Source organism: Parageobacillus sp. NEAU-HV-2, from assembly GCF_059115485.1.
This window is the reverse complement of the sequence record NZ_JBXUJJ010000005.1, coordinates 173,015-228,329: the sequence shown is the minus strand read 5'-3', so window position 1 is coordinate 228,329 and position 55,315 is coordinate 173,015. Positions and strand designations below refer to the sequence as shown.

Annotated in this window: 66 protein-coding genes and 2 riboswitches (2 of these 68 cut by a window edge); of the genes, 15 read left to right on the top strand and 51 right to left on the bottom strand. The window is 44.1% G+C overall.

Annotated elements, in window-relative coordinates; genetic code table 11:
• Window positions 1–77, bottom strand: partial view of a hypothetical protein gene (locus tag AC1WMD_RS10810; protein ID WP_186003879.1) — the beginning only. Its footprint begins 82 nt before the window's first position; 77 of the gene's 159 nt are visible here — the first part of the coding sequence; its start codon is at window positions 75–77; its stop codon lies beyond the left edge, outside the window.
• A gap of 138 nt (window positions 78–215) precedes the next feature.
• Here AC1WMD_RS10810 and AC1WMD_RS10805 point away from each other — a divergent pair, with 138 nt between their 5' ends.
• Window positions 216–824: a biotin transporter BioY gene (locus tag AC1WMD_RS10805; RefSeq protein ID WP_494257167.1), complete on the top strand. Its 609-nt coding sequence runs from the start codon at window positions 216–218 to the stop codon at window positions 822–824.
• 75 nt (window positions 825–899) lie between these two features.
• Here AC1WMD_RS10805 and AC1WMD_RS10800 read toward each other — a convergent pair whose 3' ends face one another.
• From AC1WMD_RS10800 to AC1WMD_RS10790, 3 genes are all read right to left on the bottom strand, one after another.
• Window positions 900–1,898: an inorganic phosphate transporter gene (locus tag AC1WMD_RS10800; RefSeq protein WP_043905900.1), complete on the bottom strand. Its 999-nt coding sequence runs from the start codon at window positions 1,896–1,898 to the stop codon at window positions 900–902.
• A gap of 17 nt (window positions 1,899–1,915) precedes the next feature.
• A complete protein-coding gene (locus tag AC1WMD_RS10795) occupies window positions 1,916–2,536 on the bottom strand; it encodes a DUF47 domain-containing protein (RefSeq protein WP_043905901.1) in 621 nt (206 codons plus the stop codon).
• 225 nt (window positions 2,537–2,761) lie between these two features.
• Window positions 2,762–4,255, bottom strand: coding sequence for a leucyl aminopeptidase (locus tag AC1WMD_RS10790; RefSeq protein WP_043905902.1), 1,494 nt, complete (start codon window positions 4,253–4,255; stop codon window positions 2,762–2,764).
• Window positions 4,256–4,434: 179 nt separating this feature from the next.
• Here AC1WMD_RS10790 and AC1WMD_RS10785 point away from each other — a divergent pair, with 179 nt between their 5' ends.
• Window positions 4,435–5,247 carry a cobalamin-binding protein gene (locus AC1WMD_RS10785; RefSeq protein ID WP_494257165.1) on the top strand — a complete coding sequence of 271 codons (813 nt, stop codon included), beginning with the start codon at window positions 4,435–4,437 and terminating at the stop codon, window positions 5,245–5,247.
• A 20-nt stretch (window positions 5,248–5,267) separates the two neighbouring features.
• Here AC1WMD_RS10785 and spsC read toward each other — a convergent pair whose 3' ends face one another.
• From spsC to AC1WMD_RS10760, 5 genes are all read right to left on the bottom strand, one after another.
• Window positions 5,268–5,978, bottom strand: coding sequence for a stationary phase survival protein SpsC (spsC, locus tag AC1WMD_RS10780; protein WP_494257164.1), 711 nt, complete (start codon window positions 5,976–5,978; stop codon window positions 5,268–5,270).
• Window positions 5,979–6,079: 101 nt separating this feature from the next.
• Complete coding sequence (locus AC1WMD_RS10775; protein ID WP_043905905.1) at window positions 6,080–6,403, bottom strand: YuiB family protein; 324 nt, start codon at window positions 6,401–6,403, stop codon at window positions 6,080–6,082.
• A gap of 55 nt (window positions 6,404–6,458) precedes the next feature.
• Window positions 6,459–6,599 (bottom strand): YuiA family protein, encoded by a 141-nt coding sequence (locus AC1WMD_RS10770; RefSeq protein ID WP_043905906.1) that lies wholly within the window; start codon window positions 6,597–6,599, stop codon window positions 6,459–6,461.
• A gap of 135 nt (window positions 6,600–6,734) precedes the next feature.
• On the bottom strand, window positions 6,735–7,232 hold the full coding sequence (locus tag AC1WMD_RS10765) for an NUDIX domain-containing protein (RefSeq protein ID WP_043905907.1): 498 nt from the start codon (window positions 7,230–7,232) through the stop codon (window positions 6,735–6,737).
• Between the two features lie 141 nt (window positions 7,233–7,373).
• Complete coding sequence (locus AC1WMD_RS10760) at window positions 7,374–8,597, bottom strand: NAD(P)/FAD-dependent oxidoreductase (protein WP_043906645.1); 1,224 nt, start codon at window positions 8,595–8,597, stop codon at window positions 7,374–7,376.
• 281 nt (window positions 8,598–8,878) lie between these two features.
• Between AC1WMD_RS10760 and AC1WMD_RS10755 the strand changes: the two genes are divergently transcribed.
• From AC1WMD_RS10755 to AC1WMD_RS10745, 3 genes are all read left to right on the top strand, one after another.
• Window positions 8,879–9,871 carry an NAD(P)/FAD-dependent oxidoreductase gene (locus AC1WMD_RS10755; RefSeq protein WP_043905908.1) on the top strand — a complete coding sequence of 331 codons (993 nt, stop codon included), beginning with the start codon at window positions 8,879–8,881 and terminating at the stop codon, window positions 9,869–9,871.
• Window positions 9,872–9,992: 121 nt separating this feature from the next.
• Window positions 9,993–10,448: a CBO0543 family protein gene (locus tag AC1WMD_RS10750; protein WP_494257162.1), complete on the top strand. Its 456-nt coding sequence runs from the start codon at window positions 9,993–9,995 to the stop codon at window positions 10,446–10,448.
• Window positions 10,449–10,576: 128 nt separating this feature from the next.
• Window positions 10,577–11,326: a CAP domain-containing protein gene (locus tag AC1WMD_RS10745; protein WP_494257161.1), complete on the top strand. Its 750-nt coding sequence runs from the start codon at window positions 10,577–10,579 to the stop codon at window positions 11,324–11,326.
• A gap of 96 nt (window positions 11,327–11,422) precedes the next feature.
• On the opposite strand, the gene erpA is transcribed toward AC1WMD_RS10745, so the two are convergent.
• The 3 genes from erpA to AC1WMD_RS10730 all read right to left on the bottom strand — a co-directional run bounded on the left by erpA (window position 11,423) and on the right by AC1WMD_RS10730 (window position 13,079).
• Window positions 11,423–11,785: an iron-sulfur cluster insertion protein ErpA gene (erpA, locus tag AC1WMD_RS10740; RefSeq protein WP_043905909.1), complete on the bottom strand. Its 363-nt coding sequence runs from the start codon at window positions 11,783–11,785 to the stop codon at window positions 11,423–11,425.
• Window positions 11,786–11,841: 56 nt separating this feature from the next.
• Entirely contained in the window at window positions 11,842–12,696 is an 855-nt protein-coding gene (gene dapF / locus AC1WMD_RS10735; protein ID WP_043905910.1) for a diaminopimelate epimerase, read from the bottom strand.
• Window positions 12,697–12,839: 143 nt separating this feature from the next.
• A complete protein-coding gene (locus tag AC1WMD_RS10730) occupies window positions 12,840–13,079 on the bottom strand; it encodes a YuzB family protein (RefSeq protein ID WP_043905911.1) in 240 nt (79 codons plus the stop codon).
• Window positions 13,080–13,269: 190 nt separating this feature from the next.
• Here AC1WMD_RS10730 and AC1WMD_RS10725 point away from each other — a divergent pair, with 190 nt between their 5' ends.
• The 3 genes from AC1WMD_RS10725 (at window position 13,270) to AC1WMD_RS10715 (ending at window position 16,156) form a co-directional block, all read left to right on the top strand.
• Window positions 13,270–14,340, top strand: coding sequence for an NAD(P)/FAD-dependent oxidoreductase (locus tag AC1WMD_RS10725; RefSeq protein ID WP_043905912.1), 1,071 nt, complete (start codon window positions 13,270–13,272; stop codon window positions 14,338–14,340).
• Window positions 14,341–14,610: 270 nt separating this feature from the next.
• Window positions 14,611–15,594, top strand: a complete 984-nt coding sequence (locus tag AC1WMD_RS10720) for an alpha/beta hydrolase (protein ID WP_043905913.1) — start codon at window positions 14,611–14,613, stop codon at window positions 15,592–15,594.
• A gap of 13 nt (window positions 15,595–15,607) precedes the next feature.
• Window positions 15,608–16,156 carry a helix-turn-helix domain-containing protein gene (locus AC1WMD_RS10715; RefSeq protein ID WP_043905914.1) on the top strand — a complete coding sequence of 183 codons (549 nt, stop codon included), beginning with the start codon at window positions 15,608–15,610 and terminating at the stop codon, window positions 16,154–16,156.
• 178 nt (window positions 16,157–16,334) lie between these two features.
• Here AC1WMD_RS10715 and AC1WMD_RS10710 read toward each other — a convergent pair whose 3' ends face one another.
• Window positions 16,335–16,658, bottom strand: coding sequence for a YuzD family protein (locus AC1WMD_RS10710; RefSeq protein ID WP_043905915.1), 324 nt, complete (start codon window positions 16,656–16,658; stop codon window positions 16,335–16,337).
• 95 nt (window positions 16,659–16,753) lie between these two features.
• Between AC1WMD_RS10710 and AC1WMD_RS10705 the strand changes: the two genes are divergently transcribed.
• Entirely contained in the window at window positions 16,754–16,990 is a 237-nt protein-coding gene (locus tag AC1WMD_RS10705) for a NifU family protein (RefSeq protein ID WP_015864965.1), read from the top strand.
• Between the two features lie 32 nt (window positions 16,991–17,022).
• Here AC1WMD_RS10705 and thrB read toward each other — a convergent pair whose 3' ends face one another.
• The 5 genes from thrB to yutH all read right to left on the bottom strand — a co-directional run bounded on the left by thrB (window position 17,023) and on the right by yutH (window position 22,562).
• Entirely contained in the window at window positions 17,023–17,937 is a 915-nt protein-coding gene (gene thrB / locus AC1WMD_RS10700; protein ID WP_043905916.1) for a homoserine kinase, read from the bottom strand.
• Entirely contained in the window at window positions 17,934–18,995 is a 1,062-nt protein-coding gene (gene thrC, locus AC1WMD_RS10695; protein ID WP_043905917.1) for a threonine synthase, read from the bottom strand. The genes thrB and thrC overlap by 4 nt, the downstream gene beginning before the upstream one ends.
• Complete coding sequence (locus tag AC1WMD_RS10690) at window positions 18,995–20,293, bottom strand: homoserine dehydrogenase (RefSeq protein WP_494257157.1); 1,299 nt, start codon at window positions 20,291–20,293, stop codon at window positions 18,995–18,997. The genes thrC and AC1WMD_RS10690 overlap by 1 nt, the downstream gene beginning before the upstream one ends.
• Window positions 20,294–20,477: 184 nt before the next feature.
• Window positions 20,478–21,470 (bottom strand): 2-hydroxyacid dehydrogenase, encoded by a 993-nt coding sequence (locus tag AC1WMD_RS10685; RefSeq protein WP_043905919.1) that lies wholly within the window; start codon window positions 21,468–21,470, stop codon window positions 20,478–20,480.
• 75 nt (window positions 21,471–21,545) lie between these two features.
• Complete coding sequence (gene yutH, locus AC1WMD_RS10680; protein WP_043905920.1) at window positions 21,546–22,562, bottom strand: spore coat putative kinase YutH; 1,017 nt, start codon at window positions 22,560–22,562, stop codon at window positions 21,546–21,548.
• 155 nt (window positions 22,563–22,717) lie between these two features.
• On the opposite strand from yutH, the gene AC1WMD_RS10675 reads away from it, so the two are divergent.
• Window positions 22,718–23,215, top strand: a complete 498-nt coding sequence (locus AC1WMD_RS10675; protein WP_043905921.1) for a phosphatidylglycerophosphatase A family protein — start codon at window positions 22,718–22,720, stop codon at window positions 23,213–23,215.
• A gap of 48 nt (window positions 23,216–23,263) precedes the next feature.
• Here AC1WMD_RS10675 and nucF read toward each other — a convergent pair whose 3' ends face one another.
• A complete protein-coding gene (gene nucF / locus AC1WMD_RS10670) occupies window positions 23,264–24,034 on the bottom strand; it encodes a 5' nucleotidase NucF (protein ID WP_043905922.1) in 771 nt (256 codons plus the stop codon).
• 128 nt (window positions 24,035–24,162) lie between these two features.
• The gene (locus AC1WMD_RS10665) at window positions 24,163–24,600 is read right to left on the bottom strand and encodes a DUF86 domain-containing protein (RefSeq protein WP_043905923.1); all 438 of its coding nucleotides are present in this window, start codon (window positions 24,598–24,600) and stop codon (window positions 24,163–24,165) included.
• A gap of 112 nt (window positions 24,601–24,712) precedes the next feature.
• Between AC1WMD_RS10665 and AC1WMD_RS10660 the strand changes: the two genes are divergently transcribed.
• Both AC1WMD_RS10660 and AC1WMD_RS10655 read left to right on the top strand, forming a co-directional pair.
• Window positions 24,713–24,982: a DUF3055 domain-containing protein gene (locus tag AC1WMD_RS10660; RefSeq protein ID WP_043905924.1), complete on the top strand. Its 270-nt coding sequence runs from the start codon at window positions 24,713–24,715 to the stop codon at window positions 24,980–24,982.
• Window positions 24,983–25,040: 58 nt separating this feature from the next.
• Entirely contained in the window at window positions 25,041–25,322 is a 282-nt protein-coding gene (locus tag AC1WMD_RS10655; protein WP_043905925.1) for a hypothetical protein, read from the top strand.
• Window positions 25,323–25,368: 46 nt separating this feature from the next.
• On the opposite strand, the gene AC1WMD_RS10650 is transcribed toward AC1WMD_RS10655, so the two are convergent.
• Window positions 25,369–25,644, bottom strand: a complete 276-nt coding sequence (locus tag AC1WMD_RS10650) for a YutD family protein (RefSeq protein WP_017434790.1) — start codon at window positions 25,642–25,644, stop codon at window positions 25,369–25,371.
• A gap of 112 nt (window positions 25,645–25,756) precedes the next feature.
• Here AC1WMD_RS10650 and AC1WMD_RS10645 point away from each other — a divergent pair, with 112 nt between their 5' ends.
• Window positions 25,757–26,443 carry a YhcN/YlaJ family sporulation lipoprotein gene (locus AC1WMD_RS10645; protein ID WP_494257154.1) on the top strand — a complete coding sequence of 229 codons (687 nt, stop codon included), beginning with the start codon at window positions 25,757–25,759 and terminating at the stop codon, window positions 26,441–26,443.
• A gap of 55 nt (window positions 26,444–26,498) precedes the next feature.
• Here AC1WMD_RS10645 and lipA read toward each other — a convergent pair whose 3' ends face one another.
• Entirely contained in the window at window positions 26,499–27,395 is an 897-nt protein-coding gene (gene lipA, locus AC1WMD_RS10640) for a lipoyl synthase (RefSeq protein ID WP_043905927.1), read from the bottom strand.
• Between the two features lie 169 nt (window positions 27,396–27,564).
• Here lipA and AC1WMD_RS10635 point away from each other — a divergent pair, with 169 nt between their 5' ends.
• The gene (locus AC1WMD_RS10635; protein ID WP_494257152.1) at window positions 27,565–28,581 is read left to right on the top strand and encodes a M23 family metallopeptidase; all 1,017 of its coding nucleotides are present in this window, start codon (window positions 27,565–27,567) and stop codon (window positions 28,579–28,581) included.
• Between the two features lie 37 nt (window positions 28,582–28,618).
• On the opposite strand, the gene AC1WMD_RS10630 is transcribed toward AC1WMD_RS10635, so the two are convergent.
• The 16 genes from AC1WMD_RS10630 to AC1WMD_RS10555 all read right to left on the bottom strand — a co-directional run bounded on the left by AC1WMD_RS10630 (window position 28,619) and on the right by AC1WMD_RS10555 (window position 43,776).
• The gene (locus AC1WMD_RS10630; protein WP_017434786.1) at window positions 28,619–29,326 is read right to left on the bottom strand and encodes an ABC transporter ATP-binding protein; all 708 of its coding nucleotides are present in this window, start codon (window positions 29,324–29,326) and stop codon (window positions 28,619–28,621) included.
• Window position 29,327: 1 nt separating this feature from the next.
• A complete protein-coding gene (locus AC1WMD_RS10625) occupies window positions 29,328–30,107 on the bottom strand; it encodes an ABC transporter ATP-binding protein (protein WP_017434785.1) in 780 nt (259 codons plus the stop codon).
• Window positions 30,082–31,056: a branched-chain amino acid ABC transporter permease gene (locus AC1WMD_RS10620; protein WP_043905929.1), complete on the bottom strand. Its 975-nt coding sequence runs from the start codon at window positions 31,054–31,056 to the stop codon at window positions 30,082–30,084. The genes AC1WMD_RS10625 and AC1WMD_RS10620 overlap by 26 nt, the downstream gene beginning before the upstream one ends.
• A gap of 16 nt (window positions 31,057–31,072) precedes the next feature.
• The gene (locus AC1WMD_RS10615) at window positions 31,073–31,951 is read right to left on the bottom strand and encodes a branched-chain amino acid ABC transporter permease (RefSeq protein ID WP_017434783.1); all 879 of its coding nucleotides are present in this window, start codon (window positions 31,949–31,951) and stop codon (window positions 31,073–31,075) included.
• 85 nt (window positions 31,952–32,036) lie between these two features.
• Entirely contained in the window at window positions 32,037–33,221 is a 1,185-nt protein-coding gene (locus AC1WMD_RS10610; protein WP_494257149.1) for an ABC transporter substrate-binding protein, read from the bottom strand.
• Window positions 33,222–33,540: 319 nt separating this feature from the next.
• Window positions 33,541–34,296, bottom strand: coding sequence for a sporulation protein YunB (gene yunB, locus AC1WMD_RS10605; protein ID WP_494257148.1), 756 nt, complete (start codon window positions 34,294–34,296; stop codon window positions 33,541–33,543).
• Between the two features lie 73 nt (window positions 34,297–34,369).
• Complete coding sequence (locus AC1WMD_RS10600; protein ID WP_043905932.1) at window positions 34,370–34,672, bottom strand: YunC family protein; 303 nt, start codon at window positions 34,670–34,672, stop codon at window positions 34,370–34,372.
• A 56-nt stretch (window positions 34,673–34,728) separates the two neighbouring features.
• A complete protein-coding gene (locus AC1WMD_RS10595) occupies window positions 34,729–36,120 on the bottom strand; it encodes a bifunctional metallophosphatase/5'-nucleotidase (protein ID WP_494257146.1) in 1,392 nt (463 codons plus the stop codon).
• Between the two features lie 14 nt (window positions 36,121–36,134).
• Window positions 36,135–36,953, bottom strand: coding sequence for a sulfite exporter TauE/SafE family protein (locus AC1WMD_RS10590; protein ID WP_494257145.1), 819 nt, complete (start codon window positions 36,951–36,953; stop codon window positions 36,135–36,137).
• A gap of 18 nt (window positions 36,954–36,971) precedes the next feature.
• Entirely contained in the window at window positions 36,972–37,820 is an 849-nt protein-coding gene (locus AC1WMD_RS10585) for a DUF72 domain-containing protein (RefSeq protein ID WP_043905935.1), read from the bottom strand.
• Window positions 37,821–37,943: 123 nt separating this feature from the next.
• On the bottom strand, window positions 37,944–39,341 hold the full coding sequence (sufB, locus tag AC1WMD_RS10580; RefSeq protein WP_043905936.1) for a Fe-S cluster assembly protein SufB: 1,398 nt from the start codon (window positions 39,339–39,341) through the stop codon (window positions 37,944–37,946).
• A 31-nt stretch (window positions 39,342–39,372) separates the two neighbouring features.
• Entirely contained in the window at window positions 39,373–39,810 is a 438-nt protein-coding gene (gene sufU / locus AC1WMD_RS10575; RefSeq protein WP_043905937.1) for a Fe-S cluster assembly sulfur transfer protein SufU, read from the bottom strand.
• Window positions 39,800–41,020, bottom strand: a complete 1,221-nt coding sequence (locus tag AC1WMD_RS10570) for a cysteine desulfurase (protein ID WP_043905938.1) — start codon at window positions 41,018–41,020, stop codon at window positions 39,800–39,802. Before AC1WMD_RS10570 ends, sufU begins: the two co-directional genes overlap by 11 nt.
• On the bottom strand, window positions 41,017–42,330 hold the full coding sequence (sufD, locus tag AC1WMD_RS10565) for a Fe-S cluster assembly protein SufD (RefSeq protein WP_494257143.1): 1,314 nt from the start codon (window positions 42,328–42,330) through the stop codon (window positions 41,017–41,019). Before sufD ends, AC1WMD_RS10570 begins: the two co-directional genes overlap by 4 nt.
• A 17-nt stretch (window positions 42,331–42,347) precedes the next feature.
• Window positions 42,348–43,127: a Fe-S cluster assembly ATPase SufC gene (sufC, locus tag AC1WMD_RS10560; RefSeq protein WP_017434772.1), complete on the bottom strand. Its 780-nt coding sequence runs from the start codon at window positions 43,125–43,127 to the stop codon at window positions 42,348–42,350.
• 286 nt (window positions 43,128–43,413) lie between these two features.
• Window positions 43,414–43,776, bottom strand: coding sequence for a carboxymuconolactone decarboxylase family protein (locus AC1WMD_RS10555; protein WP_043905940.1), 363 nt, complete (start codon window positions 43,774–43,776; stop codon window positions 43,414–43,416).
• 101 nt (window positions 43,777–43,877) lie between these two features.
• On the opposite strand from AC1WMD_RS10555, the gene AC1WMD_RS10550 reads away from it, so the two are divergent.
• Window positions 43,878–44,063, top strand: a complete 186-nt coding sequence (locus tag AC1WMD_RS10550; RefSeq protein WP_043905941.1) for a hypothetical protein — start codon at window positions 43,878–43,880, stop codon at window positions 44,061–44,063.
• A 21-nt stretch (window positions 44,064–44,084) separates the two neighbouring features.
• On the opposite strand, the gene AC1WMD_RS10545 is transcribed toward AC1WMD_RS10550, so the two are convergent.
• The 13 genes from AC1WMD_RS10545 to AC1WMD_RS10485 all read right to left on the bottom strand — a co-directional run.
• Window positions 44,085–44,924 carry a MetQ/NlpA family ABC transporter substrate-binding protein gene (locus AC1WMD_RS10545; protein ID WP_043905942.1) on the bottom strand — a complete coding sequence of 280 codons (840 nt, stop codon included), beginning with the start codon at window positions 44,922–44,924 and terminating at the stop codon, window positions 44,085–44,087.
• Between the two features lie 16 nt (window positions 44,925–44,940).
• Window positions 44,941–45,609 (bottom strand): methionine ABC transporter permease, encoded by a 669-nt coding sequence (locus AC1WMD_RS10540; protein ID WP_043905943.1) that lies wholly within the window; start codon window positions 45,607–45,609, stop codon window positions 44,941–44,943.
• Window positions 45,599–46,627, bottom strand: coding sequence for a methionine ABC transporter ATP-binding protein (locus tag AC1WMD_RS10535; protein WP_494257141.1), 1,029 nt, complete (start codon window positions 46,625–46,627; stop codon window positions 45,599–45,601). Before AC1WMD_RS10535 ends, AC1WMD_RS10540 begins: the two co-directional genes overlap by 11 nt.
• A gap of 96 nt (window positions 46,628–46,723) precedes the next feature.
• Window positions 46,724–46,832, bottom strand: a riboswitch (SAM riboswitch).
• Between the two features lie 117 nt (window positions 46,833–46,949).
• Window positions 46,950–48,260, bottom strand: coding sequence for an O-acetylhomoserine aminocarboxypropyltransferase/cysteine synthase family protein (locus tag AC1WMD_RS10530; RefSeq protein WP_043905945.1), 1,311 nt, complete (start codon window positions 48,258–48,260; stop codon window positions 46,950–46,952).
• A 67-nt stretch (window positions 48,261–48,327) separates the two neighbouring features.
• Window positions 48,328–48,433, bottom strand: a riboswitch (SAM riboswitch).
• A 227-nt stretch (window positions 48,434–48,660) separates the two neighbouring features.
• Window positions 48,661–49,008, bottom strand: a complete 348-nt coding sequence (locus tag AC1WMD_RS10525) for an SCP2 sterol-binding domain-containing protein (protein ID WP_494257140.1) — start codon at window positions 49,006–49,008, stop codon at window positions 48,661–48,663.
• A 188-nt stretch (window positions 49,009–49,196) separates the two neighbouring features.
• Window positions 49,197–49,544: a thioredoxin family protein gene (locus tag AC1WMD_RS10520; protein ID WP_494257139.1), complete on the bottom strand. Its 348-nt coding sequence runs from the start codon at window positions 49,542–49,544 to the stop codon at window positions 49,197–49,199.
• Between the two features lie 7 nt (window positions 49,545–49,551).
• Window positions 49,552–49,902 carry a toprim domain-containing protein gene (locus tag AC1WMD_RS10515; protein WP_494257137.1) on the bottom strand — a complete coding sequence of 117 codons (351 nt, stop codon included), beginning with the start codon at window positions 49,900–49,902 and terminating at the stop codon, window positions 49,552–49,554.
• A 152-nt stretch (window positions 49,903–50,054) separates the two neighbouring features.
• Window positions 50,055–50,330, bottom strand: coding sequence for a DUF2553 family protein (locus AC1WMD_RS10510; protein WP_494257136.1), 276 nt, complete (start codon window positions 50,328–50,330; stop codon window positions 50,055–50,057).
• 27 nt (window positions 50,331–50,357) lie between these two features.
• Entirely contained in the window at window positions 50,358–50,741 is a 384-nt protein-coding gene (gcvH, locus tag AC1WMD_RS10505) for a glycine cleavage system protein GcvH (RefSeq protein WP_043905948.1), read from the bottom strand.
• Window positions 50,742–50,819: 78 nt separating this feature from the next.
• Window positions 50,820–51,179: an arsenate reductase family protein gene (locus AC1WMD_RS10500; RefSeq protein WP_043905949.1), complete on the bottom strand. Its 360-nt coding sequence runs from the start codon at window positions 51,177–51,179 to the stop codon at window positions 50,820–50,822.
• 55 nt (window positions 51,180–51,234) lie between these two features.
• The gene (locus tag AC1WMD_RS10495) at window positions 51,235–53,019 is read right to left on the bottom strand and encodes an acyl-CoA dehydrogenase FadE (protein ID WP_043905950.1); all 1,785 of its coding nucleotides are present in this window, start codon (window positions 53,017–53,019) and stop codon (window positions 51,235–51,237) included.
• A 65-nt stretch (window positions 53,020–53,084) separates the two neighbouring features.
• Window positions 53,085–54,257 carry an acetyl-CoA C-acetyltransferase gene (locus AC1WMD_RS10490; protein WP_043905951.1) on the bottom strand — a complete coding sequence of 391 codons (1,173 nt, stop codon included), beginning with the start codon at window positions 54,255–54,257 and terminating at the stop codon, window positions 53,085–53,087.
• Window positions 54,258–54,306: 49 nt separating this feature from the next.
• Window positions 54,307–55,315 carry the 3' end of a 3-hydroxyacyl-CoA dehydrogenase/enoyl-CoA hydratase family protein gene (locus AC1WMD_RS10485; protein ID WP_494257133.1) on the bottom strand. It continues 1,376 nt past the right edge of the window, so only the last 1,009 of its 2,385 coding nucleotides appear in the window; its start codon lies off the right edge, out of view — the gene reads right to left on this strand; it ends in the stop codon at window positions 54,307–54,309.

The following is a 55,315-nucleotide window of genomic DNA, read 5'->3' as shown; positions in this document are numbered from 1 at the left end:
CTTACATGAATGATATCTTCGTTTGCTCCCTTTTTGCTTGCCTGTTTGATCTCCTGTTCTTGCCCCTCAAATTTCATGCCATTTTCTCCTTTCTTTGCGACTAAAAATCATAATACTGCTTTCTTTTTATTATGCGCATGTCAGAAAAATATAGTTGACATCCCTCTTGTTGTTCGATACGATTTTGTTAACAAAAAACAAAAGGGGGTTTACATATGGAGACACAACGTCCGAAGTGGCGTGCCATTGATATTACATTGGTCGGCATGTTCGTAGCCTTGATGGCGATCGGTGCCAATATTACGTCATGGGTTCCGTTTTTAGTCATCGGCGGCGTTCCGATTACTTTGCAAACGTTTTTCTGCGTGCTCGCTGGAGCTGTTTTAGGCCGGCGGCTCGGCACCATGGCGATGATTGTGTATATGTTAGTCGGAGTGTTTGGCGCTCCGGTGTTTGCCCAGTTTGGCGGCGGCTTTGGCAGCATTGTCCGCCCGACATTCGGCTTTATTGTCTCTTTCATTGTTGCGGCGTATGTCACAGGATGGATGATTGAGCGAGGCAAAGACAATCGTTCTACTTCCCGCTTTATCGTTGCGGCGTTAGTCGGAATGGTCCTTAACTATGTCATCGGTACAAACTGGATGTATGCTGCTTATAAATTATGGGCGGCAGCGCCACAAGGTTTTTCCTACGGCATGGCATGGAGTTGGATGATGATGCCGCTTCCGAAAGACATTATTTTATCGATCGTAGCCGGAGCGATAGCACCACGGATGTATCGCGCTATCCGTAAATCCGCTTCTTATTATCAACATGTCGCTTAATCCACTTTCTATGGATGGTTCCTTCCATCATAAACAAAGCGCGCATTCCGTTTTGGACATGCGCGCTTAATCTATTTAGAAAAATAAATTTAGAATTTGATACGCAAACCCAGCGATCAAGGCTGAAACAGGCAATGTAATGATCCACGTCAACACAATGCGTCTTGCGACTCCCCATTTTACGCCTTTTACGCGCTGTGCCGCACCAACCCCCATGATCGCCGACGAGATAACATGGGTCGTACTAACCGGCAAATGAAGAAGGGTAGCCGAGAAAATGACAAGTGCAGACGATAAATCGGCAGCGGCGCCGTTGACAGGGCGGATTTTCATAATTTTGCCGCCGACCGTTTTAATAATTTTCCATCCGCCTACAGATGTGCCAAGCCCCATTGCGAGAGCGGCGGAAATCCGTACCCATTCCGGAACTTCACTCGATGTGTGATAATTAGCGGCAATCAGCGCCATCGTAATAATGCCCATCGTCTTTTGCGCATCGTTCGTTCCGTGTGTGTATGATTGCAATGCTGCCGTTACGACTTGAAACAAGCGAAATCCTTTCGTCGTACGGGTTAAGTTGGCATTTTTAAAGATGAAACGGAACATGCTCATAATGGCAAAGCCTACCGCTAACGCCAGAAATGGCGAGATAATCAATGATTCCAAAATTTTAAGAAACCCTTTATAATGCAACACATCGAACCCAGCGGCCGAAATCGCAGCTCCCGCCACCGAACCGATTAATGCATGCGAAGAACTGCTTGGAATACCATAATACCAAGTGATTAAATTCCATGCGATCGCAGCGATGAGCGCTGCTAAAATGACGATAGAACCATTTTCCAATGCAAATGGATCGACAATGTCTTTTGTGATCGTTTTCGCCACCCCGGTAAAGGTCAACGCACCGATAAAGTTCATCGACGCTGCCAAAATAATCGCTTTTCTTGGTGAAAGCGCCCGTGTGGATACCGATGTCGCAATGGCATTGGCAGTGTCATGAAATCCGTTGATAAAATCAAACGCCAATGCAAAAACAACAATCAGAACCGTAAGTACCAATACTATATCCATAAAAACGATGTCTCCTTTTATGCATTGCGCATGATGATCGTTTCAATCGTATTCGCTACATCCTCACAGCTATCGGCAATCTCTTCAAGCATTTCATACAGTTCTTTATATTGAATGATTTTCACTGGGTCTTTTTGCTCGACAAATAAATTTTTAATCGAAGCCCGCAAAATTTCATCGCACTTCGTTTCATAATCCTTAATTTTAATGGCGTGTTTCCGCATATCGATCAGCTTTTTGTTCGCAAGCAATTGGAGAGCTTGCACGATTTCAATGGTGCTTTGATAAATATTATCGAAAAACTTCACCATATGGTCATCAATTTCCGTAAACGAGAACATTTCAAAACGGGCTGAACATTGTTCTAGTCCATCGAGCACATCATCCATTTTCATCGCCAGTTGGTGAATGTCCTCACGTTCAATTGGCGTAATAAATGTTTTATTTAACTCAACAACGAGTTCATGAATATACGAGTCTCCCTTGCGCTCATACTCTTTCATCACGCGGGAGAATTCTTTTAAATCACTGACGTTGTTGATTTTATACTCTACAAAATATTGTGCCGCTTCTTTCACATTTTCCGAAATCGTAAATAATAAATCAAAGAAGACATCTTTTTTTGGAGAAAAAATCATTGTGAAAACCCCCATTGATTTTGAACTGATAGAATTGATACCGCTTGTTTTATTTTATGAACTGATGGAATTTATGCCACCTGTATTATTTTATCAATAAGTGTCGAATCCACAATAAAAGACAAAAAAAATTTACATTAAATTTACATTATCTTTACATTTCGTTAATATAGAGGTCCAAAAGACAAACCGAAGCCATACAAAGCGGCTTCGGTTTCCAATATCTTATTCAAACCTTTCTACGAACGTCGCCAGCGTGCGCACCATTACTCCCGTCGCCCCCGATGGTCCGAGATCATATTCTTTCGCTGCCACCGACGTTCCAGCAATATCAAGATGCACCCATGGTGTATCTTCGGCAAATTCACCGAGAAACGCGCCGCCCATAATCGCATGTCCTTCCCGGCCCGGCGAGTTGTTGAGATCGGCAATTTTACTGCTGCGCACGCGTTCTTTATCTTTTTCGGTAATCGGCAGACGCCAAATAAATTCTCCTGTTTCCACCGACGCTTCAAGCAGCTGTTCAAATAACGCTTCATTGTTCGTCATCGCCCCCGTCGTATGCACGCCAAGCGCGACGATCACACCACCAGTCAGCGTCGCCACATCGATTAAATAGTTGGCGCCGTGATGCTTTGCATAAGTGATGGCATCGGCTAAAATGAGGCGGCCTTCCGCGTCTGTATTTTTCACTTCGATCGTTTTTCCACTCATCGATGTAATGACGTCATCTGGTTTAAACGCTTCGCCGCTGATCATATTGTCGGTAGCCGGAATGACGGCAATAACGTTTTGTTCCGGGCGAAGTTCCCCGATAATCTCCATCGCACCAAGCACTGCGGCGGCACCAGCCATATCGGTTTTCATATCGACCATGCTTTCGCGCGGTTTAAGGGAGTATCCTCCCGTATCAAACGTCACTCCTTTTCCAACAAGGCCGATGACGTTTTCCCATTGTTCTTTTCCTTGGTACTTTAGAACAATCATTTTTGGCGGGTTTTTCGATCCTTGATTGACAGCGAGAAACGCTCCCATCCCGAGCCGTTCCATTTCTTCTTTTTCGAGAATTTCATATTCAAACTCATACTTTTTCGCTAATTCTACTGCATATTCCGCTAAGTCCGCCGCCGTCAACAAATTGCCTGGCGTATTAACGAGCGTGCGCGCCGAATTGGTTGCTTTGCCATAGACCGAACCGACAAAAAGGCTTGCTTCAATTTCAGCTGCGTCTGCTTCCGTGTAAATCGTCATCGCTTCCATCCGTTTTTCCGGTTCGTTCTTTTTTTGCTTATATCCAGGAAATTCGTAAGTAGCCAAGTAATACGCTTCCGACAGTGCGTGGGCCGCTTCATTGGCGTCGACATCATCAGTGACGAACGTGTCCAAAGCGACGGCCGCTTCCGTCCGCTTCGCTTGTTTTAATGTTTTAAACAGCTTGCCAAACGCTTCACGCAGCCCATCAAACGTCAATGCATCTTTTTTGCCTAAACCAACAAAATACAGCCGTTTTGCTCCTGTTTGATTCAATGTATGTACATGGGAAATTTGTTTTTTCTTAGCGGAAATGTCTCCTTCTTTAAACAACACAGACAGCTGCCCGCCAAGGCGGCGATCATATTCGGCAACAATGCCGTCTAGCGGCTGGTTTTTTTCAAAAACACCAATCACCAGCGCCTCATGCACCGTGTCTAGAGACAGCTGCGATTTCACCGTAAACATCGTATCATCTCCTTATTTGTATACATATTCCTTTTCATTATATCGAAATGTTACCATTATTTCGATATGCTAAAAAATACTTTTTCCTATGACAAGGAAACCGGAAAAAGCATGTGGAATGAAAAAAGAAGGAAAGACATAGGGTGTGTTCATAGCAGAAAATGGAAGGGAGAATGACGATGAGGTTAATTTCGATTTGCCCGAGCAACACGGAATTGCTTGCTTACCTAGATATGCTTGACCATTTGATCGCAATTGACAACTGCTCAGACTGGCCGTCTTCAATTACTCATTTGCCAAGGGTCGGCCCGGACTTGCATATCAATATGGAAAAAGTCGCGGCGCTGAAACCGGATTTAGTGCTTGCTTCTTTAAGCGTTCCCGGAATGGAAAGGAACATCGAGGAACTACAAAAGCGAAACATTCCCCATCTTGTTTTTGCACCAAATTCATTGGAAGATATAGCTAATGATTTGCTACGGCTTGGCGAAGCACTTGGCCAACAAGCCAAAGCAAACGAAGTCGTTCACCGTTACCGCTCTTTCATAGAGCAGTACCGGCAACTTGCAGATAGCGTCATACAGCCGGCGAGACTGTATTGGGAATGGTGGCCGAAGCCGATTTTTACTCCTGGCAGCGCCAACTGGCTCAGTGAAATAAGCCAATTGGCGGGAGGAAGCAATATTTTTGCTGACATGCCGCAGGCTAACGTGCAAACGGACTGGAGCGAAGTAGTAAAACGCAATCCTTCGCATATTTGTCTTGTTTGGGTTGGCGTGCAAACAAAGAAAATGAACAAAGAGGCGGTAAAAAAGAGACTAGAGGCCGAAAACGTCGATGCTGTCTGTGCCGACCGCATTTACGTACTCGAGGAATCACTTTATTGCCGTCCTTCCCCACGGCTTTTAGCCGGTCTTAAAAAACTGGCAGCTTTGCTGCATCCATCCGTTTTTCCGGTGGACGACGGGCAAGACCCATTGTTAACAAAATAAAGGGCGGTGCTTGCCCGCCCTTAGCTTTTCGATTGCAAATATTGCTGTCGGAACACTTGCATCGTTTTATCCTCATTGAGCCGTTTTAATTCTTCTTCCGAAAGCGTTCCATCGCCTTTTTTGACGACATACACTTGCACTTTCTTTTTCCCCCAATATTTGTATACATCCTCTACTGTATCATAATATAAGTCAATGCGATGACCTTTAATCGCTCCACCTTTGTCCGCGACGACTCCATACCCATACCCTGGAATGAACAGAATCGTGCCGATTGGAAATATATCTAAATCGGCGGCAATCGTCGAATATAAATCCCGCTTTACCCGCACGCCGGAATAGGTAATCCCATATTCCGGATGATCTGGAGTTTTCCCTGTTGACTCTACTCCCGCTGTATATCCCGTCGCGACTACCTCCACGGACGGATACTTCGACCAATCGACCGCTTCTTCTAGACGAAGCGACTGATTCACGATCTGTTCAGACGAAATTTTCGGATTTCTCCGTTTCTCGTAACGCTTCCACTGTTGATCTATCGCAACATACTGTCCATGATCCCATCTGTCGAAAAAGTGGTACCCTGTTCGATATGATGATGAAGAGTCGGAAAATTTGCTGAAAACCGTTTTAGCTTCCACTCCTGAAATCGATTGAAAGGTGGTTAGCAACGCTATGATGAACAATAATGCCATTGTGATTCTTCTTATTATATTCTTTAGAATAATCATCTCCTCACTCCTCTCACACTTCTATTTATCTCCAGAAAAAATAGAAATATTCATTGTGAGAAAAGTGAGGCAAAAAAGGCTTTCATCCTAAGATGAAAGCCTTAAAACATTTGATATCCCTTTGCCCGTAATGTGCGGATGGCAAATCCCGCGCAAAGCGCGCCGATAAATCCGCTGCTTAAAATTAAAATATCGGCCAGAGCGAGCGACAATATTTTATGTTTTAGTGCAGAGAATGAGGCCGCTGGATTTGAAAAATAACGCGTCCATGGAACATCATCAATAATAAATATAAATACAACCGGGCATAAAATCGCCATAATCCAAGTCATGCGCAATAACATATTCAGCAAAAAGCCAATGCCGAAAAATAATACAAAAAATAAAAGCATGGAAATTAGGACAACCGGCAGACTCATTTGCATCCCTGTCTCACCTCCAGTACACCTCTTTTAAGTGTACTGAATCGGCTTACGGGAGTCAATTTTTAGAAGCAGCCTGTTTTTCTTGCTTGGATCCTGTTCCTAAACAAGCGTAGCAAATTTCCGAGCCTCCTAATAGCAGTTGAACATATCCGTGCCCGTCGCAATACGGGCATGCTGTTTGTTCTGTATGTTTCATTGTTCATCCCCCATTTTCCTTATCATTTTTTGATAATATATCAAAATTTTCTGTAAAATCAAAAAGGGGATTTTCTTCATTTATCGCGATGTAAACGGATACATCGCCCGTATGCTTCTTTTTTCTCTATATTACTCAATATTTATAATTTTTAAAATATAGACGATATTTCGTATATCCAAATGGTGTCCCTGGGTTTAAGCCGTCATGAGGTGGAAAAGAAGAAAACGGCTCCAGCTCTAATAAATAACGCAACAGCCCAGAGGTATGCGGATCTTCGCGCAAGCTTTGTTTGCTTAAAAAGGCAGCGGCGAATAACTCGTTTGTTTGCACCGTAATGGTATGCGAACAAGGACGAAGCAAAAAGATCGCCATATTGTCACTCACTTCATCACGGATGACGCCGGTCCGCATCCCGAGAAAACCGATGACTTCCGCATCAATCCCTGTTTCTTCCTTGATTTCGCGAACGGCCGCCTCATCGAGCATTTCCCCTTGCTGCACGAACCCTGCCGGCAGCGACCATTTCCCCTTCAATCCTCCATATTTTTTCTTGACTACCAGCCATTCATCCGCTTCATTGACAACCAATCCCGCGGCTGCAATCCATACGTTACCACGTTTCTCTCCCATCTTTTCTCATCCCTTTTCTATTTGTTGTTTATGTTATATTTCTACACACGTGAGAATATAATCCTTTTCGCCAAAATTATTTATTTTGCTGCACATTTCTATCCATGCAAAAAGGGCAAACAGTGATGTTTGCCCTTTGAATTAGAAAAATTTAAATTTTCCTTTTTTCATAACAAGAGAAGAACCACCAATTAAATAAAGAGCACGGTTGTCGACCATTTTTTTCATAAAGCTTGCTTTTGCTCCCCACATTTTCTTGCCGAATACAACTCCGATTGCATCGTCATGGCCGAGGGAGCAGACAGTTCCTTTAATATCCGGCTTAAACGGTTGCAGTTCTCCTTGTCCGCGGATCAGCACGGCCAAGTTTTTCGCACATAGCTCACCTTGCTGCATGGCAATTTGCGCAGTCGGCGGATATGGACGATTTGTTTCTTCATTAATGACGAGAGAACAGTCACCGACAATAAAGATTTCTTCGTGTCCAGGAACGCGCAAGAACGGATCTACCTTCACGCGGCCTCGCATCGCTTCAAAACCGGATTCATCAATGACGCGGCTTCCGCGCACACCAGCCGCCCATACGACCGTACCAGCTTTAATTTCCTCGACGTCATCCCCTTTGGCGACAATAATGCCATCTGGCGTACATTCTTTAATCGCCGTACCGATTTTGAATTCAACCCCTTTACGCTCCAATTGGCTGACTGCATATTCCACCAACTCCGGATCAAAGCCAGGGAGCGCAGTCGGTGCTGCCTCGACGCAAATAATGCGGACTTTATGCGGGTCAATATCATATTCGCGGCACAATTCAGGAACACGGTTTACCAGTTCTCCTAAAAACTCAATACCGGTAAATCCAGCTCCTCCGACGACAATCGTGAGGCGTTCGTCTTTCTTTTCTTCTTCCGTATTATACGTTGCAAATTGATACTCAATATGTTCGCGGATTTGTCTTGCCGAATCGACATTAGCAATCGAAAAAGCGTATTCTTTTAATCCTTTAATGCCAAATGTTTCGGATTCAAATCCAAGTGCAACCACTAAATAGTCATACGTAAGTTCTCCGTTTTTCATCAACACTTTCTTTTCATCCGGAATTATTTTGACAACCGTGTCTTGAATGAAATTTACTTTGTTGCGATCGATGACATCGCTAATTGGGTAGCGAACACGATCATGATGCAACGTTCCAGCAGATGCTTCGTGAAGCCATGTTGTTTCGTAATGGTAGTCATTTTTGTTCACTAATGTAATGTTTGCCTCATTTGCCCCAACAAGTTTTTGCAATCGTACCGTTGTCATTAACCCACCATAACCAGCACCTAAAATTACAACATTTGCTTTTTTCAATTGAATCACTTCCACCCTTTTTAATTTTTTACCGTTTGTTTTTTTATAGCTTTTACCGCCGTGCACATTTTTATCGAACAAAGTTTGTGAAATTATTCACGTTATCCGACAAAAAAATGTCGAACAATTGTCAAAAAAAATTAACAACATGCCCAAAAACATATTAGACCTTTTTTTCAATCTTTTCAAGCGTTTTTTTACGTTTTTAAAATGGCCGCAATAACCAAAGTCTTTTATGGTATGATAGAAATGATGTATGTCATTTTATTTGTGGGGAGGAATCACCGATTATGAAAGAGGACCAAAAAGTATATGATGTCACTATTATAGGTGGCGGACCGATCGGATTGTTTGCGGCTTTTTACGGCGGATTGCGGCAAATGAGTGTCAAAATTATCGAAAGCTTGCCACAATTAGGCGGGCAGTTGGCTGCCCTTTATCCTGAAAAATACATATATGATGTCGCCGGATTTCCAAAAATTCGCGCTCAGGAACTAGTCAATCAGTTAAAAGAGCAAATGGAAATGTTCTCACCGACCGTCTGCCTTGAACAGTCGGTAGAAACGTTAGAGAAATTGGCAGACGGCACTTTTAAATTAACGACAAATAAAGAAATACATTATTCGAAAACCGTTATTATTACAGCGGGAAACGGTGCGTTTCAGCCTCGGCGCCTCGAGCTAGAAAGCGCTGCAAAATATGAGGGAAAAAATTTGCATTACTTTATTAGCGACTTACATCAATTTCAAGGAAAACGCGTGCTCGTCTGCGGCGGTGGAGATTCGGCGGTTGACTGGTCGTTGATGCTTGAGCCGATCGCGGAAAGCGTTACCATTGTCCATCGCCGCGATAAATTCCGCGCTCATGAACATAGTGTGGAATTATTAATGAAGTCAAAGGTGAATGTCAAAACTCCATTCGTCCCTGTAGAATTAATCGGTGATGAAGACGGCATTCGTCAAGTCGTATTGGAGCATGTAAAAGACGGCACAAAGGAAACGGTCGAGGTAGATGCAGTCATTGTCAACTATGGTTTTATCTCTTCGCTTGGACCGATTAAAAATTGGGGACTCGAAATTGAGAAAAACTCGATCAAAGTCAATTCAAAAATGGAAACGAATATTCCTGGTGTTTACGCAGCTGGCGACATTTGCACATATGAAGGCAAAATCAAACTGATCGCCTGCGGCTTCGGCGAAGCACCGATTGCAATCAGCAGCGCAAAAACGTATATCGATCCAACGGCAAGAATGCAGCCGGCCCATTCCACTTCATTGTTCTAGTTTTCCCAGCATGTTCGCAAATGAAAGGAAGGTGTCCCAATAGTGATCACTTTTGGGACACCTTCTTTTTTTGTAAGTATCAATATATCCCACCAACGCAATAATAAACTTGAGGTGAATAATGGTGGTTACTCTTTTTATTTCCATTTTTCTCTTTAATCTTGCTGCTTTTCTCATGAAAAAGAAATTACTTCCATATGAATATTACTCTTCCATTTTATTCGGTTTATTTGTTTCCGCACTTGTCGATCGATTTACTGATAAATATAATTGGTATTACTTTTTTGAACCTTATTTCATTGAAGGAAAAACTTTATTAGTACTTTTTGGAATATATCCTGCTGCTATTATGCTTATCATAAACTGGTATCCTTATCACGGTTCAAAAAAAGCAAAAATTTTATATTTGCTTTTTTGGTCCACCTTCTCTACCTTTTACGAATGGATCGCGCTGAAAGCAAACTTTTTGCATCATGCTAAATGGAATTTATGGTATTCCGCCATATTATATCCGTTTCTTTATGGAATGCTCATATGGCACCTCAAATTTGTTCGTTGGTTAACATCAAAATCGTGAATGTTGGGATTCGCGTAACTCGCTTTTATTCCCCAACTCCCATTTATCACAGTTATTCCCATCTTTACTTTCTGTCAAAGATATAAAAACTAAAGGTGTAAAAATCATACCTTTAGGAGGCGTTACGATTGATAAAGAAAGTGACTGGCTTTTTCGTAACTTCTGCCCTAGTAATGGGACTTGCAGCGTGTAACGCAATGGATACAGAGCGTAATGACAATCATGATAACCAAAATATGAATATTTCAGCTTCGTACACGTTAATACCAAGTAACAAATATCCTCATACAAGATCGATATTGGTCCAAGAAGCAAAGTACAAATTTGTTGAGGTGGACCCTAAACAAGCAGCTGAGTTACATGCAAGGATTCAGCAACAATTGAATCAGCTGAGAAGACAATATACACCATCACCAAATCAAACGCCAACACAACAGCAACAAACTCAACCTGAACAACAGACACCAACTCAGCAACAGCAAGCTCAAACTTCTGCAGGAATCAGTCAATATGCTCAACAAGTAATTGAATTAACGAACAGAGAAAGAGCTCGAGCAGGTCTTCCTGCTTTAAAAGTGGATGCTCAGCTAAGTGCTGTGGCTCAGAAGAAATCACAGGATATGCAACAAAACCATTATTTCTCACATACAAGTCCGACTTATGGTTCTCCGTTTGACATGATGAGGGATTTTGGTGTTACTTACAAAACAGCGGGTGAAAACATTGCTAAAGGCCAACGTACTCCACAAGAGGTTGTTACAGCTTGGATGAACAGCCCTGGTCACAGAGCAAATATTTTGAATAGACAGTTTACTCACATTGGAGTAGGTTTTGAGCAATCTGAAAATATCTGGACGCAAATGTTTGTGGGTAAATAATGAATAGATAATAAAAAGGGAGCCCAAATATTCGGCTCCCCTTTTTGAACCCATATATAATTATTCAAACCCCTTGATATATCACCGTTTAACCGTTTAGCACTGTTCCGGCGTACCCGCATTGGTCGCTGTTCTGAACGATGAGCCGCAACCGCAGGTAGCGATGGCATTGGGATTGTTAATCGTAAAGCCGCCGCCGAGCAACGATTGTTTATAGTCGATGACCGTTCCTTGCAAAATCAGGGCGCTTTCTTTATCGACGAGAATTTTAATGCCATGTTGCTCGAATTCATAATCATCTTCGTGACGTTCGTGGTCAAATCCCATTCCGTACGATAGCCCGCTGCAGCCCCCACCTTTGACGCCAACGCGAAGGTATGCACCTTCTTCTTCCTGCTCTTTCATCATATCTTTAATTTGAAACGCCGCTGCTTCTGTCAATGTAATAATATCCGACATGCATATCCCTCCTTCATTTTATTTATAGTATACTGATTTCCCCGGTGATTGCTCAATTAATAATAATATACACCTGTGCAAATCGTTTCCGCCGGTCCTGTCATCCGTACGTTTCCTTCCTCTGTCCACGTAATGATTAAATCTCCCCCAGCCAAATGGACGAGCGTTTCTTTATCTCGGGCTGTTTTTCCGTTTAAAACGGAGGCCACAACCGCAGCGCAAGCCCCTGTACCACACGCCTGTGTCACACCAGAGCCGCGTTCCCATACGCGGAAATGAAGCTCATGGTCGTTGATTACTTCCACAAACTCCACGTTGACCCCTTCCGGAAAGCGCTTATCCTTTTCGACAATCGGACCGAGCGTCGTTACCGGCGCTTTCGTAATATCATCCACGTAAAAAATGACATGTGGATTTCCCATCGAAACAGCTGTAATTTCATACCGTTGCCCACCGACTTCAAACGGTTCGGCCACTACTCGTTCCGCCTCCGGACCGGCCATCGGGATTTGGCTTCGCTTTAAACGCGGCTTCCCCATATCCACGGTCACGCTTGTCACCGCTCCATTTTCTACCGTTACGTCTGCCTTCACGAGCCCGGATAACGTTTCAATAAAAAAGGATGGTTTTTGAACGATACCATGTTCATAAACATATTTGGCAACGCAGCGCAAGCCGTTGCCGCAATTTTTTCCTTCCGAACCGTCGCTGTTGAAAATCCGCATCTTTACGGGAGCGATATCCGATGGGCAAATAAGAATCATTCCGTCCGCCCCGATTCCCGTATTTACGTTTGATACTTTCATCGCCAGCGATGACAATAGTGATTCTGGGATCGTCTCTTCAAACATATTGACATATATATAACTATTGCCCAGTCCATGCATTTTCGTAAACGAAAATTGATTCATTGCGTCCTCCTCAAAAAATTTTTTATTTATAAGTATAAAGAAAAAATAAATGGGACACAATGAGAATATCCCCCGTTTTTTCATATACACCTTAAAAGAGGATGTCGCGTGAGACATCCTCTTTTTTTGATCAGCGTTTATCGTTAAAACATCGGGTTTTCCTCTAAGTAACGGTAAATGTTTTCCACTAACTGTTCAGGAGTTTCTCCGCTGACAAACTCCCCATTTACTAAAGCGAAAAGCTTTTCTGCACACTGGGTGCAGTAGCTGAGACAGCTGTACTCGATAATATCCAAATTAGGATCTTTTTCTAATATTTCTAACGCTTTTTGCGACCCGCTTGCCAAATTGCTAATGCAAAATTCAATAATAGGCTTAATCATTGCTTTTCTCACCTTCCTACTGTCTTTCATCGTAGCGATTTTTTCCGCAAACGTCAAACGATACACCTCGTTATGGATGAGATAGCAATTTGTCAATTCTTATGACAAAATTGTTGTTATTTTGTCATAATTTCGATATACTTTTTTATGGCATTTGCGCTTGATAAAATCATCAAAGGGGATTTTCACGATGAGACATCTTGTATTGCTTGGCGGAGGATATGGAAACATGCGGATTTTACACCGCCTCCTCCCGAATCATTTACCGGAAGATGTTCATATTACCCTCGTCGACCGTATTCCATATCATTGTTTAAAAACGGAGTATTATGCACTCGCAGCAGGCACGATCAGCGACCATCACATTCGCGTTCCATTTCCGGAGCATCCACGTCTTACCTACTGTTTCGGCGAAGTTGTACACATTGATCTCGACGAACAACGTGTACAATTGAAGGACGGAAGCAATGTTTCCTATGATGATTTAGTCATTGGATTAGGTTGTGAAGATAAGTACCACGGCGTTCCAGGAGCGGAAACGTTCACTCACAGCATTCAATCGATCGAGAAGGCGCGCGCAGCCTATGAAGCGTTAAATAATCTGCCGCCTGGCGCTGTCGTCGGCATTGTCGGCGCGGGATTAAGCGGCGTCGAATTAGCGAGCGAACTTGCAGAAAGCCGGCCGGATTTACACATTAAGCTGTTTGACCGCGGCGAACGCATTTTGCCAATGTTTCCGAAACGGCTCAGCGACTATGTGGAAAGCTGGTTTGCCGAACATGATATTGAAATCGTCCGCTGTTCAAACGTGACAAAAGTGGAAGAACATACGCTGTACAACCACGATCAACCTGTTCATTGCGATGTCATCGTTTGGACGGCCGGGATTCAACCAAATCGCGTGGTCCGCGAGCTTCCGGTGGAAAAAGATAAGCAAGGGCGCATTATTTTAACAAAACAGCATCATATTCCCGAATACGAAAACGTATACGTTGTTGGCGATTGCGCAAGCTTGCCGCATTCTCCGAGCGCGCAGCTTGCTGAAGCGCAGGCTGAGCAAATCGTTCAAGTATTGCAAAGTCGCTGGAACGGGGAAGAGCCACCAAGCGAGTTTCCACCGATTAAACTAAAAGGAATTCTCGGTTCGCTCGGCAAAAAACACGGATTCGGACTGGTTGCCGACCGCCCGATTACCGGCAGAGTACCTCGGCTGCTAAAATCGGGAGTATTGTGGATGTACAAATACCATAACGGTTATTAATTCAAAACGAAGCAAAATACCTATAAAACCATTGATATATTATATCGTTGCAAAAAGGCGGAGCATGATCTCCGCCTCTTTATTTGCTATATAACTTACCTCCTTGAAACATTAAAGAGGCATTAGCTCCTTATTTCTCCTTTAATAAAGGAGGAGGTAGAGAAATTACATTTTTTGAAAAAGACAATTATAAAAAGTTGACTTCAAAGTAATGATTAGAATATATTATTATTATCATTATCAATAATAATAATAAAGGGGAGTTTTAAAATGATTGAACAACCTATTTCTTTTGAAAGCAGTGGCAACATATTAAAAGGGACGCTATCAATGTTAAATGAAAAAAAAATAAAATATCCTGCTGTTTTGATTCTTTCTGGATCAGGGCCGTTAAATCGAGATGGTAACGATGCAAAAGGAAAATTACAATTGAATTTGTATAAGCAGTTAGCATCCTTTATCACTTCATTAGGTTTTATTACTTTACGCTATGATAAAAGAGGGATTGGTGAGAGTGAGGGAGATTATTTTTCAACAGGAATGTGGGATCTCGTTTATGACGCAAAAAGCGCTGTTCAATTTTTAAAAAATCATCCATTAGTGGACGATCAGCGAATTATCGTATTAGGGCATAGTGAAGGGACCACGCTTGCGGTAGCATTAAACACAATCGAGCAAATACATGGACTTATTTTGCTAGCCGGCGCAGGAGAACGGTTACAAGAAGCTTTATTAAGACAAAGAAAGCTCGCTTATCAAGCATTAAACAATCTAAAAGGGTTTAAAGGAAAGCTTATTCGAATGTTAAATATTGAACAAAAAAATGAGAAAAAGGCAAAAGCACTTTTTAATAAAATATTGCAAACAGATAAAGATGTCATAAAAGTCCAATTTCAGAAAATCAATGCAAAATGGTTTAGAGAGCATTTACAGTATGATGTTCTTCAAGACCTCGAAAAAGTAGAATGCCCAATTTTAGCGATTACAGGGGATAAAGATATCCAAGCAGACCCAGAAAAATTAAATAGACTGCCGAAATTAGTGAAGGGAGATTTAGAGTATTATACAATTAAAAATATGGATCATGTACTAAAGAAACAAGAGGATGAAGTCAATATTTTAAAAATAAAAAAGATATATAAGGAAAACGCAAGTAAACCATTACATGATGAGTTGTGTTTTTGTTTACAAAAATGGTTAAATAACCATTACATTACAAAAGTGAATCATCACCACTTACTGAATAAAAAATGATGAGGTGCTTTATATGAAAGAAACAAAAGCAGATCTTATTTTACATCCAATTCGAATCCGGATCATTCAATCACTTATCGGCGGGAAACGTCTAACTGTGCAAGAGATAATGGAATTTCTACCAGAAGTTCCACAAGCCTCTTTATATCGCCATATAAAAAAACTAGAAGAAGCAGAATTGATTAAAATCGTCGAAGAAAGAAAAATACGGGGAACGATTGAAAAAGTTTATGCTTTGCCAAATGAGTCGAGTGGATTGACAAACGAAGATTTACAGTCATTGAGTCGTGAAGAGCATATGAACATATTTATGAGATTTATCGCAAATATTTTAGCTGATTATGAAAGATATTTAAGTCAAAAGGAAATTGATTTAATAAAAGATGGAGTGGGTTTTCGGCAAGTTCGATTTTATGCAAGTGATGAAGAGTTTTTCCAATTTGCTAAAACTGTTAATGAGGAGATGAAAAAATTGATGAATAACAAACCATCTCCACAACGAAAAAAGAGAATTTTCACTTCGATTATCATGCCAGAATCAGAAGAAAGAGTAAAGCATTGATAAAATTTAGGTTCTTTACTAAACCCCCCTTGATATTTCTATACCACTAAAATAAAAAATCCCTGCCAAACGGCAGGGATTCCAGCTTGCCAACAAAGTTGGCAAGCTGGATGGGTTTCAGACCAATGTCTGAAACCCATTTTGTGAACAGAGGGATCTTTAGCAAAGATCCTTTTTCCTAGCGATAGCCGTACTTTTCCATTTCTGCATAAATGGCCTTTAGCTTTGGATTTCCTTCCCCGACAATCACGCCTTCAATAACAACAACGGGGTAAAACAAATCTTCTTCGATGACTTTGCGCGCAAATTCTCGTTTCTCTTCATCCTCTTCCGGCGGGTTGAAAATATCCACATAGGTAATAGAAAACGGTTGATCTGGGTATTTCCGTTTAATCGCTGCTTCCAGCCACTCATATGTTTCTTTCGAAGAAGGCAGCTGCACGCAAGATGGGCAAGTGATATCTGCACCATATACGCATATTTCTACCTGCTTAAACGTCATATATTTCCACCTTTCATATGATAAAAACAACATTTATCATTAGATTTTTTTCGTTATCATGATTATAATAAAGTTAAAGAAAGGAGTCGATAACAATGACCGATCAAGAAATCAAAGAACAAGTGCAAGAAGTTCTAGATAAACTGCGTCCGTTTCTACTTCGCGATGGCGGAGACTGCGAATTAATTGACGTCGAAGACGGCGTTGTCAAATTACGCCTCCTTGGCGCATGCGGAAGCTGCCCAAGCTCAACCATCACATTAAAAGCCGGAATCGAGCGCGCTCTTTTAGAAGAAGTACCAGGCGTCGTGGAAGTAGAGCAAGTATTTTAAAAATAACAGCGGTTTCCTTTTGGAGACCGCTGTTATTTTTCTAGCGCCAGTTTGTATACCCGGCTTCCTTTTTGTTCTACCGTTAATAATTCGACGGCGCTATTCGGGAAATGAGGACGTAGCTTTTCTTTTACATACTCTCCTTTTCCAGGTTCGGTAAAGGCTAAAACGGTAGGTCCCGCACCGCTTAACGCCACACCGAACGCCCCGTATTCCAAAGCCAACACCTGTACCAACGGCAGATGCGGAACTAATTCCTTCCGATACGGCTGATGAAATAAATCGGCAGCCATCATTTTGCCGGCAAGCTCCCAGTTTTTCGTTAATAATGCAGCAATCAACACATTGCTGACCGCGCTTGCCTCGACCGCTTCTTCCCGCGCAAGCAGCTGTGGCAATACGTTGCGCGCTTTTTTCGTTTCTAATTCATAATCTGGAATGACGGCGACCAAATCCAACTGGATATCGGAAATATGGACGATATCGGTCCCTTGCTCTCGGTGACAGCCGATGATAAGCCCTCCGTATAAAGAGGCGCCGACGTTATCGGGATGACCTTCGTAGCAGCTGGCCAGCCGCATTTTTTGCCCGCGCGTCAGCGCCAAATCAGCAAGCGCATCTGCTAGTTCTATTCCGGCAACAACTGCTGCTGCACTGCTGCCCAAACCACGCGTAAACGGAATATTGCTGTACACATCAACCGAACAGCTTGGCAGCGTACATCCATACGTATCCGCCACTTGCTTTGCCACTTGGTAAATTAAATTTTCCGTTCCTTTTGGAATTCCCTTTACTTCTGGAGAGCAGGGAATAAACTTCCATTCCTCTGCCGGTTTGACTTCTAATGTCAAATAGCGAGAGACGGCAAGACCGACTGAATCAAAGCCGGGTCCTAAGTTTGCTGTGCTCGCGGGCACGATAATTTTTAACATCTCATCTTCTTTCATGAATGGACAACTCCTTGGAGATGCTCGAGCACGATCGTTTCGTCATTCGGGAGCACAACAGGCTCGATTTCCGCTGTTTCCATCGCAATGGCCGGATCTTTTAAACCATTTCCGGTTAGCACCGCAACAACGGTGCTGCCTTTTTCAATTTCGTTTCGTTTTCGTTGTTTAATTACTCCTGCAATCGATGCGCAGGAGGCGGGCTCCGCAAAAATGCCTTCTTTTCTTGCGAGCAGCTTATACGCTGCTAAAATTTCTGCATCGGACACCTCATCGATTTTTCCTTGCGATTCTGCCGCCGCCTGAACCGCTTTTTCCCAGCTGGCTGGATTGCCGATGCGGATCGCTGTCGCCACGGTTTCCGGATTTTCAATGACTTGATTGCGGACGATCGCTGCCGCTCCTTCGGCTTCAAATCCGCGCATTTGCGGAAGCCCGGTTTGCTTCAGCGCATGATACTCTTTAAATCCTTTCCAATACGCCGTGATATTACCGGCGTTGCCGACAGGAATCGCCAGCACATCCGGCGCCTTGCCGAGCTGGTCGCAAATTTCAAACGCCGCCGTTTTCTGTCCTTCAATGCGGTATGGGTTAACCGAATTGACAAGGGTTATCGGGGCAATATCGCTAAGACGGCGCACCATTTTCAGCGCTTCATCAAAGTTGCCGTCAATGGCAAAAATCTCGGCGCCATACATAACCGCCTGTGCCAGCTTGCCCATCGCAATTTTACCATTCGGGATGACGACAATGCAGCGTAATCCTGCTCTTGCCGCGTAGGCGGCAGCGGATGCGGACGTGTTGCCTGTCGAAGCGCAAATAATCGTATGGCTGCCGGCTTCTTTCGCCTTTGCCACCGCCATTACCATTCCACGATCCTTGAACGAACCCGTCGGGTTGGCTCCTTCGACTTTGACGTACAGCTCAATTCCTAGCTCTTCCGATAAACGCGGAAGCGGGATAAGCGGCGTGTTTCCCTCATTTAACGAAAGCAGCGGCGTATTTTCATTGACAGGCAAAAATTCCCGATACGCCTGCAACAATCCTTTCCATGCCATTATTTTCCCTCTCCTTCAACGCGATACGAACTTTTCACTTCCTGGACGATTTCCAAGTCGCGCAATTGCTGTAAAATTTCCTCATAATCTTGCTGCGAGGCGCGGTGCGTCACAATAACAATTTCCGCAAGATTGTTGTCCTTTAACGGTAATTGCAAAATTTTCTCAAAACTTACGCCGCGTTCGGAAAATAGGGTCGTAATTTTGGCAAATGCGCCGACTTGGTCTTTAACGTGAATACGCAAAAAATATTTTGAGAAAATTTCCGCTGGAGATTTTAATTGTTTTTCGTATTGCGGAGCAACGGCATTACATCCATTTACCCCTAAGCGCATGTTTTTCATGACGGCTACTAAGTCAGACACAACCGCTGTCGCTGTCGGCAAGCTGCCCGCTCCCGGTCCGTAGAACATCGTTTCACCAACCGCTTCGCCATATACATAAACGGCATTGTATTCATCATTGACCGAAGCAAGTGGATGAGAGTCCGGAAGCAAGGTCGGCTGGACGCTGACTTCTACTTTGTTTCCATCCCGATGGGCAATGCCAATTAATTTCATTGTATAGCCGAGGCGCTTTCCGTAATTAAGGTCTTCTTCCGTAATCGAGGTAATTCCCTTCACTTGCACGTCTTCTAAATCAATGTTCATCGAAAAGCCAAGCCGCGCCAAAATCGCCATTTTCCGCGCCGCGTCTAATCCCTCGACATCCGCGGTTGGATCCGCTTCTGCATATCCGAGCGCTTGCGCTTCTGCCAGTACGTCTTCATAAGAAGCTCCGTATTTGCACATTTTCGTCAAAATATAGTTCGTTGTTCCGTTGACAATCCCCATCAGTTTCGTAATGCGATCGGAGGCAAGCCCGTCAACAAGACTGCGCAAAATCGGAATTCCCCCGGCAACGCTTGCTTCATAGAACAAATCGCAATGGTGTTCCGCCGCTACGTTTAATAACTCTGACCCATACAGAGCCATTAAATCTTTATTTGCCGTCACTACATGCTTTCCTTGCCGCAGCGCCCGCAGCAAATATTGCCGCGTTTCTTCAATTCCGCCCATCACTTCAATAATGACGTCAATCTCCGGATCATCAATGACGTCTGCGATGTTCGTGGTCAACAGCGCTGGGTCGACCTGAACATCCCGCTTTTTATATATATCCCGGACAAGGATTTTTTTGACTTGCACCGGACATCCTACTTGATGCATCAGCCGTTCTTGATGATTCTCAATAATTTTTACAACCCCGCTTCCAACAGTACCTAATCCTAATAATCCAACCAAGATTGGCTTTTCCATATTCCCCCGCCCTTTCTGTTTATCTATGGTAGACATTTGTATTTTTATAGTAGACATTATAAAAGATATTGCTTTTTTTGGCAATCGTTAATTTTACCATCCAATACAGAAAATGATTAATATCAAGGAAATTCAGATAATTTTTTTGTAAAAAACAAGCAGCCCTGCTGCCTAGGACCGCACATTATGTAAAGGACCGCAAACTCCATTCTTTATTGACCAGCGTTTCAGGCTGGTTTCCAGTTAATATGGCAATAATATTACGGCAACATAGCTCCATCATCTTTGTCCGAGTTTCTTTTGTTGCACTCCCAATATGTGGAAGGGCCACAACGTTTGGAAGGGCCAGCAATGGATGCGATGCATCAATCGGCTCCTGCTCAAACACATCTAATCCTGCTCCTGCGATTTCCCGGCTGACAAGCGCCTCATATAACGCTTGTTCATCCACAACTGCTCCTCTCGATGCATTGATAAATATCGCAGACCGTTTCATTTTGCGGAATGCTTCTTTGTTAAACATATGACGCGTCTCATTTGTCAGCGGTGTCAGGCAAACAACAAAATCCGCTCTTTCTAACAGCTCCTCAAAAGAACAATATGTAGCTCCAAGCTGCTTTTCCGCTTCGATGTTGCGGGAACGATTGTGATACAACACATTCATATCAAAACCAAAGGCTCGTTTGGCGACCGCTTTTCCAATATTCCCCATACCGACAATCCCAATCGTTTTATGGTGAACATCCACCCCGGCCAGCAGAAACGGGCTCCAGCTTTTCCACTTCCCATCTTTGATAAACTGTGCCGCTTCCACCATGCGGCGGGCGGTAGCCAGCAATAAGGCAAACGTCAAGTCAGCGGTTGTATCGGTCAATACATCAGGAGTATTGCAAACGGCGATGCCGCGTTTCGTCGCGGCCCGCACATCGATATTATCAAAGCCGACGCCCATGTTCGCCACGACTTTTAGCCGCTTTCCAGCATCCAATATGGCCTCATCCACCATATCTGCCACCATCGTCAACAACGCATCCGCTTTCTTCGCCTCGTCCATTAGGACATCGCGCGGAACCGGTACGTCATCATGCGGCCACATCGCTATTTCGGCAATTTCTTTCATCGGTGCGATAATCTCCTCCGGCAACTTTCTTGTAATAAACACATACGGCCGCTTCATACCTCCACCTTCCCCCTCAATGTTTTTCCCTTATCTTATCACAAATTTCTGGCAAAAAAAACGAGGATTTCATTCTCATCGTGTTAACGAATGAGACAGCCATTCTACTTTCGGAAGAGAAAGCCGGCGGCTTGCCAAACCGACAATATCCATAAACGAGGCAAGAAATTGCTCATGCTCACGCGAACGGGCGATGATGCTCTGCAGCATATGCGCATATTGTTGTTTTTCCTGTGCATCATTTGTCATATAATAGCCTTCGATACATTCAAAATAATGAAGCGGAAATAGAAGGCGAGCGTATACAAGACGCCAAGCAAATGGAGATAAAGGGGTGTGGTGTTCATAATCGCGGAAAAATTGCCTTATCTCGCGGACGGAATCACGCCCTTTTTTTACGTATAAATAGCGAACCCACTCCGCCAAATCCCTTGCACAATGATCATACACCCAATCGATTGGCAGCTTCTGCTCTTTCCCTTCCGTCCACCCAGCATTTGGCAACCGTTCGTGGCAAAAGGTGGCATAATCAATGCCGACCGGCTCCTCATCCAGCTCTGTATCGGCAACATATTGAATCGCGTTTTCGGCAAGTCCAAGATAGTATGGAAACGATTCAATAAATAGCCGATCAAACATCGTTTCCATCCCCATAGCAATTTTATTTTTCCAAAATTCCTCCATTTGATCGACTCGTTTTCCCCAAAGTTCTTTCCATTGGCCGATCCGCCGGCAATGAACGAGCGGAAGCGGACATATGCGGCCGCGTTGATGAAATTTCGCTAACTCCCTCCCAATGGAAATATTTCTTGCATACGGCAGAAACGGCGTACGAACAATAACAATAGGCTGTTCATTCCTATAAGCAACGAGCCTGCCTGATTTTGTCGGCACAAATGATGCGACCGTCACATCCCCTTTGGATATTAAATAATGGCTCATTTTTTGCAGTTCCTCAAGCTCCGCTTCACTGCGTCCATGGACAGGGATAACGGTATAACACTGATTTTTATCAAAAAATGTGTAATACCGTCCGTTTTTTTGCATCCGCTCTACCGCAATATCATATTCCTGGCGAATCCATGATTCCATTGCTTCCCCCTCCTTTTAACAGTAATATATGAGGCGTTTCGCCAAAAAATCTGCATTTCTTTATCACGAGCATCTCTGTTTACAAAAAAGACACATTTATGCCATCATAAACATATATAATAAAAAACAACTCCCTAAAGAAATAGGTGACGCAAATGAAAGAACCAATTATGAACAATCTCGAACAAACCGCTCGCCAATGGCTGGAAGAGCGAGGGGTGACGATCAAAGATATCGCTGAACTTGTATATTATCTACAATCAAAATACCATCCTGATTTGAAACTGGAAGACTGTATCGAAAATGTCAACCGTGTCATTGCGAAACGCGAAGTGCAAAACGCGATCTTAACCGGCATTCAGCTTGATAAATTAGCGGAAGAGGGCAAATTGGACGAACCGCTGCAGACCATTATTCATCGCGATGAAGGGTTATATGGGGTGGACGAAATTTTAGCGTTGTCGATCATCAACGTGTACGGATCGATCGGCTTTACAAATTATGGATATATTGATAAACAAAAGCCAGGTATTTTGCAATATTTAAATGATAAATCGACTGGAAAATGCAATACGTTTTTAGATGATATCGTCGGCGCCATTGCCGCCGCCGCTTCAAGCCGCTTAGCGCACCGGGCTGCGAATACGGAATAAACATGGCAAAAAAAGCCGCCGCTCTTTAGCAAAAGAGCGGCGGCTCTTTTAAATGCGTTCCATCCATTCCCGCAATGAATCGACAGTGTAAGTCGGCTGTTTTTCATACCGTTGCAGCAACTCTTTTGTCGTTACTCCGGTATGAACAAGCAACGTATCGATTCCGGCATTCATCCCCGCCATAATATCGGTATCGTAATAATCACCGATCATCAATGTTTCCTCTCTTGGAATCCCTAACACTTTTAACGCCTGCTCCATAATCACTTTCTCCGGTTTGCCGATAAAAATCGGCTGTACTTGCGTGGATACCGCGACAACGGCTGTAAGTGAGCCGTTTCCCGGCAGCAGCCCCCGCTCGGTCGGAATGGCGATATCGGCATTCGTCGAAATAAACGTCGCCCCGTTGCGCACGGCTAAGCAGGCAATCGCCAGTTTTTCATACGTAATGCTGCGGTCAATGCCCATCACGACGAAGTCCGCGTCTTCTTTCGCGAACGTGAATCCTTTTTCCTCGAGCGCGGTACGAATTCCTTCTTCCCCGATTACATAAATGGAAGCATCCGGTTTTCTCTCAAAAATATAATTAGCCGTTGCCTGGCTGGTCGTAAATACATGTTCCGCTGTCGCCGGAACGCCGAATGACTGCAATTTCTCCGCTACTTGCGCCGGCGTGCGCGACGAGTTATTTGTCACAAATAAATACGGAATGCCTTTCCGGTGCAATTCCTTTACAAAGTCGCGGGCTTCCGCAATGCATTCGGTTCCGCGGTACATCGTTCCGTCCAAATCGATTAAATACCCTTTGTATGTTTTCAATGTCTTCACCTCTTTTTTAATCATACACGCAACAAAAACTTAACGAAAGCAGCGGCAAATGTCAAAAAGTAAACACGCTTCATCAAAAATACAGAAGCGTGTTTGCCATACAATCAAAACAATGTCGCTTAATTGCGAAACGCCGACACCGGACCGAGCTCGTTTTCTAAATATGTACGCACAGCTACTGGATACGCTTGAAGAGCTGCAAAATATTTTCGCATATCTTCCAATAATTTCTTATGGTCGACATTCGTATAATGGTGCACCAGCATTTTCCGATGGGCAATGATCGCTTTTAATGCTTTGGCATCCTCTTCTGTTATTACCTTTTCGTCTGTTAAAATATCGATAATATCTTCGTAACTGCCCGGATCTCTCATAATAAATCCGTCAATCATCGCATTTCCAACATCTAAAATAGCCTCAATCACTAAATGGGCAATCCTCTCTAACGCAAGTCGGGATAATTCGTCGTCCCACTCCGCTTTTTCCTTATAAATACACAACATTTTTTCCATATAACGTAATGTTTCCTCGATTTTATTACGATCGACAAAATACATCACAGTTTCCTCCCATATAGTTCTTTTTTTATTGTACCATAATCAACAGGACATTTCCCCTATTGTTTGCTATGATGAAAATAACTTCAATTTGGACTGGAGGTCACGGCCAATGATTGAGCGTTTTTACTTATACGATGATACCGTTGAAACAAAAACGCGCTTCGTCAGCTTTTTAGGAGAACGGCAGCGGTTCGATTTGGCGATCATCCAAACTGATCGTTTCTACGGGAAATATTTAGTTCTCGACTTGCAAAGCAACCGTTTTGCCATCATCGGACAAGACGATCTAGAGGAACCAGGGTACTTAGAACATGCGTATCATCTCAGCGAAGAAGACGCGAATGATTTGCGGGCATTTTTGTACGAATGCATTTCATAGTCACCTTTTCATTCGGGAACATTATAAACAATCCCCGGAAACGAGGAAGGTGAAACAAATGCAGGAGAAGGAAAAATATAGCGACTTTTCCACCGCGGAAAAGCAGAAAAATTTTTTAACGGCGGAAGAATTTCCGGAAGGACCGTATGGATCGCCGCGCCGTGCCGACGTGCCGGTCGAAAATAAAAGCACCCCATGGAAAAAAGGGCAGCGCCATTACAGCGCCTTTAACTATGAATTCAAATCATTCCATCAAAATATTCCAAGGCGAGATCCTGGCGCACACCCGCTGCATGACGATCCACGGGAAAACGAGCAATTTCCATACGGCCAGGATTAATGGACACGCGGCTATCCTCGTGAAAAAGGATAGCCGCGTGTCATTTTTACCGCTTTATTTTGCGAAGCACAAAATAGGCGCAGCCAAAATTGCAATATTCGTACAAATATTCGGATAAGGTACTGATTTTTGTATCATATGTCGCTTTTTGGTTATAGTCATCAAAAAAGCCGCGTAAACGGAGCTGATTATATCCCCAATCTCCGACAATATAGTCATACTTGCTTAAAATATCGGCATATCGAGCGCGAAATGCCTCTTCATTAAACGCATTTTTCACGTTTTCCACCAGTTCGTAGCAAATATTGTTAATGCATATCATCGTTTTCACCTTGCCTTTCCACTTTCATCATAAACGATGAAACGCTCCCAATCAATTACTGTTATTGAAGTTTGGCAAGAGAATCATCCTAAAGATGAAGGGGGTGTTAACCATGAAAAAACCATTGCTTGCCGTCGCATTGGGTACAGCTGTCACATTAGCAGGCTGTGCGCAGATGGCACGAGACGATAATACCGATGTATATAAACGGAGCGGCAATACGATGAACGTCACCGACCGCAACGATTTATATAACGAAAATGGAGTGCCAAATGGCGACGATACGCCAATGAATAACTTTGGCTATGTCCGCCACCAAAAAAGTCCTGTTCGCGGCGATGCCAACGCCTATAACAATATGCCATCCTTTAACCGCGAGCGAGCCGCCGATTTAATTAGCAAGCTCTGTACACAGCTTCCAAACGTGAACGATGTCGCCACATTGGTAACCGATGAGGAAGTGTTAGTCGTCTATGATGCCGATACAAAAAACCGTAATGAAACGGCAGACCAAGTGAAAAAGACCGCGCTTTCCGTCGTTCCTCACTATTACCATGTATATGTGGCTGACAATCCACAGCTGATGAAAGACATCGAACGTTTCGGACGTTTGGATTCGAACAGCCGAAATATTGATCAAATTATCGATGCTACGATTCAACAAATGCTAAAATACCCGCAAGGTAAGAAGCTAAGTGACGGAGAAAATGAAAACGGCGAAATGATCAATGAAACAAACGATCGTCTTGACCGTGATTTTCATGACGGAACACCGCGATCAGTCAAAACCACACGCTAACAGAAAAAACGGTCTGTCTTCTCATACAGAAGGCAAGACCGTTTTTTCGACGCCTCTATGCTTTCATTTGCCTTGCTGCCGAAGCCGCATTGACTTGTTCATCGGCATGATATGAAGACCGAACAAGTGGGCCCGCTTCGCAATGGGTGAAGCCTTTGCTTAAAGCGATCTCTCTTAGTTCTCTGAATTCATCTGGATGATAATATTTGACGACTTTCAAATGTTTTTTCGTCGGCTGTAAATATTGGCCGATCGTTAAAATATCGACATGGTTGGCGCGCAAATCATCCATCGCTTCAATAATTTCTTCTTTCGTTTCCCCGAGTCCGACCATGATGCTTGATTTCGTTGGAATATCCGGCTGCAGCTCCTTAGCGCGGCGCAAAAATTCAAGCGAGCGTTCATAGGTGGCACGTGCGCGCACTCTCGGCGTCAAGCGGCGCACCGTCTCAATATTATGGTTTAAAATATCCGGACGGGCATCCATCAATGTTTTTAAGTTTTCGTATACTCCGCCCATATCAGAAGGCAACACTTCGATCGTCGTAAACGGGTTTTTGCGGCGGATGGCCCGAACTGTTTCCGCAAACACGGCTGCTCCGCCGTCCTTTAAATCGTCACGGGCAACAGCAGTGACGACAACATGTTTTAAGTTCATGATGCGGACAGACTCTGCAACACGTTCCGGTTCCTGCCAGTCCAGTTCGGTCGGCAACCCCGTTTTGACCGCGCAAAAACGGCAGGCGCGAGTGCATACATTTCCTAAAATCATAAATGTCGCCGTTCTCCGAACCGCCCAGCATTCATGAATGTTTGGACATTTTGCTTCCTCACATACCGTATGTAACCGGTTTTCACGCATCAATTTCTTTAGTCCGGTATAACTTTCATTTGTATTTAACTTTATTTTTAACCACTCTGGTTTGCGAATATGGTCTTCTTTTGTCGACATTGTTCTCAACTCCAATAAGTTTTTATTTACATTTTTCATTATAAAAAAAACAACCGCTAAACACAAAGAAATTAGCCAGTTCCCACTACTTACCGCTTTTTAACATTTATGAAACAAACAAATCTCCCCAAACTAAATATATGAAATGGACGGAAAGGAGTAGAAATGTGTGTGCCGATGGATATTGATTATATGGATTGCTGCTATTGTATTAACGGTACCGAAAGCAACATTTGCCGAAGAAAAAATGGGTGAGGACACGATATACGAAAAACGAATGGAGCTGTATAAAAAAGCGGAAGCAGTCTCGCTCATCCCTTGGTATTACTTTGCAGCAATCGACCAATACGAACGAAACGTCCGGCAAGTGCGCCGTGATTTGCCAAAACCTACCGGCGTGCTCGGGATCTATATCAAGCCCGAAATTTGGGCCGGACCGCTAAACAGAAACCCTCATGATACAAATCCGTTTACGATTTCGCAATTTGGTGGTCTCGGCGTTGACGGCAATGGTGACGGCCTTGCCAATCGCGAGGATGATGAAGATGTGATTTTCGCGATCGCTCGCTATTTGCAAACGTACGGAATCGATCGTCAACATATTAAAATGGCGCTATGGAATTATTATCAGCGCAGCAAAGCGGTTGACCTAATTTTAGGCAAAGCAAAAATATATAAAAAGTACCAAACGTTAAAATTAGATGATCATGTATTCCCGCTTCCTCTTCATGCTAACTACAGCTATCGCGATACGTGGGGAGATAAAAGGAGCTGGGGTGGACGCCGCATTCATGAAGGAACGGACATTTTTGCCGACTATGGCGTCCCGGTGCGGTCGACGTGCTACGGAATCATCGAATTAAAAGGATGGAATAAATATGGCGGATGGCGCATCGGTATTCGCGATATTAATAATACGTACCACTATTTTGGCCACTTAAATGGATTTGCCCCTAATTTGCGCGAAGGGCAGATCGTCGAACCGGGAACGGTCATCGGCTCGGTCGGCAGCTCCGGCTACGGCCCGCCGGGAACAGCGGGAAAATTCCCGCCGCACCTTCATTACGGAATGTACAAAGATAATGGCTATATGGAATGGTCGTTCGACCCATATCCGCACTTAAAAGCATGGGAACGCGCGGAAAAACAAAAACGGAAGAAAAGTAAGGAGGCCGAACAGAAATAAGCCTCCTTTTTCTTCTCCTGTGCAGTATATTTTTCTTTTAATGTCCTCCTAGATACGCTTTCTTCACCTGTTCGCTTGCATTTAGTTCCTGTGCGGTTCCCGACAGGACGACCCGCCCTGACTCAATGACATATGCCCGATCGGCTACAGACAGCGCCATATGCGCGTTTTGCTCGACTAATAAAATAGTCGTCCCAAAGGAGTTAATTTCTTCAATGATGCGAAAGATGGTTTTCACCAATAATGGCGCCAATCCCATCGACGGTTCATCAAGCAACAGAAGGCGCGGCCGAGCCATTAGGGAGCGGCCAATCGCCAGCATTTGCTGCTCTCCGCCTGACAAAGTTCCGGCGAGCTGTTTTCTCCGCTCGTAAAGGCGCGGAAACAGATGATACACTTTCTCGAAGTCTTGCTGAATTTCCTGTTTATCCTTTCTTAAAAAAGCACCTAATTCCAAGTTTTCTTCTACAGTCATATTAGCAAAAATTCGGCGGCCTTCGGGAACATGGGAAATTCCTTGTTTCACAATCGTTTGCGCCGCTTTGCCTGCAATGGATGTCCCTTCGTATAGAATATCGCCCTGCTTCGGTTTTAACAGCCCAGAAATCGTTTTTAGTAACGTGCTTTTGCCGGCGCCATTAGCGCCGATTAAGGTGACGATTTCGCCGTTTTTTACTTCCAGTGAAACACCTTTTAACGCTTGAATATTTCCGTAAAATACATCGATGCTTTCCACTTTTAGCACGTTAAGAAACCTCCTCGCCAAGATATGCCTCGATCACTTTAGGATTATTTCTTACTTCTTCCGGTGTGCCATGCGCAATCAACTGCCCGTGGTCAAGCACATAAATCCGTTCGCATATTCCCATCACGAGAGACATATCGTGCTCAATCAGCAAAATCGTTAAATCAAACTTCTCGCGTATAAAGGCAATCAAGCTCATTAATTCTTTCGTTTCCTGTGGATTCATCCCTGCTGCAGGCTCGTCAAGCAGCAATAGCTTCGGATGCGCGGCGAGAGCTCTGGCGATTTCTAAACGGCGCTGCTGTCCATATGGCAAATTTTTCGCTTTCTCATCCATCACATGTTCGAGCTTAAAAATCTTTAAAAATTCGACCGCTTTTTCTTCTATTTCTTTTTCGCCAGAAAAATGGGAAGGAAGGCGAAAGATGGAGCTAAGAATAGAATGACGGGCGAGAGAGTGATAGGCAACTTTTACATTGTCCAGCACCGAAAGCTCACCAAACAGCCGAATATTTTGGAATGTGCGGCTGATTCCTTTGCGCGTAATTTTATATGGCGGCAGGCCGTTTAGCTTCTCATTGTCGAGCACAATGCTTCCTTCGGTTGGCTCATAGACGCCGGTCAGCAAGTTAAAAAAGGTGGTTTTCCCTGCCCCGTTCGGTCCAATAAGCCCTACTAATTCTCCCTTATTCAACTCCATATTGACGTCAGATAAAGCTTTCAGGCCACCAAATTGAATGCCAACGTGTTCCGCTTTAAGCAACGGTGTTCTTGTTGTCATTTCCAATTCCCCCTTGCACCGCTCTGCGCAGCTTAAAGAAAGATGTTACTTCTTTTGTGCCTAACAATCCTTTTGGACGATACAGCATAACCAAAATAAGAATGATGCTATATATAATCATTCGCGTTTCTGGATAATCCTGAAGGAATGTCGAAACAACTGTTAATAGGATAGCAGCGATCACCGCGCCAGACATGCTTCCTAGTCCGCCAAGCACAACAAAAATCAAAATATCAAATGATTTCAAAAAGCCAAAGTTAGTCGGCTGAATGATATAAAAATGATGAGCATAAAGCCCCCCGGCAATTCCGGCAAAGAAAGAACCTATGACAAAAGCGACCACTTTATAATACGTCGTGTTAATTCCCATGGAATCCGCTGCGATTTCATCCTCTCGAATCGAGATGCAGGCACGTCCATGGGTAGAGTTAGTAAAATTAGCAATGACAATAATGGTGATAAGCAGGCAGGCAAACACCCATGGCCAAGTTGTGAGGTGGGTTACCGTCATACCGCTGGCGCCGCCAACATACTCAATGTTTAGCAGGCTGATTCGTACGATTTCCCCAAAACCAAGCGTAGCAATCGCTAAATAATCGCCCTTTAGCCGAAGGCTAGGAATGCCGATGAGGAGGCCTGCAACCGCTGCAGCGACACCGCCAACAAGCAACGCAAGCGCAAACGGCATCTGCAATTTCATCGTCATAATCGCTGATGCATAAGCTCCCACGGCAAAAAACCCGGCATGGCCAATGGAAAACTGTCCGGTAATCCCGATGATTAAATGAAGGCTGACAGCTAGTATAATGTTAATCACCATAAAAAATAACGTATTAACATAAAAGGAATTAAGTATTTCTCCCGATATTAGCACCTGAACCACAACAAAAAGGATCAGCGCCAGTACAATGGAGATCCAAAATCCTATCGTCCGCTTCAAAGTTGCCATCGCTCCCTACCATCCTTTACACTTTTTCTCTTACGTTTTTACCAAATAATCCAGCTGGTCGGAAAATGAGAATCAAAATAAGAATGATAAAAGCGACCCCATCCCGCCAAAGCGAATAACCAAGACCGCTTACGAGCGATTCAATGACGCCAAGCATCAGGCCGCCAACCATCGCGCCAGGGATAATGCCGATTCCTCCTAATACGGCAGCTACGAACGCTTTTAAACCTGGAATAATTCCCATCAGCGGGTCGATTTTAGTATAGTAAATCCCGAAAATAACGCCTGCTGCCCCCGCCAAAGCCGAGCCAATGGCAAAAGTCGCTGATATAGTATTATCTACATTAATTCCCATCAACCGAGCTGCTTCTGCGTCATGAGAAACGGCCCGCATCGCTTTTCCGATTTTTGTTTTATGGACGATAAATTGAAGGAGAATCATCAATACAATGGAAACACCAAGAATCAATAATGACTGGCTATTAACGGTTACGCCCAATACTTCAATTTTTTTATCCGGAAGCACTGTGCTAGGATACGCTTCTGGCTGAGCACCACGCAGATAAATGGTTCCATACTCAATTAAAAGCGAAACCCCGATGGCAGTGATCAGTACAGCGATTTTTGTAGCGTTTCGCAACGGTTTATAAGCGATTCTCTCAATACATACCCCTAAAATCGCGCAGGAAACCATTGCGAGGAGCAACGCTGGAAAAAAACCTACATGAAAACTGGTGACAGCGTAAAATCCAACAAAAGAACCAATCATAAATACATCGCCGTGCGCAAAATTGATGAGGCGCACAATTCCGTATACCATCGTATAGCCAAGCGCAATCAGTGCGTAGATGCTTCCAAGGGAGATCCCGTTAACTAGTTGCTGAATGAGTTCCATATTTGCACTCTCCTTAAAGAAGACTGTTTCTTTTATCTAGAAAAATTCGGAATAGGGGGACATGCCCCCTATCCACCGCGTGAGATTATGGATTCACTTTTGTTTTAAATTGTTGCTGGCCGTCCTTATATTCGAGAATCGTAGCTGACTTCACTGGATCGTGGTTTTTATCTAGCGTCAATGTTCCCGAAACAAGAGCAAGGTCTTTCGTTTTCGCAAGCGCGTCTTTAATTTTTTCTGGATCTGTGCTTCCAGCACGTTTGATGGCATCAGCGAGGAAATATGCTGTGTCATATCCAAGGGCGCTGAAGGCATCTGGAGATTTATTGTATTTCGCCTTGAATGCTTTTACAAAATCTTGAATTTTTTGATCTGGGTCATTGGAAGAATAGTGGTTCGTAATAAACGTATTGTTCAATGGATCTTTGCCGGCGATTTCCACCAATTTAGGCGAATCCCATCCGTCGCCGCCCATAATCGGTACATTAATGCCAAGTTCACGCGCCTGTTTTACGATAAGACCTACTTCTTCGTAATAACCAGGCAAGAAAATGAATTCCGGATTAGCCGATTTAATGCGGGTAAGCGTAGCACGGAAGTCCGTGTCTTTAGCAACGTAAGCTTCTTCCGCTACAATTTTGCCGCCTTCTTTTTCAAACGCTTCTTTAAACGCTGCGGAAAGACCCTTCGAATAGTCGCTGGAACTATCAATCAGCACCGCTGCATTTTTCACTTTTAAATCATTGATCGCGAATTTCGCGGCAACTGTCCCTTGGAAAGGATCAATAAAACATGTCCGGAATACAAAATCGTTTACTTTGCCATCTTTATTCGTAATCGTAGGGTTTGTTCCCGTTGGCGTAATTAACGGAATTTTGTTATCTTGGGCCACTTGGACTTGCGCTAGCGTATTGGTGCTCGTTGCGGCGCCGATAATCGCTGCTACCTTGTCCTGGCTGACGAGCTTGATCGCACCGTTCGTCGCTTCGGCCGCATCAGATTTATTATCCACCTTTACGAGCTCAAGTTTTTTTCCGTTAATGCCTTCTTTATTTATCTCTTCCAAAGCAAGTTCCAGCCCTTCGGCAATCGACTGTCCAAATGAAGCTACTCCGCCGGATAATTCAAGATTGGCGCCGATTTTAATCGTATCGCCGCCGCCTCCGCCGCCAGAAGAGCTGCTCATCTCCTTCTGTCCTCCGCATCCTGCCATAACTCCAGCAGTTAATGCCAATGATAGAAAAATACTAGCCAGCCTTTTTTTCTTCATTCTTTTTCCCCCCATGATTATTTTTCAAAAAATTCAGTTTAACAGATGTATACTTTCTCTCCTTCCTCACATCCTTTCTATATGTTTTTTAAAATAACATAATAATAAAACTATTTTTAATTTAATACAATATTACAAAATTTTTTTCTCTCCGTCTAGGTGTTTTCTACTATAAATTGAAAAGCTGTTTTGCAGATAAATTGTCTTTCAGCAAAACAGCTTAATAGAAACGGCAAACAATAACGTTTTTTATATATAATTTTTTGTTATTGCTGTAAAAAACAGCAAATCGATCTCCATATTCACGGCAAATCAGTGATTAGTGTGATGGTATATTTAAAGAAGGACCGACATTTCCACTGTTATTATAAAATTGCGGAACCTCTCCTGGAATTATGTGCATGATGATCGGAATATTCGTAGAAACTGTTGACGTTTTTGACGCAAATGGAATGATTACTTGAATATCGACAGAAACGTGAATATCCACTTCAATTAACGCGCTGTTAATCCCGAACATTTTAATTTCTTTCGTCACTTCGGTGTCTGCATTGCCAATAACTTGAAACTGCACGGGGATACGCGGCCCGAGATTGCTAAGAAGCGAATTATTCGTGACTTGGCCAAAAGGAATATAGTAAATAATCCCTCTGCTGTCTCCTTTTCCAGATTCCACCTCAGGAAGCACAAGCCTCTCAATTCTCCCTTCTGTTGCTGCCTTTAAGCTTTCCATCACATAGTCATCCGTCTTTGCCAAAATTCGGTTTACAACAGCGGTGTTAAAATCGACGGAAGCAATTTTGCCATTGGCATCTTTTTGCACGATGACCAAATTGCTCATCTCTTTATTTTCTTTTAAAAATTGCTGTTCGATCGCATTATTAATCACTAAATCAGCAATCCGTTTCGTTTCGGTTTCGGCAATTTCCATTAAAACCGGTTCAAAGCTTTTATTGACAATCCAAAGGCTAAGAGCGGTAGTAAACATAAAAAACACAAACGTCAGCAAAAACACATAGCGAAACGGAAGCGGCCCTCTTCTTGACAATCGGGGGCGAGCGGGAAATCTAGGCAAAATAAAATCCCTCCTTTACAAGCTATATGTATGCTTGAAAGGAGGGAGATAAAGCAAATTGTTATATAATTTTTTACCGCATCTTCAACAAAGCATCTTTTCCTTTCATACCGACCGTAATTCCCAGCTCTTCGGCAGCGACCGTCACCGATTCTAAAGGCGCTTCCAGCAGTTGTTCAATCGTGCGAACCCCGACCGCCCTTCCAGCCACAATTCCACGGTCGCGCAGTTTTTCGTTCAATAGTGCCACATCAAGCGCTCCGCACATAATGTACCCTTTTTCACTCGCTACAGCAAGCAAATTGGTTTTTGGCAATTGGACAGAAATAGCGATAAATGGATAACCGTCGATCATAATCGGCGTTACGTGAATCATGATAACATCACGCTCCTTTCCCTACTTCAATGTATGAAGCAAGGAAAGATGTGTGTCTATTTCCCTTTCGCCAATTTCCATGCGAGCACGTCCCGCAAAAATTCCGGCATGTAATATTTCTTTTTCGGCGCGCGCTGCATTTGCGGATAAAAATGGCCGATCGTAAACATATCGATCGTTGCCACCTCGTATAATTGATCCGGATTTAGCGGCTCGCCGTTGATCGTAATATGACGGATATGTTCCGCGCCATCTTCTTCTCTTTCCGTCTCGATCTCGACCCCGTCATAAACCATTTGCCCCATCACCTTCCCGCGAAAACCGAAACCTTTAAATTGCAGCTGTTTCATTCTTTCTGTATTGGCCTGCAAAATAATTTCTTTTAATTCCGTGCCGCGCAGCTGAACTTTGCAAGGGTTGATCGGATGTGGGCAAATGCGGTGCAAATCTTTTCTAGTGACTACTCCTTTCGGAAGCGGCTCTAACAGAACTCCCGCATTTACCATGCCAATTTCCGCATCGCACCATTCTTTTAATGCCGAAGCGAGCAATTTGGCAAACGGAGACGGCGAAAACCATTGCAACGGCAAGTCTTCCTTTAGCTCGGCAATTTGTTCTGCTTCCAATGCTGCCAAACTTTGCTGTTCTAATAACGATAAGGTTCGTTTCGTTTTCTCCAAATCCGGCAAACTTTCCACATCCACAACAGTAGCTAATGCTTCATATGTATGATCACTTTCCTCAATTTCTAACTTCACTACTCCAATAAACTTTCCATATTTCCCGGCGCCACACAATAATGTATCATTAATCCTTTTTCCCTCTGGAAATAAATGATGGGTATGCCCTCCAAGAATAATATCAATTTCCGGTATCGTCTGGGCAATCTTTTCGTCCTCGTTGATTCCCAAATGCGATAATAAAATGACAAGATCCGCTTGTTTTTTCACTTCTGCCGCAATGTTTCCCAGCATCTCAAAAGGCGGCGTCACTTTCCATCCTAATAACTCGTAAAATTTAGCGAAATAAGCCGTTACTCCAATCACGCCAACACGAAACGCGTCCGAAATCGGAATAATCGAATATGGACGCACCCAGGAAGGACGCGTGCCGTCTTTATGAAATAAATTGGCGACAAGCACGGAGAACCGAGCGTTTTCGTATAACGTATTTAAGTCTTCGTAATCAAGAGTAATTCCTTCATTATTGCCGATCGTTACGGCGTCGTACTGAAGGGCATTGAGTAAATCGACATTCGCTTTTCCTCTCGTCGCCTCGGTAATCGGGTGAAAACGGTCGATAAAATCGCCAATGTCAAATAACAACATCGTCTCATTCCGTTGACGGTGTTTCTGTCTTTGCTCAGCCAAGAAATAGGAAATTCGCGGCCAATACTCGAAATGGCTATGCACATCATTCGTATGATATACATATACTGTCCGTTTCAATGGACAACCTCCTCTTATGAAAAGCTTTCGTAAATAAGGCGGATTCCTAAAAGAATAAGCACAATCCGCAAAACGGCGACGACGGTTTTGCTGCGCAGCCGCTTATTAATAAATGCACCCGTTTTCGCACCAAACCAAACTCCCGGGATTAAGGCGAGCGCAAATAGCCATTGTACGTTTCCCATAAACACATGTGTAAGCGAGCTGACCAATGAAGATAAAAAGATCATAAACATCGAAGTCGCAACGGCGACGTGAGGCGGGAAGAGAAACAATATCATCATCGCCGGCACCATTAGCGAACCGCCACCAATGCCAAACATGCCGCCGAAAAAGCCAACGACAAAAGAGATGACAATAGCGACGATCGGATGATATCCATACGTAACCGTTTCTCCTTCATTCGTTGTATAAGTGCGAGTAATTTTAAATGATTTTCGTTGTGAACGCGCCGAAGCGTTTTTGCTGAAAGATAAAAAGAACGATACAGCCACTAAAAAAAGACCAAAATATAAAGAAAAATGTTCTAAGCTTAATGTATTATTTACCCATGCCCCAATGATCGCTCCCGGGCCGCTTCCGATAAAAAATAAAAGCCCGCTTTGATAATCGACCATTTTTTCCTTCATATACGACAAGGTCGACGACAGCCCGTTGAAAATAATAACAACGAGCGAAGTGCCGACCGCCAACTGCGGGGTAACGTGCGGCAGCCAATGAACCGCGCTTAAAAATAACAACGATGGCACAATAATCACGCCGCCTCCTAAACCAACTAAACTGCCGATCGTTCCCGCCAAAAAACCGACAATGACTAACAACACATATTCCATATCGTTTCATCTCCAATATTAAAATAAATCAAGCTGGCGTGGTGCTAAATCGGTATATTCAATGCCAAGCAAACGGATCAATTGTTTCGCATTATCCGCTGCATCCCCGCCAGAGTTGTTGTTAAAAAGCACATAAATATCTTTCGTCTTCGCTTTTAACATTTCGATATGGTTGACCCATTCGCGCAATTCTTCTTCACGATACCGATACAAATATCGAACCGCCCGCCAATTTTCTCCGCTTGTCGCTTTATTCCATCCGTGGACGTTGCGGCCATGGAAACGAATAAGCGTTTTTTCCGCATCAGTCGGATAAAGCACGGTCGGAATTGATCCTTCCCCCGCCTGCGGTTCATCACAAATGCTATGGATCCATCCTTCCTCCTTCATAAATTGTAACGTCTTTGCATAAAAACGAGGAGAGAACCAGGAACGGTGGCGAAACTCCAGCGCTGTCGGAATCTCTTTCATTTGCGCCCTACACCAGCGCAAATACGCGACATGCTCGCGGCGGCAATCAAACCATGGCGGGAATTGAAACAACACCATCGCAAGCTTTCCCGACTGGAGAAACGGCTCAATCGAATCCAAAAACGCGGCAAACATCTCTTCTTTGTCGGCATATGGAATCGGACCGCGCTCATGTCCGGTCATTCCTTGATACGCTTTTACAACAAAACGAAAAGAATGGGGGGTTTCGCGAATCCACTTTTCGACATTTTGCCGCGGCTGAATCGCATAAAAGTAGGAATCGACTTCTACCGTTGGGAAATGCGCCGCATATTCCTGCAGCTTATCTTTTGCGGCAAGTCCAGGAGGATATAAGCTATCATGATCTCCCCAACCTGTTAATCCGATATAAATCATACGTATCACCTAGCTTCATCATATCACAATTGCAAAAAATTTGAGAACATAGAGATACGTGCAGTAAAAAATGTGAAAACCATCCATTTACCATAGGCAAATGGATGGTTTTGTAACAATTCATTAACCGATAGATCCTTCCATCTCGAACTTGATAAGCCGGTTCATTTCCACAGCATATTCCATTGGAAGCTCTCTTGTAAACGGCTCAATGAAGCCCATGACGATCATTTCCGTTGCTTCCTGTTCGGAAATGCCGCGGCTCATGAGATAGAACAGCTGCTCCTCTGATACTTTCGATACTTTCGCTTCATGCTCGAGCGAAATATTGTCATTTAAAATTTCATTATACGGGATCGTATCCGATGTCGATTGGTTATCAAGAATAAGCGTATCGCACTCAATGTTCGAGCGCGACCCCGACGCTTTGCGGCCGAAGTGTACTATTCCGCGATATGTCACTTTTCCGCCTTGTTTTGAAATCGATTTTGAGACGATCGTCGATGAGGTGTTTGGCGCAAGGTGAATCATTTTCGCCCCTGCGTCTTGGTGCTGTCCTTTTCCGGCAATCGCAATCGATAAGGTCAAGCCGCGTGCGCCTTCTCCTTTTAAAATAACAGCTGGATATTTCATCGTTAATTTGGAACCAATGTTTCCGTCGATCCATTCCATTGTCGCGTTTTCTTCACAAACCGCACGTTTCGTTACTAGGTTAAACACGTTGTTTGACCAGTTTTGAATGGTCGTGTAGCGGCAGTATGCGCCTTTTTTGACGATAATTTCAACAACGGCGCTATGAAGCGAGGCGGTTGTATAGATTGGCGCCGTACATCCTTCGACGTAATGAACGTGCGCACCTTCATCAACGATGATCAACGTACGTTCAAATTGCCCCATATTTTCCGAGTTAATACGGAAATATGCCTGCAACGGTGTTTCGACTTTCACACCTTTTGGCACGTAGATAAATGAGCCGCCCGACCATACTGCCGAGTTTAACGCGGCAAATTTATTGTCAGTAGGAGGCACGACTTTGGCAAAATACTCACGGAAAAGATCTTCGTTTTCTTTCAACGCTGAGTCGGTGTCTTTAAAGATGACTCCTAGTTTTTCCAAATCTTCTTTCATATTGTGGTATACCACTTCTGACTCGTATTGCGCTGATACGCCGGCTAAATATTTTTGCTCAGCTTCAGGAATTCCGAGCTTATCGAACGTTGCTTTAATTTCCTCCGGTACTTCATCCCAAGAACGGCCCGATTTTTCCGTCGGTTTTACATAGTACGTAATTTCATCAAAATCTAAGCTCGATAAATCGCCGCCCCATTGTGGCATTGGTTTGCTGTAGAAAATATCTAACGCTTTTAAGCGGAATTCCAGCATCCATTGCGGCTCATTTTTCATACGGGAAATTTCTTCAACCACTTCCCGCGTCAACCCGCGCTGCGCACGGAATACCGATACGTCTTTATCGACGAACCCATACTTATATTCGCCGATTTCTGGCGCCTTTTTCGCCATGCGGTTTCACCCTCCTTTTTTCTCCTTGCCATTAATCATGCTGATGTAAGCCTTTTTCCATTGCCTTCCACGCTAACGTCGCACATTTAATGCGGGCCGGAAACTTCGAAACGCCTTGCAACGCTTCAATATCACCTAAATCGATCGAGTCGTCATATTCTTTCCCCTGCATCATTTCGGAAAAGATATTGGCTAGCTTTAACGCTTCTTCCACCGTTTTTCCTTTAATCGCCTGTGTCATCATCGACGCCGATGACATCGAAATGGAACAGCCTTCTCCCTCAAATTTTACATCGGCAATTTTCCCATCTTCTACTTTCATCGTTAAATGAATACGGTCACCGCAGGTCGGGTTATTCATATTGATATCGACGCTGTTTCCCTCTAAAACGCCGCGATTTCTTGGGTTTTTGTAATGATCCATAATGACTTGGCGATAAAGCTGATCTAAAGGATTATTAGAAGACATGGCCAAAATACTCCTTCGTTTTCTGTAATGCAACGACAAGCTGATCAATTTCCTCTTTTGTATTATAGAGGTAAAAACTTGCCCGCGCTGTCGCGGTTACATTCAGCCATTTCATCAACGGCTGTGCGCAATGGTGGCCGGCGCGGACGGCGATGCCTTCTGCATCAAGGACGGTTGCCACGTCGTGCGGATGAACGCCGTCTATATTAAACGTAACCAATCCGCCGCGTTGTTTCGGACCATAAATCGTCAGCCCATCTATAGCAGACATTCGTTCTAACGCATACTGCGCCAGTTCGTGCTCATGGGCGGCAATATGATCTAATCCGACATCTTCAAGGAAATCAATCGCCGCTCCTAAGCCGATCGCTCCAGCAATAATTGGCGTTCCGCCTTCGAATTTCCAAGGAAGTTCTTTCCATGTTGAATCATACAATTCAACAAAATCAATCATTTCCCCGCCAAATTCTACCGGCTCCATTCGCTCTAATAAATCTCTCTTACCATATAATACGCCAATTCCGGTCGGACCGCACATCTTATGCCCAGAAAACGCCAGAAAATCACAATCAAGATCTTGAACGTCAATTTTCATATGCGGAGCGCTTTGTGCGGCGTCGACCACAACGACCGCACCATATTGATGGGCAATGCGTGCAATTTCCTTAACTGGGTTAATCGTTCCTAAAACGTTGGACACGTGGGCAATGGCAACGATTTTCGTGTTTGCCGTTACCGTTGCTTCCACATCTTTTATATCGATCGTTCCATCCGCTTGCAATGGAATGTATTTTAATGCGGCCCCTGTCTGTTTCGCTGCTTGCTGCCAAGGAATCAAATTGCTATGGTGCTCCATGTACGTGATGACAATTTCATCGCCTTCCTGCAAATTGGCGCGACCATAGCTGGCGGCAACGAGATTTAACGCCGTTGTCGTTCCTCTTGTAAAAATGATTTCTTGTGTGGACTTCGCGTTAATAAATCGCCGTACTTTTTCCCGCGCTCCTTCATACGCATCTGTCGCCTTTGTTCCAAGCGTATGCACACCGCGATGGACATTCGAATTGTATTGACGATAATATTGGTCAAGCGCTTCAATGACAGGAAGCGGTTTTTGCGATGTCGCTGCGCTGTCAAAATATACGAGCGGCTTTCCGTTCACTTCTTGATCTAAAATAGGAAACAGCTTCCGTATCTCTTTTACATTCATGATTGAACTTTCCTTTCAATAACTTCAATCAATTGTTTTTTCACGCTTTCAATCGGGATCGCTTCAACCACTGGAGCCAAAAATCCATGAATAATGAGACGCTCTGCTTCATGTCTTGGAATACCACGGCTCATTAAGTAGTATAACTGTATTGGGTCCACTCTGCCGACTGATGCCGCGTGGCCTGCCATCACATCATCTTCATCGATCAATAAAATCGGATTGGCGTCGCCACGCGCTTTTTCGCTTAGCATCAAGACACGTGATTCTTGCTGGGCGTTCGATTTCGAAGCACCGTGCTCAATTTTGCCGATGCCGTTAAAAATCGATGTCGCGCTGTCTCTCACCACACCGTGTTTTAAAATGTAGCCTTCGGTATATTTTCCATAATGCACGACGCTCGTCGTAAAGTTCTGCACTTGCTCCCCGCGGCTGACAACAACCGTTTTCGTATCGCCAAAAGATCCGTCGCCAATTAAACGGGTAATGTTTTCGGAAACGGTATTCCCATCGTTCATTAAGCCGAGCGCCCATTCAATGCGGCCATCGCGCGCCGCAATGCCACGGCGATTGACATACGTTGTAACCCCTTTTGCCAAGTTATCGACAGCGGCAAAAAACACACGCGCGTTTGTATTGGCAAACACTTCAGCGACAATATTGACAACCGCTTTGCTCGTTTCTTTCGCGGAAATATAGTTTTCCACATAAACAATACGGCTATTATCTTCTGCCACAACGATCACATGATTAAACAGCGCGATATCGTCATTTTCCTGAATATATACCGCTTGCAGCGGAACCTCGACTTCAACGTTTTTCGGCACGTAAACAAACACGCCGCCGTTTAACAGCGCTGCGTGCAATGCTGTTAAACGATGTTCATCTATTTTGACGCCGTCTTTCATCAAATATTTTTGCAGCAGCTCTCCATGTTCGCGTGCCGCAGTGAAAATATCGGTAAAAATAACTCCTTTTTCTTTCAAGTCTTCCGATAAAGATACATATGCAGGCGTATGGTTGCGCTGCACATATAAATTTTTTGTTTCTTCGCCTGCTTCAATAAGCACTTTGACTGCTTCCGGCAATTCTTCTAACGAGGCGTACGGCGCGCTTTCGACAACATGATCGGCAAATTGAGTGAAATTCCATTTATCGATTTTCGTTTTATCCGGCTTCGGCAGCGGCAGCGCTTCTGCTTTGGCAAGAGCTTGTAAGCGAAGCTGTAACAGCCAGTCCGGTTCGCCGCGCTCACCAGAAAACGCGCGCACATATTGTTGGTCGAATGGTATTTTTGTTTCTGTCGTCATAATACTCCTCCTAACGCTTACGCTTCTTGCTCAACCGTTTCGTCTTCGATGCCAAGTTCCTTTTTAATCCAGTCGTATCCTTCCGCCTCAAGACGTTGTGCCAATTCTGGGCCGCCAGATTTCACAATGCGCCCTTGCATCATGACATGCACATAATCCGGGGTAATGTAGTTTAATAAGCGTTGATAGTGCGTAATGATCAGACAGCCAAATTCGCTGCTGCGCATTTCATTAATGCCTTTGGCAACAATTTTTAACGCGTCAATGTCAAGACCGGAGTCAATCTCGTCCAAAATCGCGATTTTCGGCTCAAGCATCATTAATTGTAAAATTTCGTTGCGTTTTTTCTCCCCGCCCGAGAATCCTTCGTTCAAATAACGGTGCGCCATATCCGGATTCATTTCCAGAAATGCCATTTTTTCATCCAACTTGCGGATAAACTTCATTAACGAAATTTCATTGCCTTCGCCAAGCCGGGCATTGATGGCGGCGCGAAGGAAATCGGCGTTCGTTACCCCGCTAATTTCGCTTGGATATTGCATTGCCAAAAACAAACCGGCGCGCGCTCTTTCATCTACTTCCATTTCTAGCACATTTTGACCGTCTAATGTAATGCTGCCTTGTGTCACTTCATATTTTGGATGCCCCATAATCGCGGACGATAACGTGGATTTCCCGGTCCCGTTCGGACCCATGATCGCGTGAATTTCTCCGCCTTTTACTTCCAAATTCACGCCTTTTAAAATTTCTTTTCCTTCTACCGATACGTGAAGATCTTTAATTGTCAACACTGCCATGCAGAATACCTCCAATTTTCGCTGAAAATTGTATATAATTGTATATACCAGTGCACCACTGACTTTCTTGCCTTCCATTCTCATTTTATTCTCATTACAATCTTATAACAAATGAAAAGTATTAGCAACCTTTTGTAGACAATATCACTATGTTGATAGTGAAAATTATTATAATTGCTGGTTGCGTATATTATTTTACACGAACAGCATATTGTTTGCGTTCAACCCACTTAGCGTCACTTTCAGCCTCTATAAAAAAAAGACTCCCGTATCGGAGTCTTTTTCATTAATGTTTTGTTGATAATTCACGAATACATTCTTGCACTAAGGTTACCGCTTGGCTCATCGCCGCACCGCCGGCGAATGCCGCCGCTACGCTGCACGCTTCCAAAATCTCCTGCTCTGAAGCTCCTTCGTCTAAACACCCTTTCGTGTGATAAATCGTGCAATATTCATCTTGCGTAGCAAGGCTAATTCCTAAAGCAATAAGCTGTTTTTCTTTTTTCGATAACGCACCGGCTTCAAAACAAGCTTCGGTGAAAGCATTGAAGCTGCTAGCAATTTTAGGGAGCTTCTGCGTAAACACGCCAATTCCCTCTTTATAATGACGAAGAGCCGCTTCAACCGACGTATGTTGTTGCTGGTTCACTTCTCAACACCTCTTTCCATAATTATATCGGTGTTAGTATGCGTGAAGGAAAAAGGAATTAAACAGAAGAATTTGAATATAGGCGAATGGGAGGGAAACAAATGGGAAAATGGATTTCCGTGTTCCTCATGATGATTATTATCTCTATCTTGTTATTTTTCTTGGTAGGGGCATTGTTGGAAGACGCGCAACTAACCGATATTGTTACTATCGTTATTTCGATTCAATGCTCTTTGATCATTACGCTGCTGATTGCCATTCTCGAAAAGCTGCCAAAAAAGAAATAACGGAAGCGAATCGCTTCCGTTTTATTGTGCTGCCGGAATGACAGCGCCTTTATATTCTTTTTTAATAAAGTCTTGAATTTCTTTCGATTGCAATACTTCAACAAGCGTTTTAATTTCTTTGCGGTTTTCATCGCCTTTACGTACAGCGATAATATTGACATATGGGTTATCTTTCGGCGACTCGACAGCAATTGGGTCTTTTGCAGGATCTAACCCCGCGTCAAGCGCATAGTTCGCGTTAATGAGCACGGCATCGCCTTCGCCGTTTTTATAAATTTGCGGCAGCAATCCTGCTTCCACATCCGCTTCAAATTTTAAATGTTTTGGATTTTCCACAATGTCTTTGACCGTAGCTTTTGTTTTATCGATACCTTCTTTTAATTTAATTAACCCTTTTTCTTGCAGCATCGATAAAATGCGGCCATGGTCTGCAACCGAGTTGCTCATGATGATCGTCGCACCGTCTGGCAATTCTTCAAGGCTTTTATATTTTTTCGAATAAACACCGATTGGCTCAATATGAATGCCGCCAGCGTTGACAAAGTCATATCCATGTTCTTTTTTCTGCGCTTCTAAATACGGAATGTGTTGGAAGTAGTTTGCATCAATTTCTTTATCCGCTAACGCTTTGTTTGGCAATACATAATCTTGGAATTTAACAATTTTTAAGTCAATGCCTTTTTCTTTTAAAATTGGTTGTGCTTTTTCTAAAATTTCCGCATGCGGCACGTTGGAAGCTCCGACTACTAGCTTCGTTAATTTTCCTTCTTTTTTGTCATCGGCAGCGTTGTTATTGCCTCCGCATGCTGCCAATGCCAACACAAGAACGACGGCAAACAATGCACTAATCCATTTTTTCATATCGATTTCCCCCTTTTTATCGTTTATCTATTTTGGAAGTGACAAAGTCACCAATAAACTGAATCACAAAGACAATCACCAAAACTAGAACGGTAGCGACAAACGTGACATCGTTATGATTGCGCTGGAATCCTTCCAAATAGGCTAAGTTTCCAAGACCACCGGCGCCGACGACTCCTGCCATCGCCGTATATCCGACTAAAGCAATCGCCGTTACAGTAATTCCGGACACAAGTGCAGGCAGTGACTCTGGAAGCAACACTTTCCAAATAATTGTTGCCGTCGATGCCCCCATCGCTTTCGCCGCTTCAATGACGCCTTTGTCAATTTCACGGAGCGCAATTTCCACCATTCTCGCGTAAAATGGCGCCGCCCCGATAATAAGCGCCGGCAGCGCGGCGTTGGCACCGAGAATCGTTCCAACGACCAATTTCGTAAACGGGATTAACAAAATAATTAAGATAATAAATGGAATGGAACGGAAAACATTAACAATAGCAGCAATGATCATATTCACCAGGCGGTTCTCCCAGAGGTTTCCTTTTGACGTTAAAAACAAAAGCAGGCCAAGAATCGTTCCTAATATAAATGTCGCCACAACGGCGACGCCTGTCATATAAAGCGTCTCAACCGTAGCCGCCCAAATCATATCCCATTCTACGTTTGGCAAGAGGCTAGCGAGCATTTGTAATCACCTCCACCGCCACTTGCTGCTTTCGAATATAATCGATCGCGCGGGCCACTTCCTCTTTTTCCCCATCCATATGAACAAACAGCACACCGTAAGCGCCTTGATGAGTTTGTGAAATTTTCCCTTGTAAAATATTTGCATCCACTTGAAACTGGCGGACAACATTGGCAATCAGCGGCTGTTCCGCAGCTTCCCCGACGAACGTCAATTGGATAACCGTTCCGTTCGGGTATTTATCGAGCAGATGGGTAATCGTTTCTTTTGTTTCCTCCGGTTCAACAACTTGCCGCACAAACCGTTTCGTAATCTCCTGTTTTGGCTGCCGGAACACTTGTAGTACTTCGCCTTGCTCGACAATTTTTCCGTTCTCCATCACTGCGACGCGATCGCAAATTTTACGAATTACGTGCATTTCATGGGTAATTAATACGATCGTCAATCCTAAACGTTTATTAATATCCACCAAAAGTTCCAAAATGGAATCAGTTGTCTGCGGGTCTAGCGCGGATGTCGCTTCATCGCACAATAACACTTTTGGATTGTTTGCTAACGCACGCGCGATGCCAACGCGCTGCTTTTGCCCGCCGCTCAGCTGTGACGGGTAAGCATGTTCTCTTCCTTGCAGCCCGACAAGCTGAATTAGCTCATCGACCCGCTTTTTCCGCGTTTCTTTCGGGATACCAGCAATTTCTAAAGGAAATGCAATATTTTCATGAACGGTTCTTGACCATAATAAATTAAAATGCTGGAAAATCATCCCGATTTCCTGGCGAGCCTTTCGCAATTCTTTTCCTTTAATATTAGCCATATCCCGTCCGGCAACAATGACTTTACCGCTTGTTGGTTTTTCCAATCCGTTAAGAAGACGGATGAGCGAGCTTTTCCCCGCGCCGCTATATCCGATAATTCCAAAAATTTCCCCTTCTTTAATTTGTAAAGAAACATGATCGACTGCAGTGACCGATCCGTTTGCCGCTTCATATATTTTCGTCACATTTTCCAATGTAATCATGCACATTTTCACCTTCCTTCATCTAGCAGGCGGCTCGTTCCAAAAAGAAAACCTTTCTGCTCGAAGAGAACAGAAAGGTAATCATTACCATTCCGTCTCTTATCTCCCAAAGCAGATGCTTTGTGTGAATTGGCACCATTTCAGCGTATGTGCTGACGGTTGCCGGGCTTCATTGGGCACATCCCTCCACCTCTCTTGATAAGAGCGCAACAATCGCATTATTCAATTACAAATTCTCCATTAATCACAAATGTGATTGTATCACCCTATATTGAACCATGTCAATAAAAAATTTTGCGTCCATATTTTCGGGAATCTTGTTTTATGATGAAACGGAAATAGAAGTAATACCTGTCGCAGCGGCAATGGCCTGCTCTAAATCCTCGATTAAGTCATTGACGTTTTCAATCCCGACGGACAGACGGACTAAATCCTCCGTTACCCCCGACGATTTTAGTTCTTCTTCGTTTAGCTGTTGATGCGTTGTGCTTGCTGGGTGGATGATAAGGCTTTTCGCATCGCCGACATTTGCAACATGCGACCATAATTTCACATGGTTAATGAGCTTCGCACCTGCTTCCCTGCCGCCTTTTAAGCCAAAAACAACGATCGAACCGGCTCCATTTGGCAAATATTTTTTCGCCAACTCTTTTGCTGGATGGCTGTCATGTTCCGGATAAAGCACCCAATCGACTGCAGGATGGCGATCCAAATACTCGACAATTTTTCTCGTGTTAGCAATATGCTCTTTCATACGGACATGCAACGTTTCCATTCCAAGCTGAATTTGAAACGCGTTAAACGGACTGATCGCCGGACCTAAATCTCTTAACAGCTGTACACGCGCTTTGACAATGTAAGCCGCATTGCCAAGCGCTTCGGCATAGACAAGATTGTGATAGCTTGGATCAGGAGTAGTAAACCCTGGGAATTTCTCCGAATTCCAGTCAAAATTGCCGCCATCAACAATAATGCCGCCTAGCGTCGTTCCATTGCCGACAAGCCATTTGGTAGCAGAATGAACAACGATGTCGGCACCATATTCAATCGGCCGGCATAAATACGGAGTGGCAAACGTATTGTCGATAATCAGTGGAATTCCCGCTTCATGGGCAATTTGCGCAACCGCCTCGATATCCAACACGTGCAAGCTAGGATTGCCGATGGTTTCCGCAAAAATCGCTTTCGTTTTTGGCGTAATCGCGGCCCGGAAGTTTTCCGGATTAGACGGATCGACAAAGTGGGTTTTAATTCCGTATTTCGGCAATGTATTAGCGAACAAATTATATGTACCACCATATATCGTCGCTGCCGATACGATTTCATCTCCTGCGCCGGCGATGTTTAAAATCGCCAGGGTAATCGCCGCCATTCCGCTGGCTAAGGCAAGGCTGCCAACGCCTCCTTCTAGCTGAGCTATTCTTTCTTCCAATGCGGTAACGGTCGGGTTATGAATGCGTGTATAAATATATCCTTCTTCCCGCAATGCAAATAGATTGGCGGCATGATCCGTATTGGCGAATAAATAGGCATTCGACTGGTAAATCGGAACTGCTCGCGCGCCGGTCGCAGGATCCGGCTTTACCCCACCGTGAACGGCTATTGTCTCTAAACGATATTGCTTTCCACTCACTATACTTCTCCCCTTTACCTTTTTATAATAAAAACCCTCTCCTTTAAGAAGAGAGGGATATATACTCTTCTTATCTTCCAGAGCCATTTTGCTCTGCTGGACTTGGCACCGTGTTATCGCAACCGGTTGCCGGGTTTCATTGGGCCAGTTCCCTCCACCTCTCTTGATAAGAATCTATTTTTTTAGAATTACGAAAAATGAGCAAATTACAGCGTGCAAAATTCGTGTAGACGTTCACTCTTATTCCGCTTGGCTTTCATGGACAACCATCTCGTTGGTGCTCTGCTTCTTGTCGGTTCAGCTTAAAATCGGTCCCCAATTCATCTATCTTTTCTGAATATTTTAACGCTGTTTATTATACTTGTCAATTCCTTTTCATCTAAAAGCAAATCGCCAATCATTAGCAAACACGTCGGTATGGCTTGGCTAAGTGAAGCAAGGACTCAAGCAATAGCATATGCCGGAAACTTCCCGAAATATGCACTTCTTGCAGACGAATTAGCTGCTGTAATTTCATCCTTCCGCTTAATAGTGATTCCAATGCCTCTTTTGACCCGCGCACCGTTAATACCCGCCGTTCGTCTACTTCCACTTTGGGGCTGATTCGATGTTTTGAAATCACTACGACTGCTGTTCCCGTTTCGGACTCAAAGCGAACGTACAATTCTTCCTCCGGTAAAATCGGCAATAGATGATTTAATGTTTTCATTCGTTCGGCAAGCTGTTTGACTAGTTCACGCATATCCAATTTCCCCTCCTCCTCCGTTACTGCTGTTTCATTTATTTCCATATCTAGCGAGAAGAATCCTTTACAAAAATCTCGACAAATCATCCGGAAAACAAGCAAAGTTCTTATCATTTCCCAAGAAATATGTCAAATGCAGTCAAAATAACGGATGTTTGCAACATGGATAGCTGAGGAGGGGATCGTCGCCCTTAGTCTGTCTTTCGGTTCGTACAAAACCGATTATCGTTTGGTAACATCTCTTTGATCGTTTCATATAAATAAGGAACAGAATGAAACGCATACCACTTTTTAACGATATTGCCGTCCTGAAATAAAAGAAGGCATGGAACGCTTTCGATTTTCCATGCAACCGCTCGCTCTGGCATATAATTAATATCCGTCTGGTAAAAAGGAAGAAACGGAAACAATTCCTCGACTACTTCCAGCATTCGTTTGGCAAGCTGACAAGTGCCGCACATCGGTGTATATAAATAAAGGCAAACAATCTCTTCGTTGCCAATGGCCTCATCAATTTCAAACGGCTCTATTTTTTTCATTGCCTATTCACCTTTTCGATAAATAGTTCATATGCACATCAAAATTCGCACGCAATAATACTTGTGCAATATGCCAATTTGGCGCTGCTGCTACTTCGCGGTAGGCACGGTCGATATAAATATGCTCCGCTTCTGGAAATTCGCGGCGAAACTGCTTACGTAATTTTTCGCCCGCTTCATCGGCATCGACTAATACATAAACGTCTTTATAATAAAGCTCGTCAATCAGCTCCTCCAGCCTAGCATCGCTAATCGTCCCGTTCGTGCAAATAATTTCCACCTGTTCATTTAGAATATTGGCGATTTTTTGTTTGTCAGAGCGTCCTTCGACAATAATCACTTTTTCGCTTTCCGTCATAAACAATCACCTAAAAGTAAATGTCGTTGTACTATTATTTATATGATAACGCTAGCCTTGATTTCCGCCGCAGAAACAGGCAGGGCAAGCGCTGCTTCATAAACCGTATCTTATAAAAACAAGAAGAAAGCAACGGCATCACACCGCTGCTTTTAGCACCAACCAGCCCCACCGTCGCAATCGACATACTTTTGATCTGGTTCAACGGTGACGGTCATTTTCTTATTGATCCATTTTGCTGTGCATACCCACAGCAAATGGCTTACTTGCGAAAGGGGAAGATGGCCTATTTGCTCATTCCCCTCATATAGCTGAATGGAATCGCCATTGATTTTGCCTGTCACGCGATCAATGACGTTGACTTGTTTTGCTTCTAATGTGATAGAAGCACCCCTTTTTGTCCATTCAGTTATGTATAGGGTGCCCATCCCTTTAATGATTCATTGCAGGAAAGTTTAACCTTCTTTTATCATTTCTTCATATTGTTCGGCCGTCAGTAAATTATCGATCTCGCTCATATCTTTTGGCTCGACGACAATCATCCATGCTTTTTCGTATGGGGACTCATTTACATATTCGGGGTTATCGTTTAATTCTTCATTGACTTCAACGACTTTGCCGCTGACCGGCGCGTAAAGCTCAGACACCGTTTTGACCGATTCCACGCTGCCAAATGGTTCATTGGCGGTAAGTTCCGTTCCTACTTCCGGAAGTTCGACAAACACGATATCTCCTAGCTCTGATTGCGCGAAATCCGTAATACCGATGCGTACTTTGTCTCCTTCTACACGCACCCATTCATGCTCTTCTGAATAGCGTAATTCCTTTGGCGTATTCATGTTCGTATCCCTCCATATTGACAAAATATGCTCTTTTTCATCATAACCGATTTTACCAAAAAACTCACTGAATTCGTCTTATTTGTTGAAAAATTTTTCATATTGCTCCTCTTGAAAACCTACGAGGACACGAGTTCCATCGGTTAAAATCGGCCGTTTGATCAGCATGCCGTCCGAGGCAAGGATTTCAAGAAGCTCTTCCTCGGAAGCGGTATTCACTTTTTCTTTTAACCCTAACTGCCGATATTTCATACCGCTTGTATTAAAAAATTTTTTCAACGGCAGCCCGCTTTTGCGATAAAGCTCCGTCAATTCCTCTTTTTTCGGTGGATTTTCGACGATATGCACGGCTTGTACGTCGATTCCATGTTCGTCAAGCCATTTTTTTGCTTTTCGGCACGTGCTGCATTTTGGATACCAATAAAACGTTAACGCCATTTTCACCCATCCTTTATAAGCAAAGTACCAGGACAAGTCCTGGTACTTTCCATTATTACACAATATAACGTTCTGCTTCAATGAGCGCGGCCGCGGCTTCGCGTTTTTTCGCAATGATGTTGATTGGCATGTAGCGTGTCAACTTCCGCAAAGCGGACAGCATCATGCGCAATGCGTCGCCTTCTTCCACGGCAATGAGCGTTTCTTTGGCATGGGCTTCGATTTCATTAAACGCTTCTTGGCAGAAGATTTGCGTATAAAGGATTTTTTGTTTGTTTTTCTCTTCGCCGGAGTTTTTGATCGCTTTTTCCGTGCGAAGCAGCGCCGATTCCATCGCGTAAATATTGGCAACAATATCGGCAATATTGACTAAAATTTCTTGCTGTTCTTCGAGTTTCGGGCCGAATTTTTGCGCTGCCAATCCTGCCGTCATAAGCGCGATTTTTTTCGCGTTACGCACTAAATATTTTTCTTGCTCAAGCACGCCGTCACCGACTTCCTCCGGCGCGAGCATCATTAATTCTTCTTGCAGCTGTTGCGCTTTTTGCAAAAGCGGCAACTCGCCTTTCATCGCTTTTTTCAAATACATTCCTGGAACGAGCAGGCGGTTGATTTCATTTGTCCCTTCGAAAATGCGGTTAATGCGGGAATCGCGATATGCGCGTTCAATTTCATATTCTTGCATAAATCCGTAGCCGCCATGGATTTGTACGCCTTCGTCCACGATGTAATCCAATGTTTCCGTCGCAAAGAATTTATTCAACGAACATTCAATTGCATATTCGGCAATCGATTTGGCGATTTCTTTTCCGTCTTTTGCTTTTTCTTCATCCAAAAGGCCCATCCGCTCCTCAAATAGACCGACTGTACGATAAACGGAGCTTTCGGTTGCGTACAAGCGGGAAGCCATCGTCGCGAACTTTTCTTGCGTTAACGTAAATTGCGAAATTGGCCGTTTAAATTGCTGGCGCTGATTTGCGTATTGAAGCGTAATTTCAAGTGCCCGTTTTGCGCCGCCAACCGCGCCGACGCCAAGTTTATAACGTCCGATATTGAGAATGTTAAACGCAATCACATGTCCTTTGCCGACTTCGCCAAGCAAGTTTTCTTTCGGAACAGGCACATCTTGTAAAATCAACGTCCGTGTTGACGAGCTTTTAATTCCCATTTTCTTTTCTTCCGCACCGGTCGATACGCCCGGGAAGTCCCGTTCCACGATGAATGCAGAGAAATGCTCGCCGTCTACTTTCGCATATACGACAAAGATATCCGCAAATCCGGCGTTCGTAATCCATTGTTTTTCCCCGTTTAAAATATAATGGGTGCCTTCGGCGTTTAATTTCGCCGTCGTTTTTGCTCCTAATGCGTCGGAACCAGAACCAGGTTCTGTCAGCGCATAGGCGGCGATTTTTTCACCCGTCGCAAGCGCCGGCAAGTATTTTTGCTTTTGTTCTTCCGTTCCGAACAAAACGATTGGAAGCGACCCGATTCCGACATGGGCACCATGGGAAATCGAGAAACCGCCAGCGCGTGCCATTTTTTCCGCAATTAACGCGGAGCTGATTTTATCCAGGCCTAATCCGCCGTACTCTTCCGGAATGTCAGCGCTAAGCAATCCGAGCTCGCCCGCTTTTCTTAATAGTTTCACAGAGCGGTCAAATTCGTGATTTTCTAAATGCTCAAGTTGCGGAAGCACCTCATTGACGACGTAATCTTCCGTCGTTTTCGCAATCATTTTGTGCTCATCGGTAAAATCCTCCGGTGTAAACACGCGTTCGCAAGGAATATCTTCGACAAGGAAGCTGCCACCTTTAATCGCATTTTCCAATGTTTTTGCCATTTTTGTACTCCTCCCCTTTGATTTTATATCGTCGGGCGACGAACTACGCCGCCCGCTAGATCCGATTAGATTAATTCAAATACTCCCGCTGCACCCATACCGCCGCCAATACACATCGTCACGATGCCAAATTGCACGTTGCGGCGGCGCATTTCATAAAGCAGGGACAGGGTCAGTTTGGCTCCCGTGCAACCGAGCGGATGGCCTAGCGCAATCGCCCCACCGTTGACGTTGACTTTGTCTTCATCCAATCCAAGCTCACGAATGACTTGGATCGATTGCGAAGCAAACGCTTCGTTCAGCTCGATTAATCCGATATCGGAAAGCTCCAAGCCAGCTAGTTTCAACGCTTTCGGAATCGCCGCCACCGGACCGATTCCCATTACTTCCGGCGGCACTCCGGCAACGGCAAACGAACGGAATTTTCCGAGCGGTTTTAAGCCGAGCGATTCTGCTTTTTCGCGGTCCATCACCATCACCGCCGCCGCGCCATCGCTCATTTGCGACGCATTTCCGGCCGTTACCGTTCCATTAATGGAAAATGCCGGACGAAGCTTGGCCAGCGTTTCCATATTCGTATCCGGACGGACCCCTTCGTCCTCTTCAAAAAGAATCGTTTTTTCGACTAGTTTGTTGTTTTCAATTTTTCTCACGGTCACTTCGACGGGTACAATTTCCTCTTTAAACTTGCCTTCGCGAATCGCTTTGGCTGCGCGCTGATGGCTACGCACCGCAAACGCATCCTGGTCTTCGCGGCTGACACCATATTTCATCGCTACTTGCTCCGCCGTATGCCCCATCGACATGTAATATTCTGGCGCTTCTTCAGCCAGCTTGGCGTTTGGGCGAATGACATGGCCCATCATCGGCACCAAGCTCATCGATTCGACTCCGCCGGCAATCACCGTGTCGGAATGGCCAAGCATGACGCGCTCTGCCGCATACGCGATTGCTTGCAGTCCAGAAGAACAATAACGATTAATCGTAATCGCCGGAACCGTATATGGAAGCCCGGCAAGCGCTCCGATGTTCCGCGCAATGTTCAAACCTTGCTCCGCTTCCGGCATCGCGCAACCAATAATTAAGTCATCGATATTTCCTTCATAATTTCCTGCGCGTTTCAACGTTTCTTTCACAACGAGCGCTCCTAAATCATCCGGCCGTACATGGGCAAGCGTACCTTTTTTCGCTTTTCCGACCGGTGTGCGCGCTCCAGCTACAATCACCGCTTCTCTCACGATCTTCCCCCCCTATTTTTCTCAAGCGTTTATTTCCAAGCCCTCAGCATTAATTGCGGAGCGGTTTCCCTTTCACAAGCATATGCTGCATTCTCGCTTGTGTTTTCGGCTCGCCGATCAAGCTTAAAAACGCTTCCCGCTCTAAATCGAGCAAGTATTGTTCGTCTACTTCCGTTCCGTACGGAACTTTTCCGCCGGCAATGACATAGGCGAGTTTTTTCGCAATTTTCAAATCATGCTCGCTAATATAGCCGGAATGGAACATCGATTGCGCTCCTAAGAGCATAGTCGCATATCCCGTTTCTCCGACGACCGGCACCTTTTTGCGCACCGGCGGACGATAGCCTTGGTCATACAAGGAAATGACCGCTTGTTTCGCTTCATAAATCAAATGGTCGCTGTTCATCGTAATGCTATCGCGCTGATTCAGAAAGTTTAGTTCACGCGCTTCTGCCGCCGAACCGGATACTTTTGCCATCGCAATCGTTTCAAATACTTTATTGGCGATTTTTTGCAAATCGAAATCAATGCCGTTCGGCAGGCTGTTTAAATGTTTAATATACAGCTCTTTATTTCCTCCGCCACCAGGAATGAGGCCGACACCGACTTCCACCAGCCCCATATACGTTTCTGCTGCCGCTTGAATGTGTGCAGTGGCAAGACATACTTCCGTACCGCCGCCGAGCGTCATCGCGAACGGCGCTGCCACAACTGGCTTCGGGCTGTATTTAATGTTCATCATCGCTTGCTGAAACTGGCGGACAGCAAGCTCAAGTTCAAAGTAGTTCTCATCTTGCGCTTCCATCAGCATCATCGCGAGATTAGCACCGACGCAGAAGTTTTTGCCTTGGTTGCCGATGACAAGCCCTTTATAATTACGATCCACTTCTTCCAACGCATAATTAATCATTTGTACGATATCCGTGCCGATTGCGTTGTTTGGCGAATGGAACTCTAGTAAGGCGACGTCATCGCCAAGATCGATCAAGCTGGCGCCGCTGTTTTTCTTAATGACGTCTTTTTGCTCTTTTATGCGCTTAATGTGAATGGCTTTTGGA

Bases quoted from the DNA above. Each gene is read 5' to 3' on its own strand.
- AC1WMD_RS10805 (WP_494257167.1), top strand. From the start codon at position 216: ATGGAGACACAACGTCCGAAGTGGCGTGCCATTGATATTACATTGGTC.
- AC1WMD_RS10800 (WP_043905900.1), bottom strand. From the start codon at position 1,898: ATGGATATAGTATTGGTACTTACGGTTCTGATTGTTGTTTTTGCATTG.
- AC1WMD_RS10795 (WP_043905901.1), bottom strand. From the start codon at position 2,536: ATGATTTTTTCTCCAAAAAAAGATGTCTTCTTTGATTTATTATTTACG.
- AC1WMD_RS10790 (WP_043905902.1), bottom strand. From the start codon at position 4,255: ATGTTTACGGTGAAATCGCAGCTGTCTCTAGACACGGTGCATGAGGCG.
- AC1WMD_RS10785 (WP_494257165.1), top strand. From the start codon at position 4,435: ATGAGGTTAATTTCGATTTGCCCGAGCAACACGGAATTGCTTGCTTAC.
- spsC (WP_494257164.1), bottom strand. From the start codon at position 5,978: ATGATTATTCTAAAGAATATAATAAGAAGAATCACAATGGCATTATTG.
- AC1WMD_RS10775 (WP_043905905.1), bottom strand. From the start codon at position 6,403: ATGCAAATGAGTCTGCCGGTTGTCCTAATTTCCATGCTTTTATTTTTT.
- AC1WMD_RS10770 (WP_043905906.1), bottom strand. From the start codon at position 6,599: ATGAAACATACAGAACAAACAGCATGCCCGTATTGCGACGGGCACGGA.
- AC1WMD_RS10765 (WP_043905907.1), bottom strand. From the start codon at position 7,232: ATGGGAGAGAAACGTGGTAACGTATGGATTGCAGCCGCGGGATTGGTT.
- AC1WMD_RS10755 (WP_043905908.1), top strand. From the start codon at position 8,879: ATGAAAGAGGACCAAAAAGTATATGATGTCACTATTATAGGTGGCGGA.
- AC1WMD_RS10750 (WP_494257162.1), top strand. From the start codon at position 9,993: ATGGTGGTTACTCTTTTTATTTCCATTTTTCTCTTTAATCTTGCTGCT.
- erpA (WP_043905909.1), bottom strand. From the start codon at position 11,785: ATGTCGGATATTATTACATTGACAGAAGCAGCGGCGTTTCAAATTAAA.
- dapF (WP_043905910.1), bottom strand. From the start codon at position 12,696: ATGAATCAATTTTCGTTTACGAAAATGCATGGACTGGGCAATAGTTAT.
- AC1WMD_RS10730 (WP_043905911.1), bottom strand. From the start codon at position 13,079: ATGATTAAGCCTATTATTGAATTTTGCATTAGCAATTTGGCAAGCGGG.
- AC1WMD_RS10725 (WP_043905912.1), top strand. From the start codon at position 13,270: ATGAGACATCTTGTATTGCTTGGCGGAGGATATGGAAACATGCGGATT.
- AC1WMD_RS10720 (WP_043905913.1), top strand. From the start codon at position 14,611: ATGATTGAACAACCTATTTCTTTTGAAAGCAGTGGCAACATATTAAAA.
- AC1WMD_RS10715 (WP_043905914.1), top strand. From the start codon at position 15,608: ATGAAAGAAACAAAAGCAGATCTTATTTTACATCCAATTCGAATCCGG.
- AC1WMD_RS10710 (WP_043905915.1), bottom strand. From the start codon at position 16,658: ATGACGTTTAAGCAGGTAGAAATATGCGTATATGGTGCAGATATCACT.
- AC1WMD_RS10705 (WP_015864965.1), top strand. From the start codon at position 16,754: ATGACCGATCAAGAAATCAAAGAACAAGTGCAAGAAGTTCTAGATAAA.
- thrB (WP_043905916.1), bottom strand. From the start codon at position 17,937: ATGAAAGAAGATGAGATGTTAAAAATTATCGTGCCCGCGAGCACAGCA.
- thrC (WP_043905917.1), bottom strand. From the start codon at position 18,995: ATGGCATGGAAAGGATTGTTGCAGGCGTATCGGGAATTTTTGCCTGTC.
- AC1WMD_RS10690 (WP_494257157.1), bottom strand. From the start codon at position 20,293: ATGGAAAAGCCAATCTTGGTTGGATTATTAGGATTAGGTACTGTTGGA.
- AC1WMD_RS10685 (WP_043905919.1), bottom strand. From the start codon at position 21,470: ATGAAGCGGCCGTATGTGTTTATTACAAGAAAGTTGCCGGAGGAGATT.
- yutH (WP_043905920.1), bottom strand. From the start codon at position 22,562: ATGGAATCATGGATTCGCCAGGAATATGATATTGCGGTAGAGCGGATG.
- AC1WMD_RS10675 (WP_043905921.1), top strand. From the start codon at position 22,718: ATGAAAGAACCAATTATGAACAATCTCGAACAAACCGCTCGCCAATGG.
- AC1WMD_RS10665 (WP_043905923.1), bottom strand. From the start codon at position 24,600: ATGTATTTTGTCGATCGTAATAAAATCGAGGAAACATTACGTTATATG.
- AC1WMD_RS10660 (WP_043905924.1), top strand. From the start codon at position 24,713: ATGATTGAGCGTTTTTACTTATACGATGATACCGTTGAAACAAAAACG.
- AC1WMD_RS10655 (WP_043905925.1), top strand. From the start codon at position 25,041: ATGCAGGAGAAGGAAAAATATAGCGACTTTTCCACCGCGGAAAAGCAG.
- AC1WMD_RS10650 (WP_017434790.1), bottom strand. From the start codon at position 25,644: ATGATATGCATTAACAATATTTGCTACGAACTGGTGGAAAACGTGAAA.
- AC1WMD_RS10645 (WP_494257154.1), top strand. From the start codon at position 25,757: ATGAAAAAACCATTGCTTGCCGTCGCATTGGGTACAGCTGTCACATTA.
- lipA (WP_043905927.1), bottom strand. From the start codon at position 27,395: ATGTCGACAAAAGAAGACCATATTCGCAAACCAGAGTGGTTAAAAATA.
- AC1WMD_RS10625 (WP_017434785.1), bottom strand. From the start codon at position 30,107: ATGACAACAAGAACACCGTTGCTTAAAGCGGAACACGTTGGCATTCAA.
- AC1WMD_RS10620 (WP_043905929.1), bottom strand. From the start codon at position 31,056: ATGGCAACTTTGAAGCGGACGATAGGATTTTGGATCTCCATTGTACTG.
- AC1WMD_RS10615 (WP_017434783.1), bottom strand. From the start codon at position 31,951: ATGGAACTCATTCAGCAACTAGTTAACGGGATCTCCCTTGGAAGCATC.
- AC1WMD_RS10610 (WP_494257149.1), bottom strand. From the start codon at position 33,221: ATGAAGAAAAAAAGGCTGGCTAGTATTTTTCTATCATTGGCATTAACT.
- AC1WMD_RS10600 (WP_043905932.1), bottom strand. From the start codon at position 34,672: ATGATTCACGTAACGCCGATTATGATCGACGGTTATCCATTTATCGCT.
- AC1WMD_RS10590 (WP_494257145.1), bottom strand. From the start codon at position 36,953: ATGGAATATGTGTTGTTAGTCATTGTCGGTTTTTTGGCGGGAACGATC.
- AC1WMD_RS10585 (WP_043905935.1), bottom strand. From the start codon at position 37,820: ATGATTTATATCGGATTAACAGGTTGGGGAGATCATGATAGCTTATAT.
- sufB (WP_043905936.1), bottom strand. From the start codon at position 39,341: ATGGCGAAAAAGGCGCCAGAAATCGGCGAATATAAGTATGGGTTCGTC.
- sufU (WP_043905937.1), bottom strand. From the start codon at position 39,810: ATGTCTTCTAATAATCCTTTAGATCAGCTTTATCGCCAAGTCATTATG.
- AC1WMD_RS10570 (WP_043905938.1), bottom strand. From the start codon at position 41,020: ATGAATGTAAAAGAGATACGGAAGCTGTTTCCTATTTTAGATCAAGAA.
- sufD (WP_494257143.1), bottom strand. From the start codon at position 42,330: ATGACGACAGAAACAAAAATACCATTCGACCAACAATATGTGCGCGCG.
- sufC (WP_017434772.1), bottom strand. From the start codon at position 43,127: ATGGCAGTGTTGACAATTAAAGATCTTCACGTATCGGTAGAAGGAAAA.
- AC1WMD_RS10550 (WP_043905941.1), top strand. From the start codon at position 43,878: ATGGGAAAATGGATTTCCGTGTTCCTCATGATGATTATTATCTCTATC.
- AC1WMD_RS10545 (WP_043905942.1), bottom strand. From the start codon at position 44,924: ATGAAAAAATGGATTAGTGCATTGTTTGCCGTCGTTCTTGTGTTGGCA.
- AC1WMD_RS10540 (WP_043905943.1), bottom strand. From the start codon at position 45,609: ATGCTCGCTAGCCTCTTGCCAAACGTAGAATGGGATATGATTTGGGCG.
- AC1WMD_RS10535 (WP_494257141.1), bottom strand. From the start codon at position 46,627: ATGATTACATTGGAAAATGTGACGAAAATATATGAAGCGGCAAACGGA.
- AC1WMD_RS10520 (WP_494257139.1), bottom strand. From the start codon at position 49,544: ATGAAAAAAATAGAGCCGTTTGAAATTGATGAGGCCATTGGCAACGAA.
- AC1WMD_RS10515 (WP_494257137.1), bottom strand. From the start codon at position 49,902: ATGACGGAAAGCGAAAAAGTGATTATTGTCGAAGGACGCTCTGACAAA.
- AC1WMD_RS10510 (WP_494257136.1), bottom strand. From the start codon at position 50,330: ATGGGCACCCTATACATAACTGAATGGACAAAAAGGGGTGCTTCTATC.
- gcvH (WP_043905948.1), bottom strand. From the start codon at position 50,741: ATGAATACGCCAAAGGAATTACGCTATTCAGAAGAGCATGAATGGGTG.
- AC1WMD_RS10500 (WP_043905949.1), bottom strand. From the start codon at position 51,179: ATGGCGTTAACGTTTTATTGGTATCCAAAATGCAGCACGTGCCGAAAA.
- AC1WMD_RS10495 (WP_043905950.1), bottom strand. From the start codon at position 53,019: ATGGCAAAAACATTGGAAAATGCGATTAAAGGTGGCAGCTTCCTTGTC.